Origin of the sequence: Mucilaginibacter sp. 22184, assembly GCF_052045695.1 — a bacterium.
Lineage (GTDB): Bacteria > Bacteroidota > Bacteroidia > Sphingobacteriales > Sphingobacteriaceae > Mucilaginibacter.
Genome location: NZ_JBQEPI010000008.1, coordinates 1 through 57,671 on the forward strand (window position 1 = coordinate 1; position 57,671 = coordinate 57,671).

Sequence of the window (57,671 nt, forward strand, 5' to 3'; positions counted from 1 at the left end):
GGGTCACTTTCACGTGGCGAAGAGGGGTCACTTTGCTTTGGCGAACGTGGTCACTTTCAACTGGCGAAGGGGGCCTTTTTGATCTGGCCGGATAGGGTCATTTTCATGTGTTTTATCCAACAAAGGGAACAAAACCGAAAAACTGGTTGAATTCGATCCTGACACCAGGGAGTTCATCATATCTGATACCGAAAAGATCCTGGCACCTGATATGGTCAATAACGAGTTTCTTACGCCGGCCCAAAAGGAAAAATATCGCCGCGGGAAAGAGGTTGAACTTGCCGATCGTACTGAATTTTCTTACTCTGCGATTGATCCACAGGGTATGCGGGCAAACCGGCTGGCATTGATCGCCTCAGTCCTGATTGATGGGGGATTGTCCTACATGTTGTACCAGGGGCTAAACGCTCTTTTTAATAAAACACGTGACGCCAAAGAGGCCGGGTTTGAAAGTCCCGGCTATAAAAATGCTTTAATAGACATGGAAGATCAATACCGGCGGGTGCCGGAACAACAAAAGCGCGCTTACTCGCGGAGCGGCGGAACAAGGTGATGAAATCGTTCATGGAAAGGCTTAGGATCTCCCCGGAGATCCAGGCCTTTTTTCACATCGCTGATTTCCGGTTTGATTACGGTACTGAAACTGAAATCTTCCAGGAAGGGTTGCACCTGGTTCCTACCACCACCAATGCCTGGCTCGCAGGCAACCAATATGCGCCTGAAGTAATCATCACCCATTCTGCAATGGAAGCCATTGCCTGGTATGTCCATCATTCCCATCGATACCGTGACCCCTATAACCTGGCTTTTGTATCTCTTGGAAACCTGCCCTGCGAAGAACAGATCAGTTGGTTAAGGCGCAACTTTGCGAGGCGAAAATTTACGCTGGTTTTTGGGAACCAACTGCTGGGAGGGCTGACCGATATATGGGTAGCAAGTGCTTTGAAAGGAAAACCGGCCCTACTGCGCTGGCAGAAAGAAAAAACAGGTGTATCCTTTATGGGCCGTTATCAGGAATTTTTGGAGACCCAGTCCAGCTTGCATGCTTTTGAAACAGCGTTTAATATCCGGACCGGGATCAGGACCAGTAAACCCACCCGGCATTCCACTTATTTAGCACAATTAATACATGATGCAGAACATTGAAATCAAACTTCGACCAGCGGTTGGCTTCGCGGTCATTCAAATCAGCCCGCTAATCCTGCTGAGCCTCACTTTGCTACCACTGGCATGGACGCTTTCTCCCATATTTATCCTTCTTAGTTTGCTGATCCTGTTGGTGGCATGGTACCGGCTGCTCCTCATTCGAAGCCATCGCTGCCTGATCAATTCGGAATATTTACAGCTTACTAAAGGCATTTTATTCAAACGAACAGATCAGTTGGAACTTTACCGCATCAAAGATTACGTCTTAACCCAACCCCTGACCTTACAAATCCTGGGGTTAAGCAACCTCAGCCTAAAAAGCACGGACGAAGAAAATCCGGTCATCAACCTGTTTGGTATTTCGAATCAAGGTATCCTGGAACAGCTGCGGGAAAGGATACTGGCCGCAAGGCAGGCAAACCAAATTATTGAAATGATATAATTTCCCGAAAACTTGCGCAGAACTAATATTATTAGTATTTTAGTAAAAGAGTTACAGCTGTTTATGAAAAATTTTGTTCACCTGATTTTCACCTGCTTTGTCTCCACATTTGCTTTGTGGGGTGCCCTCGCCAACAAACAAAATCCATGGCCATGCTTTGCCATTGCCTTTAGTGTTTGGGCTATATTCCTCTGGAGACTGAGTGCACGTGCCAAACGTTCTGCCATGAAACGACGCTATGATGAGTATCAGTTTCGTGAATACATGCGTGGGAAGGCATACCAGAGAAACCGTTAAATTCAAATAATATCCATAAAGAAAGCCCTGCGAATTTCGCAGGGCTTTTATTTTGCCCCGTTCCATCTTTCGTAATTGGAATTAATTTTCGCCCCATTGATACGGCGGTTATGAATTGAACTTGATATGCGCTATATAAGGAACCAAACGCTCATTGGAACCAAAGGCTTCAATCCACACAATTTGATTGCTGACGGTATAATAGAATGCCTCTACATAAAATCCCCCGACCCGATACAAAGCGACCTTGTAATCCCCCTGAGACCGGTCCCCAAGAAAATTCCCATCAAATGTTAAATCTCCCTGCTCCTTCAAATTCAGTAAGTTAAACTCTGCTATTGTCATTTGTACTAAAATAATAAAATATCCTGTATACAAACTGTTCTTTAAAGTTTCCCCACCGAACTTGCAGGAAGGTATCCGAAGGGTTCTTAAATTAGTCCGAAATGCAGGCCTTCCGATAACTTAATCCATTTCTGAAATTACAGTTTAATGTAAAATACCTTGGAAATTAGGATAATGTACATTTCTTTGATTTTTCAAAAGACAATTTTATCTAAATTTGTATTATAAATTTCTTTTAATGACAAAGGCAGAACAGACAAAGCAGTTTATTATTGAACAAGCAGCACCCATTTATAATGAAAAGGGAATTGCCGGTACTACAGTAGACGAAGTGCTTGCGGCAGCAAACGTTGCGCGTGGGTGTCTTTATAATCACTTTGAAAACAAGGATGCCCTTTCTTATGCGGCAGCAGACTTCCTGCTGAAAAAAAATGATGAAAAAGTGATTGCCGCAGTCAGCAAAGGGAAAACAGCGAAGGAGCAGATTCATGCTTACCTGAACTTTAGCAGGAACCCGCTGGAAACACATATTTCAGGTGGATGCCCGATCTTTAACCTGGCTGCGGAAGCAGACGATAATAACCCTATCGTGAAGGAAAAAGTGAAGAAGTCAATGATCGGAGCACACCGTTACTTTTCATCTATCCTGAAGGAAGGTGTAAAGAATGGTGAATTCAGCGAAGCACTTGACGTGAGCGCCTTTGCTTACAAAATGTTTGCATCAGTCGAAGGTACCATCCTGATCTGCCGGGTATTGGGCAACAGCCAACCTATGCAAAGTGTTATTAAAAGCCTGAAACAGGAACTCAAGACTTACGAATTACAGCCTTCTACTGAGGAACCCACTCTTTAATTTTTTTTGATCATTAAACAGACTCATATCGCTATGGTTTAAAATAGACAAAATTATCTATTTTGAATTTCTTCTTTAAAATACTCAGCTAATTATCAAAGTAGCTGATAGAAATTGCATTTATACTTATGGAAACAGGACTCCGGAAATGGATCATCGTCATCACGATTATCACTTCCACCATTATTGAACTTATAGACACGACCATCGTAAACGTTTCGATAAACACCATGAGCGGTAACCTTGGCGCTTCATTGGAGGATACGGCCTGGGTGATTACTTCGTATGCCATTGCCAACGTAATTGTAATTCCGATGACCAGCTTCTTAGCGGAAAAAATTGGAAGAAAGCAATATTACGTCGGCTCTATCATTCTGTTTACACTGGCCTCTGCCATGTGCGGACTTTCCACAAATCTCTGGGAACTGGTGGCTTTCCGGTTTTTACAGGGACTTGGGGGCGGTGCCTTGTTATCCACTTCACAATCAATTCTTTTTGAAACCTTTAAAGTGGAGGAAAGAGGATTAGCAAGCGGGATCTTCAGCCTGGGGATTATAATAGGACCCTCTATTGGGCCGGTATTAGGCGGTTATATTGTAGATAACCTATCCTGGGAATGGATATTCTATGTGAACGTACCGATCGGAATCCTGGCAACCGTACTTTCCATTATTTACCTCCGCCCCAGTAAGCCATCTTCCGAAGACCGCGAAATCGACTGGCTGGGGATTATTCTGCTTGCGGTGGGGGTAGGTGCATTACAGGTAGTGTTGGAAAGAGGGGAGACCGACGACTGGTTCTCGGCTAACTATATCATTGTTCTTACCTGTATTTCTGTCGTTTCGATCATTGTATTAGTATGGTGGGAATTAAGGGTACCTTTTCCTGTAATTAACCTGAGAGTACTAAGAAGTGCTACACTTTCTATTTCTGCGATCATGACCTTTGTGCTGGGTTTCGGGTTATTCAGCGCGGTCTTTGTATTTCCGCTTTATACGCAACGTGTTATTGGTTATACAGCTTTCCAGACCGGTACTATGCTTTTACCAGGAACTTTGATGGCAGCTTTGATCTCACCCTTTCTGGGCAAAGCGCTGCAATCCGGATTGCGTCCGCAGTATCTGATCATTACAGGTTTTGCATTTTCGGCCATTTTCGGCTTATTAATGTCCAAATCAAACCTCCAGACCGGAGATGCTTATTTTTTTATACCCTTGATCTTTCGTGGCCTTGGAGCCGCTTTATTGATTGTTCCACTAACCGCACTCGCTGTTTCTGAACTTGAACCAAGGGATATCCCTCAGGGGGCTGCTTTAAATAATATGATGCGGCAGATGGGGGGCTCCTTCGGGATTGCGCTCATTAATACTTTTATTGCACACCGTGCGGCTTTTAACCGGCAATCACTGGTCAACCATGCGACATCGGATAATCCCGCAACCATGGACAGGTTACGGGCTGCTGTATCTAATTTCATGGCGCATGGCTCCAATGCGTTCAGTGCAGGGAAACAGGCAATTGCTGCATTAGAAGCCACCGTGAACAGACAGACTTATTTAATGAGCTATATGGATGCTTTTCTCCTGCTGGCTTCCATGAACTTTTGTTGCATTTTCCTGGTACTTATCACCATCAAAAAGAAACGTAAACCGGTATCTAAAGTGATGATTTCAGACCATTAATGCTGATGGGCCATCCGCTTCCTGATCCTGCTCAGGGAGGGGCCAGCAATGCCGAGGTAGGAGGCTATATGGTAAAGCGGCACCGTGCTGAAAATATCAGGATGTTGCCTGAGTAATTCCTTGTAGCGTCCTTCTGCCGTGTCGAAAAGTAAACCTTCGGTTGCCGACATTACCGCATGAAAGGCCTGCTCCGCTACCATCCGGCCAAACTTTTCCCATTTATGGGACTGCTCGTATAGTTGTGTTAAAGCGTCAATATGGATGTAAAGGATAGTGGAAGTGGTCAGGGACTCTGTGAAATAACTACAAGCCGTCTGGCTCAGAAAGCTTTTATAGGAAGCGATAAATTCCCCTTTCCCAAAAAATAACATATTCCTTTCTTCTCCCGTCAGTTCGTTAACCCGATAAATCCGGAATACACCGTCGATGATGAACCCCAAATGTTTACAGATATTCTTGTATTCGTTGTAGAACTCGCCCTTTTTATAGGTTTTGAGTTGCCAGTATGGCTTCGAAAGTTGGAAGGTCTCCCTGTCCATACCGAGATGCTGAACAAATACTTCTTCCAGTTGGTCGATTGGTGCCGTCATATTTTAATGCAAAAAAACCCACTGGATTATCCAGTGAGTTCATAGAAATATATAGATCAGTTAATAGTTCTTATTTGGTCGCTTGGATGATATCTTCAGCAAGTTTTACCGGTTGTGAAATGAACGGTGTATGGCTGGTATTTAATAAAAAGGTCTTTTTAACATTTGAACCTTTTACCATTGTTTGCTGAAATGGGTAGCTGACAGCGTGATCATTCTCAGTGAAGATGTAAGCTTTGGCAACTTTACCAAAGTTCGCGTCTGTCAATGTTACTGGTGTAGCAAGCGGAGCTAAAGGTTCTGTTTTCCAATTTGCAACCAGGTAATCCTGAACTTGCTTAGGAGCATCTTCTGCAAATACATCCACAATACCATCTTTACCAATGATCGCTGCGCCGTGTTCTTTATCAACAGTCAGGTATTTACCGGTATGACTGCCTGCATCCTGTTGGGCTAAGCTCAACAAGCTCTCACCATTTTTCGGAAGATAAGCAGCGAGGTAAACAAGCTCCTTAATCTGGGTTGGGATTTCTTCCGCAACCTGGCTGATTACCAAACCAGCCATGCTATGGCCTACGAGGGTCACGTTCTTGCGGTCACCTATAGCAGCTTCCACTGTCTTAACATAAGTTTCCAGACCGATTCCCGCAAATGAGGAAGTGTCAGCGCCGTGACCGGAAAGGTTCACCGGGATAACTTCATATCCTTTGGCTTTTAAAAGTGGTACCACAGCATTCCAGGCAGTGGCATCAGACCAGGCACCATGTACCAAAACTATTGTTTCCATTTGTTTTTTTGATTTTGTTTGTGCAAACGTGGCTAATCCGGCTGTTACTAAAACCAGGATTAAGATTACTTTTTTCATAGTATTAATTTTTTATTGTACCAACAAAGTTAGGGGAGTGGATGCCCAGAACTTTTAACATGGGTTAAAATCGACAGTCTGTTACTTCTCCTGATGGTATTTTACCTCTTTAATTTCATTATTATTTCTTATAATAAATTGATAATTAAGTGTTTGTAAATAAAATTGAAATTTTCTTTATTGGTCTTAGAAAAGATATTCTTGTCTATTTTATAATCTCGTGACAATTGTAGCAGCCGAAAATTGGCATTTATTAAAAATTGAGGACTATTTTGCCTGTTGAGCGACCGCTTTCCAGCAGCGTATGGGCTTCAGGCATTTGATCAATACTGAATTTATTAATTACATGGGATCTGATATGACCCTTCCTTAACAGATCGGCAATGACATTCATCTGCCCTCCATTTGGTTTAACCTGGATATTAAAAGCGTTTATCCTTCGCTGTCTCGCCTTCTCCATCAATTCCGGTGTAAATCCGAAAACGATACTGACGCCAGTTCCTCCGTCCTTGATTAAATCCAGTGAAATTTCGGTGTTCTTGCCGCCTAAAGGATCAAGGATGAAATCAAGATTACCCGTTACTTTTTCCAAAGACTGCGATTGATAGTCTATATGTTCATCAGCCCCTAACGATAACACGAAATCCCGGTTTGCGGCCGAAGAGGTAGCGATTACATAAGCCCCTAAGTATTTAGCCATCTGGACTGCAAAATGTCCTACACCCCCGGAAGCTGCGTGGATAAGGACTTTTGAACCTTTTTCAATGTGTTGGTTGACCGTTAAAGCTTGCCATGCGGTTAATGCAGATAATGTGGCTGCCGCAGCATCCTCGAAACTTATTCCTGCCGGTTTTATGGCTAATTGATCAGCTTTGGCTGCGACAAATTCCGCATAAGCCTGTCCCAGCCCAGGATAATTGATCATCGCGAATACTTCGTCTCCTGTTTTAAAATCTTTCACGGCACTGCCTACTCCCGTAATGATACCGCTCAGATCCCATCCAAGTATCAATGGCAAAGGATCCGGGGCGCGTCCGACCAATTTAACCCCTTGCCTGATTTTAGTATCGACAGGATTTATACTAACGGATTTTACCAATATCAATACTTCGTCAGATTTGATCACTGGTAACGGGACAGATGCGGACTGAAGATGATCCGGACTGCCAAAACTTTTAATTTCAATTGCTTTCATAGGATATAGTTTAAATACGAATGATCCCCAACAAATGGGATCTGATCACTTTTGGACACCGCACGGCCAGATCTTTAACGGATCAGATAAAAATATCTATTCTGCGGAGCGAAGGTTATCCATAACAGACCGATCTAAATGAATAACTGTCATTCCTCTGTATAATTAGCGTATGGAACAATGTTGTGATTCAAAAATAGACAAAATTATCTATTTTTGATTAAATGATATCCGGTTTTTATAGATGCGGTAGGGAGTGATGATAATCGAAGGAATCATTTTCTAAGCAGTTATTAATCGGATCAGAAGTTAGGTCCTGGTTGCAAACCATCTATGATTTATAGATGGGGTTGTGGAGGAAATCATAGTAATACGCAATACCTTAAATAAAACATATAATGAAAAATCCAAAAGAACTGTTCCTTGAATACCTGGTTAATATCAAAGACATTGACCGGGTAGTCGATTTATTCGCAGAGGACGCTGTGATTGAAATTCCCTACCTTGAATCCATCAATATCCCCTCAAGAAATGAAGGTAAAGAAGGCGTTAGGGCCTTTATTAATTTCGTATTCAGTACTATGCCTGACTTTAAATTTGAGAATATCGTTGTCCATATGGAAACCGAAGACCAGGCTTTTGTGGAATACCACGCCAATGCACTGGTGCCTGCAACCGGTAAATATTACAATCAGCATTTCTTTGGAAGGCTCGTGTCCGAAAATGGTAAGATTAAATTCATAAGTGAATCCCTGAACCCTGTGATTTCTGCAAGGGCCATGTTTCCAAATGGTACTGGTGGAATACCAGCTTAACAGACTATTTGTAGCTACGTAAAACATCATTAAATTAAGATATTATGAGACTTACACCGATAAATCCGGCCGAACTGAATGAGCGTCAGCAGGCCTTATATAAAGATATTAACGAAGGCATCGAAAAGAACTTTAAAAGCTTTGTCGCGAAAAATGGTGATGGAGCACTTTTAGGGCCGTTTAATCCAATGGTTCAGTTTCCGCAATTTGGCGCTGCGCTTTGGGATTATAATAAAGCGTTATCAGCAAATTCTACCTTATCCAAATCGGTTCGTGAAGTGGCTATTCTTGTCGTTGGGGCAAAATTTTCGGCACGATACGAAATTTACGCGCATGAACATATCTCCCGCGCAATCGGCATGCCTGAACATCAGATCGCTTCATTAAGCACCGGGCAACGTCCGGTCGACCTGTCAGAACAGGAAAATCTGGCCTTCGATATCGCTTCAGCGATAACAAAAGGCGGGCAACTGCCGGAGTCGGTTCACAATTTGGCAATTACCAGCTTTGGGAACAATGGCTTCGCAGAATTGATTCAGCTGATAGGTTGCTATACTTTGATTTCATTCCTTCTGAACGCCTACGATATTCCGGTTCCGGACGCCGGTTAAATGACCGTAAATAAACAGGGCGCTCCGGAATTTTCCGGAGCGCCCTGTTTTGCTTGAATGAACAGTTGGTCACCTTTATCCTCTAAAGTAAGGTGAGGTATTAAAATTTCCCTATTACATCGCCCAGGTTTAATTCTGTGTCCCCAGGGAACTGAAAACCCTTTTCTGCGATTATTTTGAACCTTTCTTTGGTCTCTGAACTTTGCGTCGCCTGGAAAAATAGGTCTGCGTCTGTACGATAATCACTTACGGGAGCAAGGCTAATCGCATTGATCCTTTCTTTGATATCCTGAAGGCCCTGCTGTGGGTACCGGGCAATCCGGTGTGCAAGATCGCTCACAAAGGAATCAAGTTCCTCGTCTGGGATTGCCCGATTGATCCAGCCATAACGTTCAGCCAAATCAGCGTTATAATCCTGACTGCTCGTAATAACCTCAAATGCGCGGCCTCTCCCTAAAGTGCGTGTGAGATGCTGGACACTGCCTCCACCTGGTATTTGCCCAAATGCTGCCTCGATATGACCAAATACCGCGCGTTCCCTGGATGCAAACCGCATATCGCAAGCCAGGATTAATTCGCTTCCTGCACCACGTGCGCGTCCGGCAATTTTCGCAATGGTAATGGCTTTCGTTTCACTTAGTCTCCTGTATAAAAGCGATAGTGAAGGTTCACCGGTTAGCTCCGTCGCTGCTGCTCTATATTCTGTGATCTTATCAACGTCCACATGCGCAATAAAAAAATCAGGATTGGCGCTGGAAAAGACTACGACTTTAAATTCTTCACCTTTATCCAATATCTGAATGAGTGCAACCAGATCCCTGACCAAGCCGGGGCCAAGAAGATTGAGCGGAGGATTATCGATTTCTGCAAAAAGCACTTGGCCTTCTGAACGTGTTTTTAATACTTCAAATTTCTGCATGGTAGGAGGTATTTTGAAAATGTTATAAATCGGACCGTCGCATCATTCACTTGATGGCTTGTGATCTCCGTAAAATGATTTTTTTGATATTGTACTACTTTCAAGACTTGCACCGGTTTATAAGTATTTAATTTACAGTGCTATAAATGCGGATTTCCGAACAAGATTACTGTAAATCGTTGATTGAATATAGAATTAACTATATAACGTAAAACAGGAAAAGTGTAAAAGCAATTTAGTAGTCTGCAATGGTTAAACAGGCAGCTTCCATTGTTTCCGCCATCGGGCTTTGGAAAGAAGTGATCGGCCTTGTTTCGCGATTAATCTTCTCTTTCATTCAATTTAATGGATCAGTAATCAGAGCGTTATGATGTTCCGTCTGTTAGTATTTAAGTGAATTAGGGCTTTACTTTATTTCGGAAATGGGGATGTTGAGATCCCGATATAAAGTGAAAGCTTGATCTCTTTTGATAGTTACTCGTCACAAAACCAGCTCATTATAAGGAGGCATGCCATTTGAAATTTGTGATGCAGATCCCTCATGGGGACAATAAGAAACGCACAGTAAACAAATTATCAATTACAAATTAAAATTCGTCTTATGAAAATTCTATTTATTGCCAGTTCAAAAACGTTTTGGTTGGCTGAACTTACCCATCCTTACTGGAATTTTTCTGAACGCGAGCACGAAATTGTTATCGCCAGCCCGCAAGGTGGAAAAATTAACCCGGATCCTTCAAGTGATCCTTATTTTAAAGATTCCTGGGAGAAAGAAGATATCGTTAGCAAAGGTTTTCTTTCTGATCCCAAATTAGTTGCTTTATTGGAAAATACCCAGGTTTTAAATGAGGTTGACCTGGAATCTTTTGACGCCGTGCACGTCGTTGGCGGCGGCGGTGCTGCAGTAGACCTATATCCAAATGATGAAGTAAAAAAGGCACTGGAACACTTCTGGAATGCAGATAAATTTGTTGGAACCATTTGTCATGGTTCAATCGCTTTGGGTAATATTCCTGATCTGGTTAAAGGCAAAGCGGCAACTGGTTTCTCTCGTGCTGAGGATGCCATGATCGAAGAAGTTTTCGGTGCTAATTTCATCCCGAATTTCCCGCAGCCGATTATGGAAGAAGCTGGCATTATTTACGAAAAAGCAGCAGAACCATACCATGTACATGTAGTCGTAACCGGAAAACTGATTACCGGCCAGAACCAACAATCAGCTACTGAGTATGCGGTAGCTTATAACCATTTATTGGCAGGGGAAAGCCCGGTTGTTTACAAATAAGTAAGGGACGTCTCCTCATGCTTGGGCAGTCAGGTAATCTGAAAAGGAGACTTTCAATTGATACCATTATTAAAAAACTACCGAAATGGAAGACCATTCAATAGAAAATTTGCCGGAGGTTCTAAAATCAGTTAGAACAAGACCTTTAATGGTATTGAAACTTGTAATTGCGCCACCGCAGATCGTCGGTAAAAGTCCGCGCGTGAGCAGGCTTGTAGGCGTTGCTTTAAGCGGCACTTTTGAAGGTGAGCGTCTCTCCGGAGAAGTGTTGCCAGGTGGAAGCGACTGGCAGGTGGTTGGCGATAATGGCAGTGCCCAGCTCAATTGCAGGCTGATATTAAAGACTGATGATGGAGAGCTGATCTCTATTCAATACCAAGGCGTACGATCAAACCCGCCGGCTGTAGTGGCACGGATCGCAAAAGGGGAGAGCGTAAGCCCCGACGAATATTACCTGCGGATCACTCCCATTTTTGAAACAGCATCGGAAAAATACGGATGGCTTAACAATGTGATTGCTGTTGGTATCGGTGACCGCCGTGAACATGGTCCTACTTATAGCATTCATGAAGTGTTATAAACGGTCACTTAGCCTTTAATTACACCGAGGATCATATTCGTCATATGAAATATATCATCCCGAAATTTGGGGGATTTTGTTTTAACTAAAGAGAGCCTGTCAACTGACAGGCTCTCTTTTTTGCAGCCTAAATACTTACGTAAAATGCCTCCTACTTTTGTTTAATATCGCTTCTTTTGATATTATATTTAAGCATTTTTGAACTCAGGGTAGATCCCGGAATTTTAAGCAACTCTGCTGCCCCTCCAATACCGGATATTTTGCCATTAGTTCTTTTGAGAATGGAAATAATATAATCCCTTTCTACTTCTTCGATAGTCCGGATCGCTGTATCTGGCAAAATTTCCTCCATTTCCTGACGGGTAGAAACGGGCAAAGAACTTTGTTTGATTGTGGTACTGTTGGCTAATAAAACGCTTCGTTCAACAACGTGTTCCAATTCTCTGACATTTCCCGGCCAGTTGTAGGCGACAAGCTCTTTCATTACCTTGTTTGAAAAATGCAGGGATTCCATACTCCCTTTCTTTTTATACTTCGCTAAAAAGTGAGTGGCCAGAGATGGTATATCTTCCCGACGGTCCCGAAGTGGGGGAAGTGTAATTGGAAATATATTAAGCCTGAAATAGAGATCCGAACGGAAGGTACCCTCTCTGACCTCCTTTTGCAGATTCCTGTTAGTAGCAGCAATAATTCGAACATTTGTTTTGATTACTGATTTTCCGCCGATACGTTCGATTTCTTTTTCCTGTAATGCCCTTAGCAGCTTAACCTGCAGATCGAGTGGAAGTTCACCAATTTCATCCAGAAAAAGTGTACTGTTATTTGCCAGTTCAAATTTACCGATACGGCGTTCGATGGCCCCGGTAAAACTACCGCGCTCGTGACCGAAAAGTTCACTTTCTACAAGATTGGCAGGAAGTGCAGCGCAATTGACTTTGACCATCGCTTTATCTTTCCTTGATGAGGCATTATGGATGGCCCTTGCGATCAGCTCTTTTCCCGTACCGGTTTCGCCGAGAATTAAGACCGAGCTCTGGCTATCTGCCACCTGTGAAACCAGATGGAAAATTTTATTCATTTCCGAACTGCTGCCTATAATTTCACTATAGTTATAATTCGTTTGGATTTCCTCCTGTAAGTACACGTTCATGTTCTCCAGTTGCAGTTTAAATTCAGAAATTTCTGCGAATTGCTTTTCTATCTTTTCATTGGCGATGATATTTGTAACCGTCGTAGAAAGCTGTGAGGAAACGCCCTGTAAAATCCGGAGCTGATTTTTATCCATTTTGTCTGCAGCGTCCGTGAAGATTACCAGCAGGCCTGTCTTCTTTCGGCCAATGCTCAACGCGTTATAGATTACTTCCTTTTTTCCACATTCATAATTCATCCGCAGATAGTCGGGCAGGGTGGTCGTATTTGCTAATTCAGTTAAATTAAATACCTCCATATGCTCAGATAGGAAAACCTTATCAGCGATCCAGTCGCTCAAGGGTATGGTACTTGAGGTGATCTTTTCGTATTCCGGGTGGCTCCGGCAAACCGAATCAGGGTCAAGAAGATATGGATAATACTGCCGCTCGTCGTCCATCATCGTGAAGATTAAAAGGTGGCTGATCGGTAACACCTTCTTCAGAATTTCCTTGTTGAAACGGAGCAGTCCTTCTTTATTCCTGATCTGCGCCATGTCATTGCTCAGTGAAAGCAAAAGTGTCTTCTCCCGTTCCCGTTCCATGATTTCCTCTGTGGCCAATATGTTATCCACGGCATTTCCCAAGGCTGACGAAATCGCCCTGATCAACCCAAGCTCCTTGGAAAGGAAACTTTGTTTTTTTTCGGAAAATATCATGAATGCCCCAAGATGTTTTTTTCCGGAATTTAAATGGGTGACGACCATTTCGCGTATGCCGCTCTGGTGATTCATGGTGATCCATTCAGGAACATCGGCATGTTCCATCAACTCATCCAGGTCAAAAACGACCGGCGTGGATGAGGCAAGGACTTTCGACATCACCGGGTCCGAGATCATGTATCGGGCATCACAAATCCGCTGATAATCCGGATGCTTTCTTTTACTTATCGAAGCTGAATCAAATATAAGACCGGTATAGGTTTTGGAAACCGGGTCCGTCAGGGACATTAGTGTATGACTAAAGTTAAATAGTTGTTTAAGGCGTTGATGAAGAACGGAAATCAAGGTATTCTTATCCCGAATGGCCGACATGTCATTACTGATCTCAATCAATGTTGATTTATCCCTGTCGCGGACTGTAATTTCCTGCCTTACCTGCTCCACCTCCTGCTGGCAATCCATACTCTTCATTTTTTCAACGGCGCGGAAGCACGTGAAAGCAGTTGAGACCAATTCAGCAACTCCTTCAAGAACCGGTGCCAGCGAAACAAATGCCCCTGTTTCGGCGCCTTGGAAAAAGATGATCAGACCATTAAAATCCTGGCCTGTCCGTAATGCTGCAATCGCCACCTGGCGATCTTCCGTTATTGGTGAATTTTTAAGTTGCGCATGCAGCCAGACAGAAGCTGCTAATTCGCTCCTGTTATATAACTGAAGGCCACTTCCGGGTTTTAAATCATTTAACAATGGATCGTCACCGGGAACTTTTGTTTTAGTTTTTAGCCGGAAACGTAGGGGGGGCGCGGATAGTCCTCCGCTCAAATATTCATCAACATGATCCTTCCCATCAGTCCTGATAATCAAAAAGGAAGATACATTTGCCAGGTGAGGTAAGGCATCGTGAATTACTCTCGTAATTTGAAGGCAGTCGCTCGTCCTGCTCAAGGAAATCGCAAGGTCGTCTAAAAAATGTCTGTCCTTAGGAGCAATTGCCCGCAATTCCGGTTCAGATCCCGAAAGTTCCAGCACGGTTGAAAATACCTGCTGGGTGATCGCATCAATATGTATTAAGTTATCCTCTGCTAAACTTGGCTGCATAAGCATTGTTAAGTCGTAAGCGGTTGTGGTTGTCCCGAGCTCAACGATAACTGTTCGTTCCCTCACCAATTCCATAATGAATCTAATAAACTATACTTAAAATTCAAAACTTAAAGCGGCTTATTTCAGGAACATTTTTTGACTGCATTCTTATAGCTGAATATATGTTCCTTCCGGCTTAGTGGCTTGTCAATACATCCACCAGGTCATTGATAAATATCTGGCAGAATATAATGGTACGTTCTGTAGGATTGTATTGTTGTAAACTGTCGTAAAATACCGTAGAAAACGCATCAAGTACGGTTAATCTGTAAATCAGATCCAGACTATTCCATGTTTCACTAGCCTGCCTGATTGCTTTTATGCGATTAATGTCCGGAAAAGTCTCGCAGAAAAATGCTAACTGACCCTCGATGTTCAATTCATGCCTGATCCCGTTCACACCAGCCAGATTTAAATAATTACAATATAGCCCGGAAGACATTACAGTTTTCAATCGCTGAATCAGGTCCTTGGTCATTTGGTCTGAACAATAGTCAAGGATCAGATCTTCTCTATTTTCAAATTTAATTGCGGTCATATCAATTGAGTTTTCAGGATTGTTTTATTATTCGAAATATTAACGAAACTTGAGGTCATAGGCGGGCCGGACCAGGCAGGATGGATAATGATATCCTGGTTCCCGGTTAATATGGAGTCGGTAACCACAATTCCACGCTCGCCTGCGACGGTTTCGGCTGTATGGAGATAAATGAATTTTTTTAGCAATTGGTCATAATACTGGCTGACCACCTTGATTTTGTATTCTGAATACAGTAAATCTTTCATCGGGCCATAATGGTCTCCATGACATCGATTGGTTACTGCAAAATCTTCAGTGTACCCGAGTTCATGTAACTTAATGATCATATCTGTCAGACCGGGGTTTACCCTGCGGAATTTACCATTTTCACATGTCATCGCTTGAGGGATTAATAGACGTAAATACCACTATTCACTAATAACTTTCCGGCAAGTCATAATAAGTGATATGCTGGCCGTATGTGCAATGCAATTTGACGGCCAATTATTAAGTAGTTGAATATTAGTTGTTTGTAATATATTGCATTGGCGATTTTTACGAATGGTCGTTTTTTTAAAACTTCTTTTCACTGAATAAAATGAATTTCATGAAGTTTGAAGATCCAGCCTTGGAAATCTTTGTGAGCATCTATTCGATTGCGATTTTTTTGTCAGATTTTCCGTTTGCTTTCGATTTTAACATGAGTTAAAGTTTTTAGACGATCGTCGGGATAGTTTTGTAAGCCTGAAATAATCAGGCGTATTTAATATGAAAAAGCTAATTTACTTTGCAATAATTGCAATGACCATTTCGGTCCTATTTGCTGCATGTTCGAAAGATCATAGTGCAGTACCCATCGTCTCAAGAACCTATGTGATAGTCCCAGGTGCCTTTCAGGGACCCTGGGCCTGGCAATCTGTCAAATCTGACCTAGAAGCCCGGGGGCAAAATGTAATTGTAGTACAACTTGCAGGTCATGAGAAAGATAATACTGATCCGGCAACGATTACTATGGATGTTTATAAAAAACAAGTCGTGGATGCCATAAATGCAGTGGATGGAAAAGTTATTCTGGTTGGCCACAGTCTTGGAGGGATGGTGGTTGCTGATGTTGCTGAACAGATTCCATCGAAGATCGACCGATTGGTTTACCTGGCTGCTTATGTACCTGCGTCAGGCCAAAGCCTGCTGGATCTCGCGCAAACAGATGCGGGATCATTACTTGGACCAAATCTGACCTTCTCTTCACAGGTTACGCTGGATGTTAATCATGATCAGATACTGAATATTTTTATACAGGATGGCTCAGATGCCATAAAAAGCCAGGTGTTGGCGAACTGGAAAATCGAGCCTGCAATTCCATTCACCAACCCGGTAACACTTACCGCAGCCAATTATGGATCGGTGAGCAAATATTATATTCACACCGCACAGGACCATGCCATTTCTCCTGAACTTCAAAACAGAATGGTTGCCTCTGCCGGAATCAAAGCGACTTACAGTTTATCGACTGGTCACAGCCCTTTTCTATCTAAACCGGATTCAGTAGCTACTTTATTACTGAAAATTGCAAAATAATTGAATTGATTGAAAAGCAAGGGTCTGGTGAAATCAGCCCCTTGTTTTTTATAATCTTTTCAAATATAAAAAGGCACTTTATTCCTCTTTGGCCTGATTGTTAAGCCCTTTGGTGATATTTAACCTGAGCATTTTGGAACTCAGGGTTGTTGCAGGGATTCCAAGCATTTCAGCGGCGCCCCCAACACCTGAAACTTTACCCTTACACTTTTTAAGTACTGCAATGATGTGATCCCGTTCTACTTCGTTCAAGGTTTTTATTTTATCCTCCCCTGGCAGGTTTTCCATTTCTGACGGATTGCCTGGTAGGTAGACATTGTCAATTGCACGGCCATTGGATAATAAAAGGCTCCTTTCAACAAGGTGCTCCAGCTCCCTCACGTTACCCGGCCAGTCATAGCTTAATAATTGTCTCATGGCCCTGTTAGAAAAGGATATCCCTGCTTTTGCGCTGTTTCTGGCATGTTTGACCAGGAAGTGTGCTGCTAATAGTGAGATGTCCTCCTTTCGTTCACGGAGCGGGGGAATATTGATCGGGAAAACATTTAGCCTGAAGAAAAGATCACTTCGGAAATTGCCCATTTGTACCTCCTTTTGCAGATCCCTGTTGGTTGCCGCTACAATTCTGACATTGGTCTTAATGGTAGTTCTCCCGCCGACTCTTTCAATTTCTTTTTCCTGGAGGACACGTAGCAGTTTTATCTGTAGGTCTAAAGGTAGTTCGCCAACCTCGTCCAGAAAAAGTGTACTATTGTTCGCCAATTCGAACTTTCCGATCCGTTTCTCGGTGGCTCCGGTAAAACTTCCCCGTTCATGGCCGAAAAGCTCGCTTTCGATAAGGTTTGCAGGTAAAGTAGCGCAGTTGACCTTAATCATTACTTTGTCTTTTCTGAGGGATGTACTATGAATTGCACGTGCAATCAGTTCTTTTCCCGTACCTGTTTCTCCGAGGATCAAGACAGAACTTTCTGATTCTGCGACTTTGGAAACCAGGTCAAATATTTTTCGAATATTGCCACTGTTACCTATTAGTTCGCTGTAATTATGGGTGGTTTGTATTTCTTCCTGAAGGTATAAGTTTTCGTCCTCCAGCCGTTTTCGATATTGACTGATCTCATCCAGTTGCTGCTCGATTTTCTCATTCGCCCGGATATTGGCTACCGCGATGGACAACTGGTCGGCCACCCCTTGTATCAGATCAAGATTATTATTATTCAGCCTGGTTTTCTCATTCATTATAATGATGAGAACGCCGTTGTTTCTGCCACCATCTTTTAAAGGCGACATGATCGCCTCTTTTAAACCGACATCATAATTCATTTGAAGATAGTGCGGTAATTCACCATTTTCGTTCATTTGGTCAAGGTCAAAGACCAGCGGCCTGTCAGAAGCTATGATTTTCTCTACCAGGTCACCCTTTACCGGGTACCTGCTCGAAGTAATGACAGCATAATCCTTATGGTTTTTTGAAGCAGAATTAGGATCCAGAGAAAAGACCGTGTACCATTTATTATCCTCGGTGATATTAAAGGTGATTACATGACTAATGGGCAGCACCTTTTTTAATTTAAGATTGATGATGTTGTGGAGCTCGTCCTTATTCCGGATCACGGCAAAATTCTTGCTTAACTCCAGTAGGGTAGCTTTCTCCTCGTCGCGCATCACAATGTCCTCATTAGCAAGAATATTTCCTACAGCAACAGATAATTGCCAGCTGATGCCTTGGATCAGCCTGATCTCTTTTTCCCTGAGCTGATTGACCTGATCTGAAAATAAAATGAAGAATCCGATAAGTTTTTTTCCATTCAACAACGGAGCAATGACCATTTCACGAATTCCTACACGGTGGTTCATCGCGATCCATTCGGGTACATCTTTATTCTGTACCAATTCGTCCACCTTAAACAGAACAGGCTCCGGGGAGCGAAGGACGATTTTGATCAGCGGATGATTTAATGAGTAGTCGGCATAGACGATCCGTTGAAAATCGGGATCATTCTTGCTGCGGGAAACGGGATCTACCACAAGGCTTCGGTAAACCTGTAGTTCTTCATCGGCAATAGCGGTTACCGCATGGCTGAAGCTGAAAAGATTCTTAAGTCGGTCCTGCACGGTATTAAGCAAATCCCTTTTATTGCGAATGGCTGCCATATTATTGCTAATGGTTAGCAGAATCGACTTTTCGTTTTCACTATCGAGAATCTGCTCGCCATTTATGATATTGACCAAAGTAATGGTCAGTTGGTCGGCAATCCCCTGAACAAAAGAAAAATCTTCATCCTTGAGCCTGGGGTCGTTTTTAGAACAGATATATACACAACCTAATAATTCCCCGGCAGCACGCATGGTAACAGCGGTAATGTCGGTCACGCCTTGTTGGATGAGTTCCTCTGCAAACAATTGAGCAACCTCCGGACATTTCAAAAGCTCGGAAAGAGGTATGTTGATTGGCCCACGGCTATGAATAATCTTTTCATTGATCGTCTTTCCGAATTTTGTATCAGCAGGCAAAAGTGCCGGCACAACTTTTTGCAATTCGGCCTGACTTGCTGGTTTCTCATCGAAAATATAATGGTTACTTGTTCTGGCGTCATAAAAAGACACCAAAACGGTTTGGATCGAGGATTTATTTTCAAGGTTGATCTTAACCGTTTCCTGAAGTTGTTTTTTCGATTTTACAGATGCAATTGCATTACTAAGATCCAGAAGGATAGATTTTTCGCTTTCATGTTTTAGGATCAATTCATTCGCCTGGATATTGGTAATTGCAACGGCCAGCTGACTTGAAACACCTTTGATGATCGCAAGATGCTCTTCTTTAAAATTCCCCTTAACCGTACTGGTAAGATAAAGTCCTCCGATCAATTTCTCTTTGCCACGGATGGCTACCCCTACGAAATGCTTAAGTCCGTTTTCCTGATAGTATTGCATGTAGGGAGGAGCCAAACCTGCGTCCACCATCTCGTCAATATCAAAAACAACAGGTTCGTTGCTGTCATGGATCTGGTTTAAAACATTGTCCTCAACAGGGAATTCGGCCTGGATGTAAGATTCATAATCCGGATGGATCAAACGATAGGAGTAATACCTGTATGCCCAGATAAAATGACTGTTCCTTTCCTTATTATAAACTGTAATGTTAACGTCGTCAAAGGGGACCAATGCTTGCAGATGATCGACAAGAACCTCAGCAAGGTCGTCTCTGGTCCTTGTAGCAGCAAAATCGTTGCTCATTGACAAAAGTACCTGAGACATGGATAAATCGCTTGTCAGGTCATCTGGTGATGGGGCGTGTTGATCTTTGATCATATTTGATTGAATTTACTGTCCTTATTGTTCCCGAATACAGGCTGTGCATGAGGATTCGCGCGCGAAGCTTTTAATTTGGGAAATCATAAATCGAGTAAACTCTTTACGAAGATTATGCCATCATTTAATTATTTGTAAATCAATTATTTAAATTGATTTTACTTCAAATGTTTTTACGATATTCAGCTAAAACTAATTTTTTTACCTGAATATCGTTTTTTTGGAATACCGATATTCAGGTAATTATTCGATTTTAAATTAGAGATTTTGTTGCCCTGCGCAGTTCAATCTGCGCACTTACAATAATTTCGTCCTCCAGTTTGTCATCTCCCGGGGCTATGTCAATTTCACTTCTTCGAATGCAACCAAATAAGGCAACCGTACATACAGGTTTGGTTCCTCCCTTTTTGACTTGGGCAAAATTTACAATTAGGGTTAAGGGCACTGAAATTCCTTTAATGGTCAAAACTCCTGTGATCTCACGGATATTACCCTGGCTGAGCTTGCAGCCATCTGCTGCAGTAAAAGTTATTTTAGGATAGTTTATTTCGTCTAAGCACTCCGCTTTCCTAACGGAACGGTTTTCCTGCTTGCTGTTTAACTCAATTCCGTCAGTCTTTAGCGATAGCAATATTTCAGCATCCTGAAACCCTTCATAGGCGGAAACGCTACCGGAAAATTCTTTGAAAATCCCTGAAATACTGCTGATCTTATAATATTTTACTTTGAAGGTAATGGTGGACTCTTTAGCTGAAAAGATCCAGGTTGACTTTTCCATTTCCGGTTTCATGGCCAATTAGTTAATTGTGGTTTATAATCCGGGATTTATTAAAGACAGAAATAATTTCTTCCTTTAAAGAAATTCAGCTTGGCCTGTTCTTCTCGATTGACAAATTGACTACATAATCTATAAAGAGATAATGTCGTCTTTTTTGTATATGGGCCAATAACCGGTAACTTGTAATCTTCTGTTAATTATTTTGTAAAGAACATCAGTTCATTGTTGCCGGGTTAGCGCAATCTTTTTACGGATCACCCTGTATTTTCTATAGTTCCCTGATTAATTAATGAATCTTAAAATTGATGCCGATATTTATATTGCTGTTATATAGTATGTTAAATAATGCCTTGTAAACTTTTTTACGATATTTAGTTGATTTTATATTTGATTTACGAAAAATCAGGATTTTATTGCCTGCCCGTTCCTTTATTTTCCCTTAGGGTATTAGCTGCTCAAAATATTTCCTGGTCTTTTAAGTTGTATTACGATTAGATTGACATAATATAGACAAAAATGTCTATTTTGTATTCGCCTGAGTTTATGAATATTGTAACTTTGTGCCTAGTGGATTCTGTGATTGTAAGGTTCTCAAAGATGGTAGGTAGGTTTTTAATTCTTTTCTCGTTAATCTTTTTTGCGGTTCCTGCCAGATCGCAGAGGGTGCTTTTTGAGAACGCTTACCCTTTGCAAAATCAATTGGAAAGAAGTACAGAGGATACCGCCCGGATTAAGCTGATGTTGAGACTTGGCGAATACTATATGTACAAACCTGGCAGAAACCGTGGAGATTTGGACAGTGCAAGGTATTTTCAGCTTGGGGCTGAAAGGTTGGCCGGGCATATTGCTGACCCAAAATGGAAAGTCTTGTGTAGTGAGGCAATCGCCTCCCGTTTAATTAATAACGGAAATTTTTCGGCTGGGAAACAGCTTTACCTGGCTATGGCCGGCAAGTTTAAATCCCAAAATGATATTGAAGGGGAAGCAAGGGTTTGGTTGGAATTTGGTAAGTCCATTCCTGTCGAGTACACGGATTTACTAACTGATAAAATAAAGGCCTATGAAAACGCAGCGAAATTATTTGGTCAGTCAGGTAATAGAATCCAGGAAATTGGTGCGCGCAAAGAGATTGCCGACGTACATCTCAACGAGGGACAGTTGGTAATTGCCGAAAAAGAGTTATTGACAGTCTTGTCGGATTACCGGGCAATTCACTTCCCTAAGCTTCATCATACCTATTTTTTGCTTTCAGCTGTAAGCCGACTGCGTAGCGATCTTAAAAAGGAACTCTATTACGACCTCGCTGTCAGGAAAACAATGATCGCGACCGCGGATACAATTGATGCCGCATTTTTTCTTTGTAAGCTGGGTGATTGCTATGATGACCTGGGGATGCTGGATCATAGCCTGAATGCATACAGCGAAGGCCTTTATAAATATCATTCCGCGAGTGATATCAAGTACAGTATCGTTAAACGCATGGTTAAGGTGATGATTGCACAGCAAAGGCCATCAGCAGCACTAAAATTTCTTAATGAGTATAGAAAGAAAAACGTGCCGGCTAATGCTTTTGAGGCGTCCGCTATGTTTGGGGCGATGGGGGACTGCTTTTGGGCAATGAACGAGCTGCCGAAAGCTGAAAATGCCTACAGGAAAATGATCGAATTAGGCGACCACAATTTTAGGTCCCGATTTTTGCCGGTTGAAAGTTATGTAAAATATTATCAGATCATTTGTGACTTTTATATCAAAACGGGCAACTATCGTAAAGCTGCCAACTATTTGGCAATCCTGGAAAAAACGCCTAAAACACTGTTTAGTTCCATTATGATGGCCCAGCTCAGGCTGCTGCGGTTTAAAACTGACTCTGCTTCCGGCCGTTATTTAAATGCAATTCAAAACTTTCAGGCCTACAAGAAAATAAATGATTCCGTTTTTAATGCATCCAGGATTACAGAGGTTTCAGAAATGCAATTTCGGTACGATATGGAGGCAAAAGACAGAAACCTCCAGGTTCAGGCTAAAAACCTTCAGTTGCAAAAGAAGGATATCGAATTGCTGACTAAGCAAAACCAGCTGGAGCATTATATGGTAGAGCGCAGCGGTATGCGGGTGAAACTCATTGGAGTACTGATGCTGGTATTAGTGCTGTTACTCTCTGTAGTTTATAACCGGTACAGGTTAAAAATTCGGGGTAATAAGGAATTAGAACTGAAGCAGGCACAGATTTCCACCAAGAATGTGGAGCTTGAGCATTTACTAAACGAAAACCAGTGGCTTTTAAAGGAAGTACATCATCGTGTTAAAAATAATCTGCAGATCGTTATCAGCCTGCTAAATTCGCAGTCAGCATATTTGCGCGATGAAACTGCATTAAATGCTGTAATTGAAAGTAAAATGCGGGTACAGGCAATGTCCCTCATCCACCAGAAACTCTATACATGCGATAACGCATCAACTATCTTTATGCCGGAATATATCAATGATCTGACCGGCTATTTAAAAGATAGTTTTAAAAGTGCCAGGCATATTTTTGTGGACCTGGAAATAGCTTCAATCAGTCTTGACGTTGCTCAGGCCGTCCCGCTGGGTCTGATATTGAATGAAGCAATCACCAATGCCTTCAAATACGCTTTCCCTTTGGGTAAAGGAGAACTATCCATTAGGTTGAGCCAACAAACCCCATTGAATTTTAAACTTACTATAAACGATAATGGTCCCGGCATCCCGGCTGGCATGGATCTCAATAAGGTGAAATCATTTGGCCTTAAATTAATGCGGGGGTTGACTGAAGACCTTGGAGGGACCATCGATATTGATGGCCGCTCGGGGATGAATATTTCCATCGGTTTTAGTATTTTGCCTTTACTTCAACGTAAACCGGCTCGAAACGGATCACCTGTAAATGTCTGATCCCAATCTATCAAGAATGGCTAACCTACATATCGTTACACCCTGATCGGATTTCCGAAATTTCGTGAATAGGCAATGTTTAATGTCTGATAACATACTTATCTACAATTGATTATGGCTTGGCATTTTAAATGCACTTGCTAATGGTCTCCGGATCTAAACAGCTATTTGCTTGACCGGGAAATTTTTCTGAATGATTATGGAATTATTTGAAGTTAACACGGCACAACTAAAAAAAACAGAGGCATTTGTAAATGTTCCCGAGGAACAATTAGAATGGCTCATAGAAAACTGTCACACATTTTTATTACAGGAAGGCGAATTTCTTTTCCTACCCGGAAGACCTGTTGAGGATACTTATATCATTATGGAGGGCCGGATAAGACTCTATTTGCTTCAGCAGGATGAAATGTTGGACATTTACACGTTTGAAGCCGGTTCAGTAACTGGTAATTTACCTTTTTCAAGGGGCTGGACAAGTACTACCCACGGTGAGGCTGGCGCGAATACCCAAATTCTTGTATTGCCATCAATGCGGTATCACGATATGATTTGTACTAATTATGAACTGACGCAAGCCTTCGTCCAGGTCATGACAACAAGGGTTAGAGATTATACCTCTCTCCAGCAGCAGAACGAAAAGATGATGTCATTGGGCAAGCTGTCGGCTGGACTGGCACATGAGCTTAACAATCCTGTTTCCGCAGTGGTAAGGGGGGCCACCTCCCTGAAAAATCATATACAGAAGGTCAGATTTGCCTTCCAGAATATCGTAAGGCTGGGAATCACTTCAGAGAAAATCGAAACTATCAACGGTTTATTAGATACTATCGTAAAAAAAGACGAGCATCCGACCCTGACGATGCTGGAAAAGAGTAGGCTTGAAGATGATTTGATAGATTGGCTTGAAGATCACGATGTAAAGCAAGCAGATGAAGTAGCCGCTAACCTAATGGATTTTAATATTGGTATTGCGGAGTCAGAAATTATCCGGGAAGATATCTCTGCCTGTAATCTTTCCGCCGTGTTTAACTGGCTAAGTGCAAGCCTCGTATCGGAAAAGATTGTAAAAGATATTGATGAAGGCTCTAAGCGTATTGCAGGTATCGTAGGCGCAGTAAAGAACTTCACCCACATGGACCAGGGAAGGGAAAAACAATTTGCCGACATTCATCAGGGATTGAAAAGTACACTGACAATGCTCAACCATAAAATCCAGTGTTCAGGAATTAAAATTATAGAGCATTATAATTATGAACTACCGAAAGTTAAGGCTATGGTAGGGGAACTGAACCAGGTTTGGACAAATTTGATCGACAATGCGATTGACGCACTGGATAGGGTACCTGCCGCAACCATTGAAATAACAACCAGTAGAGATAATGATCTTGTTTGTGTGACAGTTCGTGATAATGGCCCCGGGATCCCCCAGGAAATAGTCAGCAGGATATTTGACCCTTTTTTTACGACCAAAGCAATAGGAAAAGGCACCGGACTTGGACTTGATGTGGTCCAACGTATCCTTAAACAGCATAAAGGCCGTGTTACGATCGCGTCGGTTCCGGGAAACACCGCCTTTAATGTCTGCTTTCCGATTAATGGGTAATAATTATAAACTTCAAAATCAAAGAAATGAGCTTACCAATCATATTTTGCATTGACGATGATGCCCAGGTACTACGGGCTTTGACCCGTGACCTGAGGAGCCGGTACAGGAACGATTACCGGATATTAAGCACAACCCTGGTTAAAGAGGCATTGGATAGCCTTTTGGAGCTGAAAAATAAAAATTCGAGCGTGGCACTTTTTCTTACAGATCAGCGAATGCCCGAAATGGAGGGTGTGGCCTTTCTTGAAAAAGCCATGAAAATCTTCCCGGAAGCTAAACGGGTATTGCTTACAGCATACGCTGATACACGTGCGGCTATAGAAGCGATCAACGCTGTTCAGCTTGATTATTATCTCATAAAACCCTGGGATCCTCCGGAGGAAAAACTTTTTCCGGTACTCGATGGCATGCTTGATGACTGGCAACAAATGTATAAACCTGCTTTTAGCGGGATTAGGATCGTCGGTCACCAGTATTCTGAAGAATCCTATAATCTGAAAGACTTCCTTGCCGGAAATCTGGTGCCTTACTTATGGCTGGATATCCGGTCAAACGAGGACGGGACAAAGTTATTGAACCTTAACGGTCTTTCTCAAAATGATCTTCCGGTGGTGTTTTTTGAGGACGGTTCATTCATTGTCCGTCCCAAGATAACCGAATTAGCAACCAGGGCAGGTTTAACCCCGGAGATCAGGTTCGATATGTATGATGTTGTCATTATCGGTGCCGGTCCCGCCGGGTTGGCCGCAGGGGTCTATGGCGCATCTGAGGGCTTGAAAACGCTTCTGATCGAACGTCGGGCTCCTGGCGGGCAGGCTGGAACCAGTAGCCGGATAGAAAATTATCTCGGATTTCCGGTAGGGATCAGCGGTGCGGAATTGACGCATCGGGGAACAACCCAGGCTACCCGCCTGGGAACCGAAATCGTTTCACCTGTTGAAGTTACCGGTATCCTTAACAACAATGGATATAAAACTGTATTGCTTGAAAACGGTACTGCCATCAACACCCGGAGCGTTATTATTACCACTGGCGTTAATTACCGCAGGCTCGAACAAAAAGGTGTACCTGAGCTCACCGGCGCAGGCATATATTACGGTGCCGCTATGACGGAAGCTGCCGCCTGTAAGGATCAGGATGTATATATCGTTGGTGGTGGAAATTCCGCAGGTCAGGCAGCCATGTACCTTTCCAAGTTCGCAAGCCATGTATACGTTGTGATTAGAAAGGAATCATTGGAAAGTACCATGTCGGCTTACTTGATCGAACAACTTCACTCCACGGGAAATGTCAGCATTCTTCCTCAATCTGAAATTATCGAAGCCCGCGGTTCGGAACGGCTCGAAGGTCTTTTGATCAAGAAATTTACTGATGGATCTGAACTTAAGGTAAATGCCGGTGCTCTTTATGTCTTCATTGGCGCCAAACCTTTTACCGACTGGATAGCGCTCGATATTTTAAAGGATAGTAAAGGCTTCCTGGAAACGGGAAACACGGTTAGGCAACATCCTTCCTTTACTAAAATCTGGAAACAGGGCCGCGATCCTTACTTACTCGAGACCAGCTGCCCAGGTATTTTTGCAGCAGGGGATGTCAGGTCAGGCGCCATGAACAGAGTCGCCTCCGCGGTGGGGGAAGGTTCTATGGCAATCAGTTTTGTACACCAATATCTTGCAGAGGTAAAGTAAAATTAGCGCTTAGGACTCTTTAACTATATTTCGTTAAAGCAGATCGGATTTACGATGGTTCGTGAAATTCGTTTTTATATTTTGTGTTAAATTACTGATAATCAATATAATATATTGGGTATGGCGTTTGTAAGAGAAAAAGGACCGATAGTACCCTTAACAGGGCAATTGTAAATAGAATGAGCGAAAAAATTCTTATAGTAGAAGATGAGTGGATCGCGGCGAACGACCTCCAAATGGTACTGGAAAGGGAAGGGTATGAAGTCATCGGCATTGCAAAGTCCGTTGAAGAGGCGCATATTCTTTTGGAAGCGGACCGTCCCGATATGGTGTTATTGGACATTTTCCTAAAGGGCGATCAAAATGGGATTGACCTGGCAAAGTCACTTGGGTTGCTCAGTATCCCTTTTATCTATATGACGGCTAACTCGGATACCCATACACTCGAGGCTGCAAAGGCAACGCAACCCTACGGGTTTTTAGTGAAACCTTACCGCGACAAGGATATTTTTGTTGCACTCGAAATCGCAGGGTACCGTTATAAGAGCCAGCGGGAACTAATCTCCAGGCAAGAAAAATGGCTTTCTAATACCCTCACGGGTATACGGGAATCTTCGGATGATCTGGAGGAAAAACTAGTTCAGCTGGCAAGGGCATTCAATCCATTCCTTTCGTTTTGTTATATGATGATCGACCTGAACATCAATCAGGAGAACATGTCCGGAACCTGGGTGCTAACGCGATCAGGGTATGATGAATTTAAACTTCTGGAAGGCTGGGATATACTCGAAACAATTGCCTCAAGCTGGAAAAATTACGCGAAATTTAGGAAAGGAAACCTCGAAATCGGGCACATTTGTCCGGACTTTATGCAAGCCGGAAGTACCAGAGAATTAGCCCGGCCTTTTGCCGAAAGGCTGCAGAGCGGCTTTGATATTTGTTCCAGTCTCTATGTCCCTTTAAATTCTTCCCCAGGGCTCAACGCCTCCCTATATTTTTTCTCACAGGAACAGGGTAGATATACCAGGGAGCAGCTTGAGGTTGTCAGTGCAGTAACTGAAGACCTGGCTGAACTGGCAAAGGATCTGGTCATAGCTGAAGAAAGGAAACGCACGCTGGGAGCAAAGGCTTCTACCGGATCAGTCAAGAAAATTGTAACACAGGAAATTACGGGCATAATAGGAAAAAGTTCCAGTTTGATGGATGTCTTGGGATTGGTAAGACAGGTTGCCCCAGTGGACACCACTGTTCTCATTTCCGGTGAAACCGGTGTAGGAAAAGAAGGTTTGGCAAATGCAATCCATCAGCTGTCCGACCGTCAAAAAGGGCCCTTCATTAAAATTAACTGCGCGGCTATTCCGCCTGGACTGATCGAAGCGGAGCTTTTTGGTTCAGAACGAGGCTCTTATACGGGTGCCTCTGAACGTAGGATCGGTAAATTTGAACAGGCACAGGGAGGAACCATATTTCTCGACGAAGTGGGCGAAATTCCCCTCGATACGCAAAGTAAACTTTTAAGGGTATTGCAAGAAAAGGAACTGGAGCGGATTGGTGGGAGAAATACGATTAAGATAGATGTCAGAATAATTGCCGCAACGAACCGTAATCTTTACGCAGAGGTAGGGGCGGGCCGGTTTAGGATCGATCTTTATTATCGTCTGAACGTATTCCCAATCCTTTTGCCTCCGTTGCGGGAAAGAAAGGACGATATCGTTCTTTTGGCGACACATTTTCTTCAGGAGTCGGCTGCCCTCCGCAACTCGAAACCTAAAAAACTTTCTAATGAGGCCATTTCCCAATTGATAAGTTACAAATGGCCTGGAAATATCCGTGAATTGCAAAATCTTATTGAAAGGCATGTACTGGTTTCTGATCATTCCGTGATTGAACATTTCGATTTACCAGAGGAGGAACTTAGAATTGAGCCTGTCAAAAGGTTAACTGAAATAGATAAAGAGGCTAACGAGAAGGAACAAATCAATGCTGCACTTAAAAAGGCCAATGGCAAGATTTCCGGTTCTGGAGGAGCAGCCTTATTGCTTGGGCTCACACCTGCTGTTCTTTCAGCTCGGATGCGAAAATTAGGTATCGTCTGGAACTATGATTACCAGTAAACTATCTGATATAAATTATGATGCCGCCCAATTACTATTTAAATTTTGACTTTTTTAATATCCACAAACAAACAGTACTGGCGGTAATCCCAAATGATGCTGTCTACTCGATATTGTTATTATTTTTCGTTCTGATCATCGTATTAATTTTCAGTCTGTTGGCATACCGGGGCAGAATGAGGAACAGGCAGTCATTAAAACGCAAGCAGGAAGAAATTGATTCCAAAGATATTACCCTGGACCATCTATTGAAGGAAAATGCATTGCTGCTCCAGGAATTACATCATCGCGTAAAAAATAACCTGCAAATTGTGACCAGCCTCCTGCATTCTCAATCTTTCTATCTGAAAGATGATGCTGCTATAAGTGCGATCATGCAGAGCCAGCACCGCATTCATGCAATGTCCCTTCTTCATAAAAAGATTTATCAGACCGGGACTTTGAGCATCGTGTTTATGCCAGAATATATCCAGGAATTGGTAAGTTACCTGGTCGATAGCTTTAACCTCACCAATTTCGTTTCCTGCCATCTGCATGTCGATAAAATTCGGCTGGACATGGCCAGCGCCGTACCCATCGGCTTAATACTGAATGAGATCCTGACGAACGCATTTAAATTTGCCTTCCCTAATACCGTGGATGATTGTATTACAGTGAATTTTTACAATTCACTGCCTAATGAACTTTGCCTTGAAGTAAAAGATAACGGTAGGGGACTTCCCCCGGATTTTAGTTTAACCACTGACGATTCTTTTGGCATGATGCTCATGAAAGGACTTACCAAACAACTTGACGGCGAATTCACGATTGAAAATGAAAATGGAACACTGATCAGGATCTGTTTTAAAGATGTTAACGGTCAAAAAGGAATTGATGATTTTTAGAAGGATCAAACCTTTTTATATATGATCGGGAATGTTCCTCAACTCTGAATTTTTCCTTTAATGATTCATTTTATTTAGAAAACCAGGGTCTTAAATTTCCGAAATATCGTCGGAGTAAGCTTGCTGGATAACGCAACTTGGTGATTGACAATTGCTTGTATAGTGGCCTCTGAATTGGCCTAAATGCTATGGCCCTCTCTTTAAAGTGCCAAATAGTAATGCATTCCAATCAAGCAAATGAATAACAAGAAATTAATCTTTAAACCCCAACGGGATCATGACCCGAATATCCTGCATGAAACCCTGTTACGCCAGGGAAGCTTTTATGTTCTGGCCTTCCTGTTAGTTTCCGCGTTTTCTCTAAATGACGTACGGGCACAGGGCTTATCGCGGGATAGCGTACTTAAACTGGAAGATGCTTACCGGCTTGCGCTAACTAATAGTTATCAATTAAAGATTAGCGATAAGAATAAAGCGGACGCCAGGCAACAAGTGGAAATTGTTAAAGATGCAAGGCTGCCTCAAATAGGAACGGATCTGGCTTTTGGCTACATCAGTAGCGCGGACAGTTGGAATCCTTCATTCGGCGACCACAGCGTTTCCCCGATCCCTCACCAGTTTACTGCTTTTTCAGTACAGGCGTCCCAACTAATTTTCAAAGGTGGGGAAGTTAAAAACACTATTAAAAAGTCTGTTCTCAGGGAAGAAATTGCCAGTTTATCAAATGAGAAAAATCAGGAAGACATCAAGCTGTTGGTCGCTGCCAAATACCTGGATATTTTTCGGCTCGTAAGCCAAAGGAAAATTTACGAGAACAATATCAGGTTGACCAAAAACCGGCTGCAGAATGTGCTGACGATGCAGAAGCAGGGAATGGTAACTCAAAACGATGTATTACGTACGCAACTGACGATTTCAGATCTCGAACTCGCACTCCGCAGGAACAATAATGATATGACGATCCTCAACAGTCAGTTGAATTTGGTAACCGGCCGACCGGATACCGCCGTTCTGTTTCCTGACAGTTTATTACTTCAAAACAGGCATGAATTAAGGATGATGACAGAATATCAGCAACAGGCAGCAATTTCCAATCAGGATCTTAAAATCTCCGGGATCAATAATAAGATAGCCGCAAATGAAATAGCCTTGCTGGAAAGTGAAAGACTTCCTCAGATTTTTCTGTACACCAGAACTAATCTGCAACGCCCTTTTACCGGTGTGGTGCCTGCTGTGGATATTTATTCCAACGTCTGGCAGGCTGGGATCGGGTTGCACTACAACCTTTCTTCGACCTACACAACCAGTAAAAAAATCGAAAGCGGACGGATCGAACTCGCTGCAGCGCAAGATCGGGAAACATTGGAAAAACAGAATTTATATTCCAATGTGAAAGCGGCCTTTATAAAATTCAAAGAAGCAGGAGAGGATCTCCAAACGCTCACGTCCGATTTGCAATCAGCCGAAGAGAATTACAGGGTGGTGGAAAAAAAATATTTTAACCAGCTGGCCTTGCTCACCGACATGATCGATGCCACGAATACAAAAATTGAATCGGAGCTGAAAGTGACCAATGCCCGGATTAACCTGGAATACACCTATTGCCAGCTGCTTTATCAAACAGGAACGCTTTAAAAACAGAAAAATGACTGAACAAATATCTTTTAATCGAGGTTCTGATGGAAAATGGAAAATCAGACTTGTCAACGGACTATTAATCTCCGGGGCGGTTGCCGGTATCGTCTGGGGGGCTGTGACTTATTTACACCTGAACGATGATCTGTATACCAACGATGCTCAGGTAGAAGAGTATATCAATCCAATCAACACACGAATTCCTGGCTATATCAAAAAAGTTTATTTCCAGGAACATCAAAGGGTGATGAAAGGGGATACCCTGGTAACAATCGATGAGCGGGAATATCAGATCCAATTGGAGTCAGCTCAGGCGGCTTACTTGTCTGCACTCGCATCCAAAAAAGTCAGCATGTCCACCGTTCAGACGGTTCACAATACCATAGGGATTTCTGATGCGAACATCCAGGCAAGCAGGGCCAAATTATTGAATGTTAAGAAGAACCTCGGGCGTTATGCTAATCTGCTAAAGGAGGGAGCCGCCACCCAGCAACAATTTGATCAGGTACAATCAGATTATGATGCGGCAGAAGCCCAGACGCGAGCTTTGGAAGAACAAAGAACCTCGGCAACGCTTTCGACCACGGAGGCAAGTGGAAGAACCATGGTGAGCGATGCTGAGGTCAAAAGAGCGAAAGCGGCTTTGGATATGGCCGCATTGAACCTTTCCTACACGGTGATTCGCGCCCCCTACAAGGGGACAACCGGCCGCAGAAGCATACAGGAAGGTCAACTGCTACAGGCCGGACAGACCTTGCTTTCCTTCGTACGCAATGAATATAAATGGGTCATCGCGAATTATACCGAAGAACAGGTTGCCAAACTGCACATTGGACAGACTGTAAAACTTTCGATCGACGGCCTTGATGACAAATACCTGAACGGAAAAATCGTGGCAATTTCTGAGGCAACTGGTTCGAGATACTCAGCTATTCCACTGGATAATTCCACCGGAAATTTTGTGAAGGTGAGGCAGCGTGTACCGGTCCGGATTGAGTTCCTGAATTCCACCGAATACGAATCGGTTAGAACAGCTTTAAAGGCTGGTATGAATGTCATCGTTAGGTTATAGTTAAAGCATATGGAATTTTACGAACTCTTCTACAAATGGGTGCCTGTTTGGGTTAGATTACCGGTTTTAACCATTCTTTATGTGGTTTTATTAACGGCCAATGGCATATACCTCGGGAATACGTCAGATATGGCCTCAAGCCAGGGCGGGTACACTGAACCTTATACCATGGCTTATTATGCCATGTATATTGGAATGGGCCTTGGTAGTATGACAAATTTGAGGATTAGGGAACGGTATACCGCAAAGTCGCTGGTCATTTGTGGCTTCCTCATCATGCTGGTGATGAACGCGGTTTGTGCCACCACCACTAATCCATATTTAACGATACTGGCTTGCCTGCTGTTAGGTGCCGGTAAAGTTGCTGCATCTACTGAAATCTATCTCGTATGGCTACAGGTCTGGAGTAAAAAACTCGATGTTAGCCGGCTCTACCCATTTGTTTATTTTATCGCTTTAGGCGGTATTTATACCATGACCTGGGTAACCAGTAAACTGGCTTTTATCTACACCTGGCGGTATGCCTATGTGGCGATTATGATGTTGCTCTTTTTCTGCTTGCTATTATCTGTAATATTTATAGAAAGACATCCACTCAAAAGACGCGTTCCCTTGTATCAGATGGACTGGCAGGGAATTATTTTGTTAACGGCATTATTGATGGTGCTGAATTATATTATCGTGTTCGGAAAGGTGGAGGACTGGTTAAATTCGTCTCGTATCAGGCTCTCCGGGATTGGAGTATTGGTATTGCTACTATTTTTCATCCGTCGCGAACTGCATTTTAAGCGGCCTGTGTTTCCCCTTGACCTTTTCAAATTACCCAATTTTCGCCTTGGTCTATTTTATATATTCTTGCTCGGTATTTTCGTTCCCGCTACCTTGCAAACAAGTTTTAGCGGTGGCGCACTGCACTACGAAAATTTCCGAAACTCTGAACTAACACTATATCTTCTTCCCGGAGTTACCCTTGGCGCTGTATTTTGCTACATCTGGTTTTATAAGGGCTATCATGACCAGCTCCTGATGTTTATAGGATTCAGTACAGTGATTGTTTACGAGATATTGATGTATAATAGCTTTGGAAATGCTTTTGAAATCAGCAGCTTTTGGTTTCCTTCATTTATAAAGGGAGTCGGACTGGGAATCCTTTTTATCGCTGTTGGTATTTATATTACCAGGGGCCATACTATAAAAGACGTTCTCACGGTTGTTGGGATCGCATTTCTTTTCCGTTCTTTTCTGGGTACCGCTGTGTTCACAGCAGGGTATAACTATTTACTTTATACACAGCGTATCCGCCATCTGGATTATATCGGCTCTAAAACTGATATGTCCAGCGGAACAATTAACTCGGCTACTGCCAATGATTTTTACCAGACTTTTCAAAGTCAGGCCGGGCTTGCCGCCGCAAAGGAACTTACAGGCTATCTCATTATTGCAGGTCTGCTGATCGCTGCTGCCTTGTTGCTTAAAATACTTCATGACGGACTCATGATCCTGAAAGATAAAATGATGGAGACCAAACCGTGAATTCACAGATTTCTTCAATCTTTAAGAACTAAAAAGGCGGCTCGCGCCGCCTTTTTAGTTTCCTTGCCAGATCGATAAATACTAACAGATCTTTCTTTATACACTTTTGAAATCAAAGCCTACGCCCTGATTAGCTCTGGATTAATTTACCTGAAACTGTTAAAGGCAAAACTTCCTGGTTGATGATCTTGGAGATCGTACAACCAACCCTTGCTCTTTCAAGGAAAAATTCAAACTGTTCCTGGGTCGCTCCCGGAATTTCAGACTCTACATTAAAATGCAGGCTTTTAATTTGCGGATAACCGGTTGTGTCGTCAAAACCCAATTCGATATCCGCAGTCGTATAAATACTTGTTGTTTCAAGGTTTTTCATTACGGCATTGTTCGCCACAGCCTGATTGAAACATGCTGCATGTGCGGCTGCAAGTAATTCCTCCGGGCTTCCGCCTGGAGCGTCTTCAAACCGGCTTGAATAAGTTACCGGAGCATCTTTTAAATTTCCGCTTTGAGTGGAAATCGTTCCGCTTCCTTGCTTCCAGCTGCCTTTCCAGGTAGCTATTCCTGTTGATTTTTTCATAATATTATTTATAAGTAGTTGTTGTTAAATTATTTGGAAGCCAAAGTACCCAGGTAATGACCTAACCTTGATTCTGTATCGCTTTCTGTCTGGAAACCCATTTCCATCAATTTGCCAAGTAAAGCCTGTGCCTCTGGTCTTTGATATAATTCAAAGAATTTGTTGCTTGATTCCTGAATTTCAAAAGGATTAGGGCCTCCGCCTGCGCGTTTCAATATAGTAGCTTTAGTCGCCTGCAGCGCTGGCAATTCGAAACCACTGATACGAGTTGCCAGGTTATTAACGTAGTTGTCAAGTTCATTATCGGCAAAAGCACGGTTAATCCATCCGTATTTATCAGCAGTCTCGGCATCAAAATCATCGGAACTAACAGCAACTTCCATAGCTCTCGCATAGCCAGACAATAACGGAAGGTACTCGGTTGCTCCACCACCAGGCATTAATCCCATACCTACTTCGAGGTGGCCGAAGGTGGCTTTTTCCTTACTTGCAAATCGCATATCACAGGCCAGAATAAATTCTGAGCCAATACCCCTAACTCTTCCACGGATTACCGCAATGCTGATTACACCTGCGTTATGGATACGATTAGAAACATCAACCCATTGCGTAACGCCCAATTTGCCAGAAACCTGTGGCAGTTCGCCTCCCCGGATCACATCAAAATGCGAAACGAAATAATCTTCATTTGCACTGTCAAATACAATGACTTTAAGCTCCTGATCAGCTTCTATAATGTCCATTAATCGTTGTAAACCAGCGACCATATCCGGACCCATGAGGTTGATCGGCGGATTATCTAACGTTACCCGCCAAAAGGCAGCGCTGTGTTTTGTAATTATCAGGGGTGCCCCTGGCATCCTTTCTACTGATAAAGGCTCATTTGTTGTGATCATCTTAATTTATTTAAAATTTGAAATGATTTTTACAAGCTTTAGGCCACTATGTAAATTATTGAAAGTCAGGTATTTTGAGTTGATTGTTCCATTCTGATTTACTATATATCGGAAATTTAAGAATCCTATAACTATATATAGGAACAGCCAGGCGATACAGTCCTTTGATGAAATTTATGAGGTCCACGCTGCAAAGCAGAGCTCGAATGAACTCGAAATTTCTACAAAGTTACAGCTGGATTATTTGTATATATTAATATCGCTTGCATGCCTGTCCCGCTTCTTGATATATCGTTAGGTAGGCGTTCTAATCTACTAAATATGGTTAATTGGAAATTTTGTAGAGTTACTAACGCCGTGATTATTAAGTCAATATCGCATGGTATTTTAGTTGGTGTTTAGTGAAAGAAAAGGGCCAACTCATTATCCATTGGCCTTAAATCGAAAAGCATGAATATATTAGCTGAAAACCGGAAGATCCGGGTAGTCATAGCAGGAGGTGGGTTTGCTGGTGTAAACCTTGCCCAGCGTTTACTGAAAGATAAGCGATTCTGGGTCACACTTGTCGACCGGAATAATTACAATTATTTTCCACCGCTTTTGTACCAGGTTTCAACGGGTTTTCTGGATGCGTCCGGCATTAGTTATCCTTTTCGAAAGCTTTTCAGAAACGAACGGCTCTCCTATCGAATGGGAGAGGTGAAGGGCGTTGATCCGGACAATAAACTACTTCATCTCGATAATGGTGACCTTAACTATGACCAACTCGTTTTGGCGACGGGGGTGAAATCTAACTTTTTCGGAATTAAGAGTATAGAGGAAAATGTTATCCCGATGAAAACTATAGATGACGCTTTGCGCATGCGCAATGTACTTTACCAAACCATGGAGGCTGCATCGGTTTCTACAGATGAGGCTGAAAAGGAAATGCTGCTCAACATTGTAGTGGCCGGGGGAGGTCCCACCGGTGTTGAAGTAACCGGGATGCTTGCAGAGATCAGGAAGAACATATTCTTAAAAGAATATCCTGAGCTGAAAGGAACACCCGCACAGATCTATATCGTTGATGGCGGCCAACAACTTCTTTCTCCGATGAGCCAAAAATCACAGGAAGACGCTTATGCCATTCTTGATAAATTGGGAGTCGAAATAATTTTGGGTACCCACGTTCAGGAATTCATTGACAATAAGGTCACGCTTTCCGACGGCACAGTCATCCCCGCTAAAATATTAATCTGGGCTGCCGGGGTCACTGCCCCCATACTAAATGGGATACCTATAAGCAGCCTAGGAATCGGGAAAAGGATGATCACAGATATTTATAATCGTGTGAAGGATGTGGAAAATATTTATGCCATCGGTGATTGCAGTATTCAGTTGGAAGATTCCCTTTATCCCAAAGGGCATCCGCAACTCGCTCAGGTAGCTATCCAACAGGGCCGCAACCTCGCTGACAACTTGAAGCGGTTATATACCGGTGAGGATTTGTCAGCCTTTAAGTATTTTGATAAAGGTGAAATGGCGATTATCGGAAGGGAGCACGCGGTTGTCGACCTTTTTAAACACCGATATCATCTCAGAGGTCTTATCGCACTCTTCGCGTGGTTAATGGTCCACCTGATGTCTCTTGTCAATGCTGCAAATAAGTCAAGAACACTTATTAGCTGGATGGTTGCATACTTGTCGAAAGATCAGTCCCTCCGGATGATTTTCAGACCAGATCAACCGAAAATAAAAACGGAGGATGCAGTCGGTATTCAGGCTCAAAATAATGCTGGGTTGAATTGATAAAAGGAAACCCTTTGCAGGTTTTCCTGCAAAGGGTTTGTTATGTTCCTGATTGATTTTAAAATTCACCAAGGACACGGCCAAGGTTTAGTTCTGTATCTCCATATTGCTGAAGTCCAAGCCCGATGATCTTCTTGTAGCGTTCCTTTGTTTCAGGAAATTGCGTGGCCCTTCCAAATAGTTCCGAATCTTTACGAAGGTCATCCACAGATGCCAGGCTGATCGCATTGATCCGTTCCTTAATATCCATAAGGCCCTGATGTGGGAATTTTGCAATTCTAAGGGCAAGTGCATCAACAAAGTCCTCCAGGTCGCGGTCCGGTATAGCGCGATTGATCCAACCATACCTTTCGGCAAGGTCTGCATCGTAATCATTGCTGCTGGTCAGAACTTCAAAAGCGCGTCCCCTGCCGAGCGTCCTGGTGAGGTGCTGAATAGCACCGCCCCCGGCTACCTGTCCAAAAGCCGCTTCCAGTTGTCCGAATATAGCTTTCTCACGGGAAGCGAAACGCATGTCACAGGCCAGTATGAATTCACTTCCTGCACCTCGCACCCTTCCTGCGATCTGAGCAATGGTGATCGCTTTGGTCTCGCTCAACCTCCGGAAAAGTAATGCCAGTGAGGGTTCACCAACCAATTGTGCAGCAATTTCCCGGTACTCGGCTATCTTGGTAATATCTACATGGGGGATGAAAAAATCCGGGTTTGCACTTGAAAATACAACCACTTTATAGGTATCGCCTTTATCGAGGATACGGATTAACGATACCAGGTCACGTACCAGTGCAGGGCCGAGCAGATTGATCGGCGGATTGTCAATTGCAGCAAATAGCACTTGCCCGTCAGTCCGGGTTTTTAGAACTTCAAACATTTCCATGATTTCATTATTGTTGGTGTACTATTGAAGTACACCCGGGTTATAAAATGATGATGAATTTTAGTTAGAAAACTTTCATTTTTTGAAAACTGAAAGAATCGTTACCAGGCAATTTCGTGATCAAGATGTATAAACTTACCAGTGGGGCCATCCTCGCCAAGCAGAGCCAGCTGGACACTTGTAGCCACTGCCTCAGCAATACTTAACGGCGCGTTAGGGCCACCCATATCCGTTCTCGCATGTCCCGGGTCTGCTGAATTGACTTTGATGCCAAATGGCTTTAATTCGGCAGCGAGGTGAATGGTAACAGCATTCAAGGCTGTTTTTGAGGCATTATACGAGAGGCGTTTTACAGTTTCAAATGGTCCGTTAGGAATATCATGTGTACCTAATGAGCCCAGTTTACTTCCAAGATTTACAATTCTACCTTGTCCGCTCGCCTTTAACAATGGTAAAAGATCATTAGTCAGATAGACCACGCTGAAAACGTTTGTGCCGAAGACATATTGAAATTCATCTTCATCTGTTTCGACAGCGCGGTTTACAAAGAAATCACCTTTGGGTCCGACACCGGCATTATTGATAAGAATATCAAGCTTACCGAATTTTTCGTTGATTAAATTGAATGCAGCCTTGCGGTCCTCCGCATTGGTGATATCCAGCTTTATACCGAAGGCCTGAATCCCCTCGGCCTTTAATTTATTTGCAGCATCGTCTGCTATCTCCTGGTTCCTTCCGGTAACAAGGACAGTAATTCCTTTTTGTCCTAATTGTTTTGCGGTTTCAAAGCCTAACCCGCGGTTAGAACCCGTGATCAAGGCAATTTTTTGATTATTCATATTTTTGTATTTAATAAATTGTTAAAACTGGTTGTCCAGTTTGTATTTTTCTTTTAATATTTCTCCCGTATCAACTTTGGGGGTTTGTTTTGGAAGCTTGTAAAGCAGATAGGATACCACGGTGATACAGATGATTTCTGCACCGAGTCCCCAATGGAATGCAATCAAAAAATTCGCCTTATGATATTGACCATGATCCAGGAAGTGATAAAATACACCTCCTATCAAACTAATTCCCAGTGCGGATGAGGATTGTTGGATCGTGGTATAGACACCCGACGCCGCTCCTGCGAACTCCAGTGGTACAGCCCTCAGTGCCATATTCAGTAAGGAGGGAAGGACAATCCCACCTCCAAAGCCGTAAAATCCAAGCTGTAAATAAATGCTCAGGTAAGAGGCATTTTTATTCAAATAGATATCCTGCAGGAAAAACGAGATCAGCATTAAAAGAGCGCCAATCTGCAATACGATCTTTCCAAAATGTTGAACAGCCTTAATGGAAAGTAGTGATGATATGGTAGCGGATAGTCCAAAAACGACGAAGAATAGTCCGTTCTGATAGGAGTTTATCCCCAGTCCATTTTGAAGATATACACTAATGATCAGTAAATAGGAGGTATGCATCATAAAGTAAAATATGACAGTGGTAATTCCCCTGTTGAAATCCCTGATCCTGAAAAGTCCAAGATTAACCAGTGGCTGAAGGCCATTGGTTAACTTGGTTTGTTGATTTTTCCTGAAATAAATGAATAAAATAGCGGCGAATATTAATAACCCAAAACTCCAGGCCGGCCAGCCATCTTCCCGGCCGATTATGAGCGGTATAACCAACGAAAATAAACTCGCGGTTAAAATCAATGCACCGCTGTAATCCGGACGTCCATCGTTTTTTCGTCCTGTTTCTTCCAGGAAAACGGTTGCAAGGACAATGGCCAGTGTGCCGAGTGGCAGGTTTACGAAAAAAATAAGCCTCCAGCCGGCAATCAGCCAATGGGTATTTGAAAGATAACCACCAAGGAACTGGCCCAGGATAGTTGCAAAACCCATAACTATACCATAAAGTCCCACCGCTTTTGTTCTTTCTGTGGAGCTAGGAAAGATCATCTGCATCATCGCGATAGTCTGTGGTGTCATAATCGCTGCAGATACGCCCTGGAAGAACCTGCATATGATAAGTTGGAAAGGACTTTCGGAAAAGCCGCAGACACAGGAGAAAAATGTAAACAGGAACATCCCTGCAATGAACACTTTTTTACGGCCAAGATAATCTCCAGCGCGGCCGCTTGTGATTTGAAAAGAGGCATACCCTAACAGATAGATGGCAATTACCAACTGCATCTCGCTATCATTTGCCATAATGCCAAGTTTAATGGAAGGGACTGCTACATTGATAATAAAAACATCCAATACCGATAGCAATGGTGCTGCAAGCAGGATGGTTAGCGCGAACCATTTATTGGATATCGTATTCATCCGTTCTGAACTGATTAATAGATTCCCCAGATTTCGGATTCCTTGATCTTTTCTTCCGTATAGGGTGGATAAATGTGCTCAATAGAAAAGTCGGCCGGTGTAGTCAGCACAGATTTTGGATGCGTCAGCGAATCATAACCGAATTTACCGTAATAACTACCTATCCCTGAAGATCCGACGCCTCCAAAAGGTAAAGTTTGAATGTAAAGTTGTACGTTAACATGGTTAACTGCGCCTCCGCCAAATGACAGTGTATGTTTAAGGTAGGTGATGGTTTCTTCATCCTTACTGAAAATGTAAGCCGCAAGCGGTTTTGGAGCACGTTTGATTTTGGCTACAGCTTCTTTAAGATCACTATAAGGCATGATGGCCAAAATTGGACCGAAGATCTCATCCTCCATAATCTTATCCTCCCAGGTTACCGGGTACACCAGGGTTGGCGCGAAGTATTTAGCCTCCTCATCAAAATCTCCGCCAGCAATGACCTTCGCCGGATCGATTAGTGTTGAGAGACGTTTAACAGCTTTCGGGCTGATAATGCGTGAGAAGTCAGGATTGCTTTTTGGGTCTTCGCCAAACATCTCCACAATAGCTTTTTTAGCTTCGGCATTAAATTCATCGATCAACGATTCGTGTACATAGGCATATCCTGGTGAAGTACACCATTGACCGCCCCAGGCCATCGCGCCCCATATTATTTTTCGTGCTGATTCGGCGATATTTGCAGTCGCATCGACAATCGCCGGGTTTTGTCCACCAAGTTCCAGAAGGACCGGGGTGAGGTTTTCCGCTGCGGCCCTCATAATAACTTTTCCAACAGCCACGCTGCCTGTAAAGAAAATAAAGTTGTACGGGATCTTTAACAACTCAGCGACAACGTCACGGTCGCCATCAGAAATGCTCACTGCTTCAGGTTCAAAGTACTTTTGTACAAGTTCCATCCATAAACCGGCGGTTGCCGGAATTCCGGAACTAACTTTAATCATGATCGGGTTTCCAGCGGCAAGTGCGGTAACGGCTGGTTCAACCAGTAGAATGATCGGGCCGTTAAATGGTCCGATAATCAGTGCCACACCATAAGGATCACGGTAGATTGTTCCCTTCCCTCCGGCATCTTTCAAAAACTTAGGAATGGGCGCATCTACGGGTTCCATCCATTCTTTCAAATGCTCACGAATGTGACCTATGCAGCCGATGGATCCATTCAACTCAGAACGCTGTTCTGCACTGCCGGTTTTAAAGTCCTTCGCCAATGCGGTACAGAAAGATTCATAATTTTCGGTCAGCATGCGCTCCATCCTGTCCAGTTGTTCCAATCTCCATTCGTATGATTTTGAAATATCAGAATCGAAGTAGGCCCGTTGTTTTTCAAATAGCTTCTGAAAATCACTCATAATTGCATGTTTTAAGTAAATAACAGCTTGGCTGCAATCGTGGTGCCGGGGCGTTTCTGACTGTAAAACAGATAAATAGATTTGGGATTCTATTTGCTGGTTATGTTATGTCGTTAATTTGAAGTCCCTTTTTACTAAATATAGGAAAATGACAGAGCAAGAAAGTCCCGATGACAGAGAAATCCGACTTGATTATTTTTTTTATTAACCATCATTTTGTTTTTTGCTTTAATTTAAGACGTTTGGTAATGTTTTTGCTATTAAAATGGATAAATTTGTCTATTTATGCCAATAGTGGCTTCTTTCAGGATCCAGCTATAAGGACTTCCATACTAACAGACCAGGATATGCATTATACCCTTTTATTATTTCTTTTATTACTCTCGGGTGCGTTTCTGCTAATCCTTCTTGCGCAGAAATTAAAGATTTCTTATCCTTTATTTTTGGTTATCGCGGGCCTTGCGATCAGTTATATTCCAGGTATCCCGGTGGTTTCTATTGATCCGGATGTTATCTTTTTGGTTTTCTTGCCGCCGCTTTTGTATGAAGCCGCCTGGTATACATCTTTTACCGAATTTTTAAAATGGAAGCGCGCGATAAGTTTATTGTCATTCGGGTTGGTAATCTGTACTTCCGTCATTGTCGCTTTCGCTGCATGTTATTTTATTCCGGGGTTTACCCTACCGCTTGGGTTCCTGCTCGGCGGCATTATTGCGCCTCCCGACGCCGTAGCTGCCGCCTCGGTTCTGAAAAGTGTGAAAGTGCCTAAAAGGGTATTAACGATACTGGAGGGTGAAAGCCTGATCAATGACGCTTCAAGTTTGATCGTTTTCAGGTTTGCTTTGGCCGCCGTAATTACAGGCCAGTTTTCTTTTCATCAGGCAGCACTCAGTTTTTTAGTTGTCACTGTGATGGGTATAATAACCGGCCTTGCAGTTGGTCAACTAATTTATCTCAAACATAAATATCTCTCTACTTCGGCCAATATCGATGCGGCATTTACACTGGTAACCCCATACTTTATGTATCTCCTGGCTGAACAGTTTCATTTTTCAGGGGTCATGGCCGTGGTGAGTGGAGGCTTGTTACTTTCACACCGGTCCCACGAAACTTTTAACAGTGGCGAAACGCGGCTCCAGACTGTCAATGTATGGTCGACACTGGTAGTCATGCTAAACGCATTGGTTTTTATTTTAATCGGTTTGGAATTGCCTGTGATTATGAAAGGATTACATGGATACTCCGTGGCCGAGGCCTGGCGCTATGGATTTCTGATTAGCTTAATCGTCATTATAGTTCGCTTTCTGTGGATTTACCCAGCCACATTTATTCCCCGGATCCTATTTAAAAGTATCCGGGAGAAGGAAGCGAATCCCGGCTGGAAAGGGCCGTTTCTACTTGGTTGGGCCGGAATGCGCGGGGTTGTATCTTTAGCCGCCGCGCTTTCCCTTCCGGCATTTGTTAATGGTGAGACGGCCTTTCCACATAGAAACCTGATCATTTTTATTGCATTTGTTGTGATCCTTGTCACCTTGGTTTTACAGGGTTTCAGTTTGCCGTTTTTAGTCAGGGCAATTAAAGCCGAAGAAATAGACCCGGTCGCATCAGCTGAAAAGGAGGAAGCTGAACTCCGGCTTCGCTTATTACACGTGGCACTTAAAGAGATCGAGGATAAGTTCTATTCGGAGGTTGAAAAAAACAGATTTATTCATAATCTGCGAAACGACCTCCAAAATAGGGTAACCATAACTGCTGATAAATTAGAATCCATGTTGGGAGAAGATATCAAGGAATCTGAACTTGAATTTTATAACAAAGCCGTTATTAGGATTTACGAAGCACAACGGAACGAGCTCTTCCATATTCGTAAACAAAGACTTTTCAGCGATGCCACAATTCGTAAAGAGGAAAATCAAATTGACCTCGCCGAAGCAAGGCTAAACCCGCACCGGCATTAATTCCGCTTGGTTTGAAGTTTTGGCCTAATGCCAAAATTCGCTGTGGTCAGTCTTTGCTCAGGAAGGCAAAAATAAAAGGCAGAACCCATTCCAGGCTGACTTTTCACCCATGCTTCCCCATGATGTGCCTGCGTGATCTTACGTACAAGATACAACCCAACGCCATGCCCTGATTTGGTGATCTGCTCGTGGCCTCCCACACGGCTGAATTTGGTAAAAAGTTTCTGCTGATCTTCAAAGGATATACCAGGGCCGTGGTCCTGTACACATTCGACTGCTTGGTCGTTTACCCTGTTACAGGATAACCTAATCAAAGTTTGATCCGGTGCGTATTTTATGGCGTTATTAATTAGATTATTGATCACAAGCCGTATTTTTATTTTGTCAGCATTTACCTTGATATGGCCTGTATCGTGGTATTCAAAAATATGCGTACCGTGTATTTCCTGATGCTTCAGGAATTCTTCCTTAACCATTGCGCTTAAACTAAATACCTGAGGATAGATCGGTAAGTCACCTGTATTTAAAGAGGAATAATCAAGCAGGTTTTCCATGGTGTTATTCAGTAGATCAACTTCCCGCACTGCGGTGTCCAGGTAAGGTAGCACGGAAGCAACCCGAACCTTGCCAAGCATCTTCGAGGCAAGTTGAATATAAAGTTTTATAGTCGTCAACGGCGCTTTGAGTTCATGACTTAGAATCGTCAATAGGTCACTTTCGTTTGATGTTACTTTAACCGACTTACTGATAGTAGAAAGGATCCCGGACAACCCTATTGCCTCATTTGAATCGTTAAATTTAAATTGCCCTTTTAACAATAGCGGTCCCGGCATATCGTGGGAGCCGGCCGATATATGACGGAACATTGGACCATGTGGTGATGCGCTTTTAATCTGTTCCAGAAAACATCGCCGGTCCTTGTAACTAAATTTTTTGAATGCAGTTTCAAGGTTTGATGGGGAGAAGGTGGATAACCCAAGTTTCGTTTTTGAAATAGCACAAAGCTCCAACTCGCCATTAATTAAATTGGCTGACCAAAATCCCAAATTATCCAAATCCGGCGTACTCCATGAAACCGTTTTCGTCACTTCCATAAATGTTCTTCGAAAGGGGCGCAAAATTATCGCCGTTGCAGCAGGTACTTATCTAAATGGATGCCATTAAGTAAGTTGTTGATAGTTAGCATTCTCTGATATTTTTTATTTGTTAGGTTTTGATATTTCGTAATTTCTAAACAGCCTTGCCGAAATAAAATGAAATAAATGGGTCAGGTCATCAGGTAGTTATGAACTAATAAATTATGATGACATAGTGATTACATAAAAACTTACTTATATATAAGTAAGTTTTTATGTTTGTATCAGAATTTTATGGCAAACACAAGAGATCAAATTGTCACCCTTGGACGTGATTTTATTCAGCAGGTTGGTTATCCATCTTTCAGTTTTCGGCAGATCGCCAGTGAACTGGGGATCAAAAACGCTGCTGTTCACTATCATTTTCCACTAAAGGAAGACCTTGGAGTTGCGGTGATCGAAAAGGATAAATCAGACTTTCTTAAAATGGGACAAGCGTTGTCACAGTATTCGTCAGTAGAAAAAGCGGAAGCCGTTCTGAAACTGTATGAACATTACTTTAATGAAGGCCAAAAGCTGTGCCTCATTGGTATCTGTGGTTCAGCATATTCGGAACTGCCAGTAAAGATGCAGGAGGCTGCTAAAGAACACCTGGGAAATATTTTAGCCTGGCTCTCGGAAACTTTTCGTGCTGGTAAGGAATCGGGTGATTTTAGCTTCCCGGTTGCGCCAAGGGAAATGGCCATACAATGGGTAAACACATTACCCGGTACGCTGATCTCAGGCAGGATCTTCGGTCGCGAATATTTTCTCGAAAGTCTGAGTGCTCTGAAAAAATCACTTATAATGAATTAATAGCTATTGCACTAATCGTGTAATGGAAAAAATAAAGGCCGTTAAGCGGCCTGCTAAAAAGCTTCTTTCAAAATAGACAAAATTGTCTTTTTTGAAACTGACAATAAATTAAATAAAAACAACATGAACATTTCAAACAAAACTGTTTTGATCACCGGCGGTGGTTCAGGCATTGGTCACGAAACAGCTAAACTTTTAAGCGAAAAAGGTAACAAAGTACTGATTATCGGCAGAAACGGCGAGAAATTGGAAAAAGCCGCAGAAGGATTAGCTAATGTACGTACCTATCAGGCAGACATCACCAAAGGTGAGGATGTAACCAAATTGGTATCAAAAATAAAAGCGGAATTCGGCGACCTGAGCATTTTAATTAATAATGCAGCCGCAGCGAACGTTTATAAACATTCGACTGAATCTCTGTCTTTTGACAAAGCAAGCGAAGAGATCCAAACTAACTACTTAGCCGTGATCCGCCTGAATGAGGTTTTATTACCGGTATTGAAAGCCCAACCGGAATCTGCGATCGTTAACGTAACTTCATTGGTTGCATTTGCACCAGTAACGGTGATCCCAACTTATTCTGATAGCAAAGCTGCTTTGCATTCTTATTCGCTTACTCTGAGACATACCCTTGCTGTTGACACAACGGTAAAAGTATTTGAACTGATGCCGCCATTGGTGAACACTGAGTTTTCTAAAGATATTGGTGGTGAAGCAAACGGCATGCCTTCAAGCGAGGTTGCTCAGGCATTGATTGATGGTTTAGAAAATGATGTTTACGAAATTCACGTTGGCCAGACTGCTGATTTCCGTAGCTTTTTCCTTTCAAATCCGCACGAAGCTTTCAATACCCTAAATCAGGCTTAAGTTAAACTTAGGTTAATGTGCCCCTGGAGTAACATATATAAATAACTATTAAGGACAACCGAGGTGATCTACAGCTGTAGTTCGCCTCGGTTTGTTAAATACTGTAGGGTATTTTCTTTAAATATAAAAGCCGGCTTATTTTGGCTTTTTATTCCTCGTACAATTTCCGATCAGATTTTTTCCTGGCTATTTAAAAGGAGCGCTTCCAAGATTCACCTTTATAGTTACTGAGGCGCGTTTTTCCTTGGTTGCAAAATTATAGGTGAAGGGGATGAGTAACCAGGAATCTTTCCCAATTAGAAAACCCAGTTTAGCACTTAAGGTCTGCTGATCCCTTTTTTCATCAGTTAAATAGCCTTCAGTAAGATAATTATAGCCATAACTTATGGATAGTTCCCCGCTCGGCGACGCGGATTCCGTACCATCATCTGCCTTGATTTTTTTGGTTACAAAAACCTGATTTATGCCAAGCTGTGTTTGAATCTGATGTCTGCCAATCGCCGTTTTCTTAATGACTGTATCGTCTCCTAATACGTAACCACCCTTGGCGATGATCTGGGTCGTCCGTTTTTTTATCCAGGAAAATCCCTTTATCCCGTTAAACATAAAGGAGGCCCCTTGCAGGTCGCTCCGGTTAAAAGCATAGGTGGCCTGGGGTGAAAACGTCAAATTGAATCCATTGGTGATATCGCTTGCCAGCTTATCCATCTGTTCCTGTAATTGTTTGACTAATGGCGTGATCCCTTCTCTGTCCAAGTCTGCCTTGAGTGCTGGCGGGAGCTTCGTTTCATCTCCGCTATGTACAAATGCAGTAATTAAATCGAAATTTTTATTAAGTAGGGCGACTACCGCATTTCGATCCGCGGCTGTCGCATTTGGAAGGTCTGGTGTTACCTGAGATCGATAGGCAGCAAGTCTTGCGTTCAAGCTTGAGTGAGTAGTTTGAATTTCGACCGGGAGGGTAGTTAATTTGGGGCTTTCGGTTTTGTCATTATGATTTATCAGGGAAAGGTTAACGCCAAGAGTCAGGTTTGAAGGATCGAACTGATCTTTGTAGTTGAATGTCAAATATGGCTCAATATGCCTTGCAATCTTGTTTCTGGTATATTCCGCACTGCTTACCGGGTCATCATTACCCAACTTTTTCAATCCGAAAATAGTGCTTTTGAACTTGATGGACTTATCATCAGCCGTTATGTCATCCAAGCTGAGCTGATAAAGGTTACCCAATATATCCCAGCCTGATAAAGTTTTTTGTAATGGGATTTTTTTAAGTGTTGCGTCCTGTATTAAGGCGTCACTGACCTGGGCGCTTACTTTTAGGCCACAGCATAAAAGCAGGATTAGTGGTAAGTGTTTGAGGTATTTCTTCATATCAATTCACGGCAAATGCTTTTAGGATAAAGACATTCATATTTTCATCCGACTCGTTCACTAACTCGATTTCCTCCTGGGCTACTAACAGGCTCACTTTTCCCCCTGATGAGCCGGAAACCTGGACCGAATAAACATTTGGCCTCAGGTTAAAGGGATGAGCCATAGGTTCGTCCTGTGCAGTTACATCGAATTGTAAATTGGTGTGGGCTCCCAGAATCTGGCAGTGCACGCTACCTGTTGCTGTACCGCTGAAAGTGATCAGTACTTTAATAATTGCCATGTTGATATTGATTAAGGTGTGATTATTAATCTTTAGCGTTTAGGATTTTGAGCGCCCCAACTGACGTAATCCTCTCACGATATAATGTTGACCGTCGGGTAGAAATGTTTCCCCCTTGGTGAGCCAGGAAAGGCCGAATGCCTCAATGGCAATAGTCTCAAAAGTGTAAACGACTGGAAAACCCTTGACATCGGGTTTTAATAAAAAGTAGAGGCCGAGAATAGCCACACTGACAACCATAATAATACCGCAGATTCTATAAATGCGGTTACGCTTAGCCTTTTTGCTTTTGCGTCCGGCTGCTGTTCTCAACTGTGCGGGTTCATCGGTCAATGGGAAGAAAAACAAGGACATGGCCGCCAAAGACAATAGGAAGATCGCCGCGAAAAGTATGTGCCAGCCTTCTCCAAACAAGTCAAGAAAAAGGCGTCCATCCTCTGTATGCGCAGAAAATTCACAATTACCGCAAATTTTTCTTGTCGGAACGAATGCCACACCCATGCCTGCAAGAGCAGCGGTAATTGTAAGCGCCCTTTCAACCCATGTATAACCTTTATAAGTGATTAAAAATACGCCGATGACGCATAGAAATACGACAAGCAAATCACCTCGATTTGTGAAAAAATAGTCACTGATCGAGGGCTCAATCCCATAAGGTGCGGGCCTCTTTGGCCAAGCTGCAAGTGCTAACGGTAGCAGCATCCCACTGAAGCCGATGATATTTCTCTGTGTTAAGTAGGAGAGCACCAAACCATTGGTTTGCTCCACATTTTTGTCAGTTGGTGAAGTCATCATGATATTGTGAAGGTTTGCTCTGAAATAATTATTTAGTTATTGAAAATCAATCGTTTGTGTTATTTTTATATAAATAAATATCGGTTTTTCTTCCTAGATTGATTTATCGCTGAATTTTTGCGAAATATTTGGAATATTAAAAGGTAATTACTTAAATTAGAGTTCATTAACCTATTCACGATTATGTCTGCTCCCTTTCGTCTGCGGCGTGCTCCTGCTCTTCGGAACAGCGATGAAGCCTTTAAAGATTACTTAAGTCGTTTATTAAAATTAATCCCTTCTGAGATCATCGGACTCTATATGGTCGTAAGCGGATTTATTCCCTCGGATCAAAAAATAGGTATCTTAATTTGGTCCATTGCCTGCTTCTTTCTTTTGATCGGCTCCCGTTATTTTGGGACGAAGGACGAAAAAGCAGAAGAACCTGCCCAGCCAGTTCCTATAGTGCTCGCTTTAGTCGCCTTTGTGGTATGGGTCTATTGGTTAGGCGGACCATTTGAGGTTTACCATATTCATGTCAAATGGGTAGGATCAGCGCTCGTTGCCGTGGTTTCTTTCGTTTCCCCCTGGTTTTTTAAAGGCTATAACTGATGGAAAGACTTAAAGAATTTCGTTTTCAATATGCCAGGGGTATTCGGATCAATTCTTTGGTCCAGTTATTAATTGTGGCTCTGGTGATCCTTTTGATTTTCCCGGTTGATAGTAATTTTCAAGTGGCCGGGGAAATCAGGTTGATTTTGGTCGTTTGTTTAAGTGGTGTTCTTGGTAGTTCGCTGAGGTATACTGGTATCCTGATAGATAATAAAAATAAGGGAAAACTGCCGCTTTACTTGGATGAACTCTTTATGCGACTTTTAAATGGTATACCGACTGCAGCCGGAATCTATTTATTGCTACGTGGTATGATTTTGAGTACCTCCGCCAATTATGAAGTCTTTAATGTTTATGGACTCGCTTTAATATGTATCATCATGGGGTACTTTTCCTACGAAGCTTCAAAGAAGGTAACCGGTCTCCTGCAGGCTATATTGGAACGGGACCAGGTCATCGAGGATAAAATTGACAAAATTGGGAATATACTTGGGCTGGAAACTCTTGGCAACTATCATGGTTATTTTATTGCTGAATTAACCTGTTCGTCGTTAAATGTTCCGCAAGAGCCTTTTGGTCTAACTTCCGAAAATATAGCAGAACCGGAGTTTGAATATATTTTGCGTTGTTGGTTTTCTCCTCATTATTTCCCACTTTATGGTGGCAGCAATGAGACGAGAAAATCATCATTTCCAGAAATTGATATTACTGGCGGCAAGGATGTGGCAATCGTAACCTTCTCTGCGGCGCCGCGATTAAATGGCCTTAAATTTACCCCTACAGTTCTCAATTTTGAGGTAAGTCACGACCGGGATAGTATAGTGCAGGAGTTTCGTTTAAAGCAGAAATCCAATAGCTTGGCGGATTGCTGGATAGAGATCAGCCAAATGAACCGTTTGATCTCTGTCGTCTCGCCTATACGTTACGATAATTTTACTACTGGTAGAGATGGTCAAAATTAACATTACCGGTAATTTTCCATTTCAGGTAAAGGTTAGCAGGGAGGGGGAGGATGACAGAATTTTTCCTACCTACATGGACGCTAACACCTACCCCCAGGAAATTGGACGGTTTTATGATGGTTTGTGGCAATTTCTTCAAAAGGCAGCGGTAATCGATAAAGGTGATTATCGGTCTGCTGGCTTGGCTCTGGAACGACTTCATTTTACCGGACGTGTTTTCGCAGCTTCCCTTTTCGGCCAATCACGATTTGAACTCCAGGACCTTTTTCGCCAAATTTATCCGAAATGGCAAACCAGTCAAATGCAGACGGGATTGTATGTGGATGCAATGCCGCTTATTCTACAGGTTTCGGGACTTGGGAGTGTACATCTGCCTTTTGAATTTTTGCCTGTCTTTGATTTTGAGTGGAATATGGACGTCAGGAATGCCGACGATCTTTTCCGTGCCTGCGCAAAATTTTCTGGTTTTTCCGCAGTAATTTGCAGGCAGCTTTTTGATGTACCGGCACTCCAGGCAGATGCTTATTGTAACGGGGTCATAGCAAATACCGCTGGCCTCAATATTCGTTTCTTCAATCACCAGGGACTTTCGTTTTCGGATAGGGAAAAACAGGATCTGGCCGTTCTGGATAACGTAAATATAATTGATCCCTGGCCGGCAAATGTTCCTAACGATGCGGCATTTCAAAATATTTTGGCAACTCAATTGATGAACAGCCCCGACGATCATATTCAACATCTTGCCTGCCATGCCGACACACAAAGCCATAATGTAGCCAATCATAGTATCGCAGTATCCTATCCATCGCTGGATTTTTTGAGGCGACCCAGAAGGAAAAACGGGGAAATATCATTTGGAAGCCTGGAGTCTTTCTTTGCAAGTGGCCCTGCAAAATTGAAGAACCAGTGCTATCCGTTGATTTTTATGAACGCATGCGCTGCTGCAAAAATTAGCCCGGTTGGTGTATCATCTTTCCCAAAACTGTTTCATCAAAATGGCAACAGGGGTTTTATAGCGCCTGAAATACCGGTTCCGGATGAATTGGCTTATCAATTCAGCGTTTTATTTTATGGTTACCTGGTCAAGGGTGAAATACTTAGTTTTGCGATCCACAAAGCACGAAAGGATATCTTACGATCAATGAATTCTCCATTGGGTATTATTTATACGATCTACGCTAACCCATCATTAAGGGTAGACCGACCCGCAATAACTGATCATCTGGAAAAAAGAAAATGATCTGACTCCTTTTCTGGTTCCGTGCATGCCTGATTTTATCTTTCCTGTTTTCGTTATATCGGAAAATGTTTTTCGATTTCACGATATATAATAACCTTATCAATGGAGTTAAGAGAGCAACGAGGCTCAGGCCAAGTCTTTACCTCATGGTATAGTTCTGGATTGACGATCATTCAATAAATTAATTATATCATGGAAACAAGAATTGGGATAAGCCCCGAAAACCTGGGTAAGGTTGCCCACGAACTCAACAAGATCCTCGCGGACGAATTCGTATTATATACCAAAACAAAAAATGCACACTGGAATGTTGAGGGACCTGACTTTCACAGCAAGCATGTCTTTTTTGAAGATCAGTTCGGACAGCTTGATGAAATAATCGATAGCGTAGCTGAACGGATCCGTTCCCTTGGACACTATGCACCGGCAACCCTTAAAAGTTTTTTGGGTTTAACGCATTTTTCTGAGGCCTTGCACGAAAAAAATGACAGCGTAGGGTTTATACACGAATTGCTGTCAGACCATGAGAGCCTGATCATACATCTTCGTGGCAATATCAATTCCTTCGCAAACGAACTAAAGGATATTGGTACCAGTGATTTTCTTACAGGGCTGTTAGAGACGCACGAGAAGATGGCCTGGATGCTTCGGGCACATTTGAAATAGGCAAAAAGACCCGGCCCGTTTTTTCTTCCGGCCGGGTACTTTTAAGCTATCCTGTTTTCTAAAGTTCGATGGGATTGGGTACCAATAGATCGTAGGCCTGTTGATAAAGTCCAGTGTAATTTCCGCCTTCAATCCCTGAATGAATCCCGATCCTCAATCCTTTAAGTCCTGAAATTCCCTGTAATTCTTCGATCTCGAACTCCTCAATCTCCGGTTTAAGGATACCCAATTGTTGAAGGATGTGGAGGTAGTTGAGGTAATCTACCCTTTCTTCATCCTTTGCATAAACGATGGTTAACTTTTCTGCCTCTGTTATTCGAGTAGATGTGCCTTTTATATGCGCTTTGTCAACCCGCTTTTTTACAATCTCGTAATGAATATCGTAAGCGGCATCCAGGTCAAAGTGCTTTTCGTCCATCCGGAACCGGATACTGATCGGCGAGTTATAGACCAAAATAAGGGCCGTTAATCCAAGCTGGTATGGTAGGAATTGCTTGTTTCTTCGCTGGTCGGTTTCCATTTCGACAGTTACGATCAACTGCCAGAGCCTTACCCGTTCAAGATCAGTTCGCGTAAACGTATTGCCCGGATAGATGGAGTTACCGATGTACAGATTATGTTCAACACCATCGGTTTTAAATCGTTCGTAATAATGCGGAAAGAATTCCTGAATTTCCCGGTGCCGTTCATCCAGAATACCAACCAGCCTTGAATTGATCCGTTTTAAGGTTTCTTCATAATTTCTTCGGTTCTGATAAAAATCGCCGTTCTTCTGGTCAATGCCGGCCAGGTAATCATTGATAGGAGTGGTTAATTCTTTCGCCGAAAGCTCTTTCCAATGCATATGGACATTTAAATCAAGGTATCTTTGGATCTGCTGCTCCGAATTTGACTTTAATCCTGTGTTGAGCTCCGTAATGTTCTGTTCAATCCATATCCTAATACCAAGGATGGTGTCTTCACTAAAAAACGGCAATGAAGTTTGGAATATTTCGTTAAGCCAAATAAGTTGATTTAACAAATCCAGCTGTACGGCTGAATTTCTGGTTACTGATGAATTTTGGATATCAAGCTGCCCATATAACGGGTAAACCATTCTGAACCTGATTTCTTTAAGATAGTACTCCTGGCCCGATTCTGCCGTCCTGAACAAATTGTAAACCTCACGTTCAAACTTCCAGTTCACACTCGGGTGCAGGCTCGTGTAATTGCTTTGTATGATTGCCTGTACCTGATTTTTAAATTCTGTTATCTTGCGGTCTACGGTATCAGTCAAGAACTGCATTACATTATCCAAACGGTTCGCATTTACACTATTGAAATCGTTTTTGGTTGGCGATGCCAACTCGAGGTAACCAAGTACACTACTGTTTTTGATGATCGGTGCCAGTATAAAACTACCGATTTGGAAATTTTCAAAATTTTTAGCGGTGATGCTGGCAGCGTGTGCTGCAATAAAGGCTTCGGTATCAGCGATGGTGAAATACGTATCATGTTTAGAAAGTCTTTCTGTGGCTTCACTAAACATGGATCTGGCCAGATCTTCCTTATTTTTATGGGCTAAGAGGAAGCTTTCAATTTTTTGACCAAAGGATATGTTGCGAAATTTGCCCTGAACTTCATCATAGGATGAAAAACCAATTCTTACGGACTTTATCCTAAATAGCGAGCGAAAAACTGATTCCAGTTTGAGGTGCAGGTCAGGTTCGTTACCGCTTCCCATCAAATCGCTTTTCAATTCAGATACTGCATTTTCTGTGGTCACATCAACAAGCGTCATGATCGCAAAGCCTTTCATTAACCAGGCCTCTCTTGGGAATTTCTGTTTCCAGAGATCAAGGTTATCGTAACTATTGAGAAGTTCGGTAATGTCCGATTCTGAAAGTGACGGTACTTCTCTCAACGACAGGATTTCAAGGAAATCTGCGTTGTACAGGATGCGGTAATGCCTGGTATAACCTGCGGAAGTTGGAATATCGCAGAATAGCGGTCTTGTAAAATCAACGAATTTCCCATAGAACCGGTTTAAGATCAGGCAGCAACTGAAAATGTAGAATTGATGGTCATTGAAATTCCGAATGGATATTTCATAATCCTCACCGGCATCCTGAAGGATTTCCCTAAAACGATCGGAATAATTAAAAATGAGACCCTGGTATGGAACGCTGATCGCCTTGATTTCATTTTTGCTGAGCATGGCCGGAAACAGGGGAGAAGTAAGCTCCCGGATCAACCCGGAATTACGGGTAATTTGTTCAATCTCTGTTATGCCTTCGCTTAGTTCCCGATGTTGATCAATTTCTTGAAGGAGGTCGTTGTAATCGGATCCGGGCAAAGTCCTAAGATAGTCAATGATTTTATGAAAGGACAACCTGATCTGAAAAGGGTTATCGGTGAATGTGGGCAGGGTTAAGTTCTTTCCCATAGTTTTTTTGTTTAAAGTGTCCGGGGGACGATATCAGGCCGCTTGTTGCGGGCACCGACAAAAATCCAAAATGTTATACAGGTCAATATTCCGAATAACAGGTAAGCCATGCCAAGATATAATTGGTCAGTAATATTGATCATATGGGCGAGCCCGTAACTGAACAGGGAAGTTAGGATATATAATCCCCCTCCAGTGACACCACTCGCGGTTCCTGCGCTCTTAGTAAAACGTTGTAAACAATAAGCGAAAATGTTGTTGAAAATAAAGCCTGAAAGCAAATGGATGACCAATGTTGTGCCGATCATCATATAGATGTTGACATAAATGCCTGAGATAATGATCATGAACAAAGCAACAATGCTTTGAATGAAAATGGCTACCGTTAATTTTTTTACGAATGGCCTGTCGATCATTAATTTGGAGATGATTCCACCCGCCATGAAAAATACCCCGGATAGCAGTGAACAATAGCCGGTCACGATCGAGGTAAGGTGAAATCGATGCTCTATGATGAAAGGACTGCTCATATTATAAATGACCAGCATGGCGTAATTCAAACCTACGATAAAAAGCGCCAGCGTGTAATCCTTAGTTTTCAGGACATTTGCATAGGCTTCCAGTATAGGGCCGGCTTTAAAAACTTGCCTGGTAACGATCGATTCTCGCCCGTAGATCATTTCAAAGATCATAACGACCAGCGTGTAAGCCCCTAAAAAGTAAAAATTGGATTCCCATCCGAAAAGTTTCTGAAGGTAAGCGCCGATAAAAGGGGCAACTATGGGGGCTGTTGCCCATATAATAGAGAATAAACTGGTATAATGTTTTAACCGGTCCCCCGCAAATGTATCGATGAAAAAAGCCCGCTTACTTACCACGATCAGGGCAGCGGTAACCCCTTGCAGGATCCGCATGGCCTGGATCAATTCGATATTGCCAGAAAGGGCAACTGCAAAGCTTGCCCCTGCGAACAAAAGTAAAGAAGCTGTTCCTATGCGATACCGTCCAAAACTGTCCAGTATGCTGCCCACAAAGATCTGGGCAATGCCATAGCTTATCATAAAGGTGATCAGGGTAAGTTGCGCTGCGCTCGCTGGAATATGAAGCTGGACGGCCATGGCGGGCAGCGACGGAACATAGATATCGGTTGCAAATCCCGATAGCGGGATTAGTGCAAAAGATAAGATAGTTCTTAAAAGTTCATGTTTGGGTCTGGTGGATTCCATAGTAAATATTTTAAAGGCTTGTAAACATTCCTAATTGGATGATCTCTGAAATGATCCTAACGGTATCACCATAGGCAATACGGTAGTTATCTTCAGTAACGTAACCGGTATGCGGGGTAGTGATTACGTTTTCAAGGGTCCGGAACGGGTGGTTTAAGGGTAGGGGTTCTTCGTGAAAAACATCCAGCGCGGCAGCTGCGATCTTTTTCGATTTCAATGCGCTGATCAAAGCTGTTTCATTAATGATCGGACCACGGGAAGTATTGATCAGGATGGCCGAGGATTTCATTAATGCTAATTCATCCGGGCCGATCATTCCTTTTGACCGCTCACTGAGTGGAAGATGGACCGTAATGAAATCTGATGCCGCCAAAAGTCCTTCTTTAGTATATTTTGCGACACCGCATTTTGCCGCCTTTTCAGCGGTCAGGTTTTCACTCCAGGCGATAACCTTCATATCGAATGCCCTGGCATAAATGGCCATTTTCTGTCCTATGTTTCCCAGTCCAATAATGCCAAGCGTTTTACCTGCCAGATCTCTTCCGAGCGCAGTTTGCCAGCCTCCTGCACGGATGCTGGCCTGTTCCTGCGGGATGTTTTTAGCTGCAGCCATCAGCAAGGCCCAGGAAAGTTCGGGTGCCCCGGTCGACAGAAATTCCGTATTCCGGATCATAATACCCAGCTGCTCCGCCGCCGCCGCATCAATTGATTTATTCCCCGGGCCAGTGGAGACGATCAGGCGGAGGTTGGGTAACCTTGTCAGTAAGCTCTCAGGGAATGGGGTACGTTCCCGCATTACGCTTAATACATGATATGGCAGTAACCGGGCTACGATATCGTCTTCATTTTTTTGATGGTCATTGTATACCGTGACTTCGGCAACCTCTTTTATCGCGGACCAGTCCGCCAGGGACATGGCCACGTTTTGGTAGTCGTCAAGGACAGCAATCTTTATAATTTTTTCCATATTCGGTTCTCTGTTTTTTTAAATGCTAATTCCGCTTTTTTCTAAAGTGGGTATAATCGCATTTCGGATGGTATTTCAATATTTTTTAGACATTTTAATCTATATTTCTGCAAATTACAGACTATGTATATAATTTATTTCAATAAATAGATAAAATTGTCTTTTTTTAACATAGGTTAAAAGTTATTTGTGATGCAAGGACGACCTTTAGGTTTCCGGGGAACCCTTTAAAATAAAGTGGGCTTTTCCGGTTAAAAATCTATGATGAAAATGAAAAATCAAATCACTAAACCCC

At 42.7% G+C, this 57,671-nt stretch carries 51 protein-coding genes (1 of these 51 running past the window's edge); 28 read left to right on the forward strand and 23 right to left on the reverse strand.

Going from position 1 to position 57,671, the window contains the following annotated elements:
- The first annotated feature begins 211 nt into the window (after positions 1 to 211).
- Genes ACTJKG_RS18045 through ACTJKG_RS18060 form a run of 4 tightly spaced genes read left to right on the forward strand, consistent with a single transcriptional unit; the run spans position 212 to position 1,885 of the window.
- The gene (locus ACTJKG_RS18045; RefSeq protein ID WP_440739992.1) at positions 212 to 553 is read left to right on the forward strand and encodes a hypothetical protein; all 342 of its coding nucleotides are present in this window, start codon (positions 212 to 214) and stop codon (positions 551 to 553) included.
- An 11-nt stretch (positions 554 to 564) separates the two neighbouring features.
- On the forward strand, positions 565 to 1,146 hold the full coding sequence (locus tag ACTJKG_RS18050) for a hypothetical protein (RefSeq protein WP_440739993.1): 582 nt from the start codon (positions 565 to 567) through the stop codon (positions 1,144 to 1,146).
- On the forward strand, positions 1,130 to 1,588 hold the full coding sequence (locus ACTJKG_RS18055) for a PH domain-containing protein (protein WP_440739994.1): 459 nt from the start codon (positions 1,130 to 1,132) through the stop codon (positions 1,586 to 1,588). The genes ACTJKG_RS18050 and ACTJKG_RS18055 overlap by 17 nt, the downstream gene beginning before the upstream one ends.
- 12 nt (positions 1,589 to 1,600) lie before the next feature.
- Positions 1,601 to 1,885 (forward strand): hypothetical protein, encoded by a 285-nt coding sequence (locus ACTJKG_RS18060; protein ID WP_440739995.1) that lies wholly within the window; start codon positions 1,601 to 1,603, stop codon positions 1,883 to 1,885.
- A gap of 108 nt (positions 1,886 to 1,993) precedes the next feature.
- On the opposite strand, the gene ACTJKG_RS18065 is transcribed toward ACTJKG_RS18060, so the two are convergent.
- Positions 1,994 to 2,230, reverse strand: coding sequence for a hypothetical protein (locus ACTJKG_RS18065; protein WP_440739996.1), 237 nt, complete (start codon positions 2,228 to 2,230; stop codon positions 1,994 to 1,996).
- 238 nt (positions 2,231 to 2,468) lie between these two features.
- On the opposite strand from ACTJKG_RS18065, the gene ACTJKG_RS18070 reads away from it, so the two are divergent.
- Both ACTJKG_RS18070 and ACTJKG_RS18075 read left to right on the forward strand, forming a co-directional pair.
- Positions 2,469 to 3,083: a TetR/AcrR family transcriptional regulator gene (locus ACTJKG_RS18070; RefSeq protein ID WP_440739997.1), complete on the forward strand. Its 615-nt coding sequence runs from the start codon at positions 2,469 to 2,471 to the stop codon at positions 3,081 to 3,083.
- Positions 3,084 to 3,211: 128 nt separating this feature from the next.
- The gene (locus ACTJKG_RS18075; protein WP_440739998.1) at positions 3,212 to 4,765 is read left to right on the forward strand and encodes a DHA2 family efflux MFS transporter permease subunit; all 1,554 of its coding nucleotides are present in this window, start codon (positions 3,212 to 3,214) and stop codon (positions 4,763 to 4,765) included.
- Here the strand turns inward: ACTJKG_RS18075 and ACTJKG_RS18080 are convergent.
- The 3 genes from ACTJKG_RS18080 to ACTJKG_RS18090 all read right to left on the reverse strand — a co-directional run bounded on the left by ACTJKG_RS18080 (position 4,762) and on the right by ACTJKG_RS18090 (position 7,415).
- A complete protein-coding gene (locus tag ACTJKG_RS18080; protein ID WP_440739999.1) occupies positions 4,762 to 5,355 on the reverse strand; it encodes a Crp/Fnr family transcriptional regulator in 594 nt (197 codons plus the stop codon). The two genes, ACTJKG_RS18075 and ACTJKG_RS18080, sit on opposite strands and share 4 nt — an antisense overlap.
- 70 nt (positions 5,356 to 5,425) lie before the next feature.
- Entirely contained in the window at positions 5,426 to 6,220 is a 795-nt protein-coding gene (locus tag ACTJKG_RS18085; protein ID WP_440740000.1) for an alpha/beta fold hydrolase, read from the reverse strand.
- 253 nt (positions 6,221 to 6,473) lie between these two features.
- Entirely contained in the window at positions 6,474 to 7,415 is a 942-nt protein-coding gene (locus ACTJKG_RS18090) for an NADP-dependent oxidoreductase (RefSeq protein ID WP_440740001.1), read from the reverse strand.
- A 398-nt stretch (positions 7,416 to 7,813) separates the two neighbouring features.
- Here ACTJKG_RS18090 and ACTJKG_RS18095 point away from each other — a divergent pair, with 398 nt between their 5' ends.
- Together ACTJKG_RS18095 and ACTJKG_RS18100 are read left to right on the forward strand one after the other, a co-directional pair.
- On the forward strand, positions 7,814 to 8,230 hold the full coding sequence (locus tag ACTJKG_RS18095) for a nuclear transport factor 2 family protein (RefSeq protein WP_440740002.1): 417 nt from the start codon (positions 7,814 to 7,816) through the stop codon (positions 8,228 to 8,230).
- A 44-nt stretch (positions 8,231 to 8,274) separates the two neighbouring features.
- Positions 8,275 to 8,841, forward strand: coding sequence for a carboxymuconolactone decarboxylase family protein (locus tag ACTJKG_RS18100; protein WP_440740003.1), 567 nt, complete (start codon positions 8,275 to 8,277; stop codon positions 8,839 to 8,841).
- Between the two features lie 100 nt (positions 8,842 to 8,941).
- Here the strand turns inward: ACTJKG_RS18100 and ACTJKG_RS18105 are convergent, their stop codons facing one another.
- The gene (locus ACTJKG_RS18105) at positions 8,942 to 9,760 is read right to left on the reverse strand and encodes an enoyl-CoA hydratase/isomerase family protein (RefSeq protein ID WP_440740004.1); all 819 of its coding nucleotides are present in this window, start codon (positions 9,758 to 9,760) and stop codon (positions 8,942 to 8,944) included.
- Between the two features lie 601 nt (positions 9,761 to 10,361).
- Here ACTJKG_RS18105 and ACTJKG_RS18110 point away from each other — a divergent pair.
- Positions 10,362 to 11,045, forward strand: a complete 684-nt coding sequence (locus ACTJKG_RS18110) for a type 1 glutamine amidotransferase domain-containing protein (RefSeq protein ID WP_440740005.1) — start codon at positions 10,362 to 10,364, stop codon at positions 11,043 to 11,045.
- 148 nt (positions 11,046 to 11,193) lie between these two features.
- On the forward strand, positions 11,194 to 11,625 hold the full coding sequence (locus ACTJKG_RS18115; RefSeq protein WP_440740006.1) for a DUF3237 domain-containing protein: 432 nt from the start codon (positions 11,194 to 11,196) through the stop codon (positions 11,623 to 11,625).
- Positions 11,626 to 11,776: 151 nt separating this feature from the next.
- On the opposite strand, the gene ACTJKG_RS18120 is transcribed toward ACTJKG_RS18115, so the two are convergent.
- The 3 genes from ACTJKG_RS18120 to ACTJKG_RS18130 all read right to left on the reverse strand — a co-directional run bounded on the left by ACTJKG_RS18120 (position 11,777) and on the right by ACTJKG_RS18130 (position 15,532).
- On the reverse strand, positions 11,777 to 14,647 hold the full coding sequence (locus ACTJKG_RS18120) for a sigma-54 interaction domain-containing protein (protein ID WP_440740007.1): 2,871 nt from the start codon (positions 14,645 to 14,647) through the stop codon (positions 11,777 to 11,779).
- A 103-nt stretch (positions 14,648 to 14,750) separates the two neighbouring features.
- On the reverse strand, positions 14,751 to 15,152 hold the full coding sequence (locus ACTJKG_RS18125; RefSeq protein WP_440740008.1) for a hypothetical protein: 402 nt from the start codon (positions 15,150 to 15,152) through the stop codon (positions 14,751 to 14,753).
- Entirely contained in the window at positions 15,149 to 15,532 is a 384-nt protein-coding gene (locus ACTJKG_RS18130; RefSeq protein WP_440740009.1) for a hypothetical protein, read from the reverse strand. Before ACTJKG_RS18130 ends, ACTJKG_RS18125 begins: the two co-directional genes overlap by 4 nt.
- A gap of 370 nt (positions 15,533 to 15,902) precedes the next feature.
- Here ACTJKG_RS18130 and ACTJKG_RS18135 point away from each other — a divergent pair, with 370 nt between their 5' ends.
- Positions 15,903 to 16,712, forward strand: coding sequence for an alpha/beta fold hydrolase (locus tag ACTJKG_RS18135; protein ID WP_440740010.1), 810 nt, complete (start codon positions 15,903 to 15,905; stop codon positions 16,710 to 16,712).
- A 78-nt stretch (positions 16,713 to 16,790) separates the two neighbouring features.
- Here ACTJKG_RS18135 and ACTJKG_RS18140 read toward each other — a convergent pair whose 3' ends face one another.
- Both ACTJKG_RS18140 and ACTJKG_RS18145 read right to left on the reverse strand, forming a co-directional pair.
- Positions 16,791 to 20,021: a sigma 54-interacting transcriptional regulator gene (locus ACTJKG_RS18140; RefSeq protein WP_440740011.1), complete on the reverse strand. Its 3,231-nt coding sequence runs from the start codon at positions 20,019 to 20,021 to the stop codon at positions 16,791 to 16,793.
- Between the two features lie 253 nt (positions 20,022 to 20,274).
- Positions 20,275 to 20,811, reverse strand: coding sequence for a YceI family protein (locus ACTJKG_RS18145; protein WP_440740012.1), 537 nt, complete (start codon positions 20,809 to 20,811; stop codon positions 20,275 to 20,277).
- A 687-nt stretch (positions 20,812 to 21,498) separates the two neighbouring features.
- On the opposite strand from ACTJKG_RS18145, the gene ACTJKG_RS18150 reads away from it, so the two are divergent.
- The 8 genes from ACTJKG_RS18150 (at position 21,499) to ACTJKG_RS18185 (ending at position 34,247) form a co-directional block, all read left to right on the forward strand.
- Entirely contained in the window at positions 21,499 to 23,712 is a 2,214-nt protein-coding gene (locus tag ACTJKG_RS18150) for a tetratricopeptide repeat-containing sensor histidine kinase (RefSeq protein ID WP_440740013.1), read from the forward strand.
- 199 nt (positions 23,713 to 23,911) lie between these two features.
- Positions 23,912 to 25,318, forward strand: coding sequence for a sensor histidine kinase (locus ACTJKG_RS18155; RefSeq protein WP_440740014.1), 1,407 nt, complete (start codon positions 23,912 to 23,914; stop codon positions 25,316 to 25,318).
- A gap of 26 nt (positions 25,319 to 25,344) precedes the next feature.
- On the forward strand, positions 25,345 to 27,009 hold the full coding sequence (locus tag ACTJKG_RS18160) for an FAD-dependent oxidoreductase (protein WP_440740015.1): 1,665 nt from the start codon (positions 25,345 to 25,347) through the stop codon (positions 27,007 to 27,009).
- A gap of 179 nt (positions 27,010 to 27,188) precedes the next feature.
- On the forward strand, positions 27,189 to 29,123 hold the full coding sequence (locus ACTJKG_RS18165) for a sigma 54-interacting transcriptional regulator (RefSeq protein WP_440740016.1): 1,935 nt from the start codon (positions 27,189 to 27,191) through the stop codon (positions 29,121 to 29,123).
- 17 nt (positions 29,124 to 29,140) lie between these two features.
- A complete protein-coding gene (locus tag ACTJKG_RS18170; RefSeq protein ID WP_440740017.1) occupies positions 29,141 to 30,007 on the forward strand; it encodes a sensor histidine kinase in 867 nt (288 codons plus the stop codon).
- A gap of 237 nt (positions 30,008 to 30,244) precedes the next feature.
- Complete coding sequence (locus ACTJKG_RS18175) at positions 30,245 to 31,642, forward strand: TolC family protein (RefSeq protein WP_440740018.1); 1,398 nt, start codon at positions 30,245 to 30,247, stop codon at positions 31,640 to 31,642.
- A gap of 10 nt (positions 31,643 to 31,652) precedes the next feature.
- The gene (locus ACTJKG_RS18180; protein WP_440740019.1) at positions 31,653 to 32,714 is read left to right on the forward strand and encodes an HlyD family secretion protein; all 1,062 of its coding nucleotides are present in this window, start codon (positions 31,653 to 31,655) and stop codon (positions 32,712 to 32,714) included.
- Between the two features lie 9 nt (positions 32,715 to 32,723).
- Complete coding sequence (locus ACTJKG_RS18185; protein WP_440740020.1) at positions 32,724 to 34,247, forward strand: hypothetical protein; 1,524 nt, start codon at positions 32,724 to 32,726, stop codon at positions 34,245 to 34,247.
- Between the two features lie 130 nt (positions 34,248 to 34,377).
- Here ACTJKG_RS18185 and ACTJKG_RS18190 read toward each other — a convergent pair whose 3' ends face one another.
- Together ACTJKG_RS18190 and ACTJKG_RS18195 are read right to left on the reverse strand one after the other, a co-directional pair.
- Positions 34,378 to 34,824: an OsmC family peroxiredoxin gene (locus ACTJKG_RS18190; protein ID WP_440740021.1), complete on the reverse strand. Its 447-nt coding sequence runs from the start codon at positions 34,822 to 34,824 to the stop codon at positions 34,378 to 34,380.
- A 29-nt stretch (positions 34,825 to 34,853) separates the two neighbouring features.
- Complete coding sequence (locus ACTJKG_RS18195) at positions 34,854 to 35,720, reverse strand: enoyl-CoA hydratase/isomerase family protein (protein ID WP_440740022.1); 867 nt, start codon at positions 35,718 to 35,720, stop codon at positions 34,854 to 34,856.
- A gap of 450 nt (positions 35,721 to 36,170) precedes the next feature.
- On the opposite strand from ACTJKG_RS18195, the gene ACTJKG_RS18200 reads away from it, so the two are divergent.
- Entirely contained in the window at positions 36,171 to 37,508 is a 1,338-nt protein-coding gene (locus tag ACTJKG_RS18200) for an NAD(P)/FAD-dependent oxidoreductase (protein ID WP_440740023.1), read from the forward strand.
- Between the two features lie 58 nt (positions 37,509 to 37,566).
- Here ACTJKG_RS18200 and ACTJKG_RS18205 read toward each other — a convergent pair whose 3' ends face one another.
- The 4 genes from ACTJKG_RS18205 to ACTJKG_RS18220 form a co-directional block, all read right to left on the reverse strand.
- The gene (locus ACTJKG_RS18205; protein ID WP_440740024.1) at positions 37,567 to 38,385 is read right to left on the reverse strand and encodes an enoyl-CoA hydratase/isomerase family protein; all 819 of its coding nucleotides are present in this window, start codon (positions 38,383 to 38,385) and stop codon (positions 37,567 to 37,569) included.
- Positions 38,386 to 38,486: 101 nt separating this feature from the next.
- Positions 38,487 to 39,224, reverse strand: coding sequence for an SDR family oxidoreductase (locus tag ACTJKG_RS18210; protein WP_440740025.1), 738 nt, complete (start codon positions 39,222 to 39,224; stop codon positions 38,487 to 38,489).
- A gap of 21 nt (positions 39,225 to 39,245) precedes the next feature.
- The gene (locus ACTJKG_RS18215) at positions 39,246 to 40,697 is read right to left on the reverse strand and encodes an MFS transporter (protein WP_440740026.1); all 1,452 of its coding nucleotides are present in this window, start codon (positions 40,695 to 40,697) and stop codon (positions 39,246 to 39,248) included.
- A gap of 14 nt (positions 40,698 to 40,711) precedes the next feature.
- On the reverse strand, positions 40,712 to 42,091 hold the full coding sequence (locus ACTJKG_RS18220; protein WP_440740027.1) for an aldehyde dehydrogenase family protein: 1,380 nt from the start codon (positions 42,089 to 42,091) through the stop codon (positions 40,712 to 40,714).
- A gap of 170 nt (positions 42,092 to 42,261) precedes the next feature.
- Here ACTJKG_RS18220 and ACTJKG_RS18225 point away from each other — a divergent pair, with 170 nt between their 5' ends.
- Entirely contained in the window at positions 42,262 to 44,049 is a 1,788-nt protein-coding gene (locus ACTJKG_RS18225) for a Na+/H+ antiporter (protein ID WP_440740028.1), read from the forward strand.
- On the opposite strand, the gene ACTJKG_RS18230 is transcribed toward ACTJKG_RS18225, so the two are convergent.
- Positions 44,046 to 45,143, reverse strand: coding sequence for a sensor histidine kinase (locus ACTJKG_RS18230; RefSeq protein WP_440740029.1), 1,098 nt, complete (start codon positions 45,141 to 45,143; stop codon positions 44,046 to 44,048). The genes ACTJKG_RS18225 and ACTJKG_RS18230 overlap by 4 nt on opposite strands.
- Positions 45,144 to 45,419: 276 nt before the next feature.
- Between ACTJKG_RS18230 and ACTJKG_RS18235 the strand changes: the two genes are divergently transcribed.
- Positions 45,420 to 45,980 carry a TetR/AcrR family transcriptional regulator gene (locus tag ACTJKG_RS18235; protein WP_440740030.1) on the forward strand — a complete coding sequence of 187 codons (561 nt, stop codon included), beginning with the start codon at positions 45,420 to 45,422 and terminating at the stop codon, positions 45,978 to 45,980.
- 123 nt (positions 45,981 to 46,103) lie between these two features.
- The gene (locus ACTJKG_RS18240; RefSeq protein ID WP_440740031.1) at positions 46,104 to 46,847 is read left to right on the forward strand and encodes an SDR family oxidoreductase; all 744 of its coding nucleotides are present in this window, start codon (positions 46,104 to 46,106) and stop codon (positions 46,845 to 46,847) included.
- A 186-nt stretch (positions 46,848 to 47,033) separates the two neighbouring features.
- Here the strand turns inward: ACTJKG_RS18240 and ACTJKG_RS18245 are convergent, their stop codons facing one another.
- The 3 genes from ACTJKG_RS18245 to ACTJKG_RS18255 are packed head-to-tail and all read right to left on the reverse strand — an operon-like array spanning position 47,034 to position 49,299.
- A complete protein-coding gene (locus ACTJKG_RS18245) occupies positions 47,034 to 48,221 on the reverse strand; it encodes a hypothetical protein (RefSeq protein ID WP_440740032.1) in 1,188 nt (395 codons plus the stop codon).
- 1 nt (position 48,222) lies between these two features.
- Positions 48,223 to 48,504 (reverse strand): hypothetical protein, encoded by a 282-nt coding sequence (locus tag ACTJKG_RS18250; protein ID WP_440740033.1) that lies wholly within the window; start codon positions 48,502 to 48,504, stop codon positions 48,223 to 48,225.
- Positions 48,505 to 48,543: 39 nt separating this feature from the next.
- A complete protein-coding gene (locus ACTJKG_RS18255; protein WP_440740034.1) occupies positions 48,544 to 49,299 on the reverse strand; it encodes a hypothetical protein in 756 nt (251 codons plus the stop codon).
- A 183-nt stretch (positions 49,300 to 49,482) separates the two neighbouring features.
- On the opposite strand from ACTJKG_RS18255, the gene ACTJKG_RS18260 reads away from it, so the two are divergent.
- The 4 genes from ACTJKG_RS18260 (at position 49,483) to ACTJKG_RS18275 (ending at position 52,758) form a co-directional block, all read left to right on the forward strand.
- The gene (locus ACTJKG_RS18260; protein WP_440740035.1) at positions 49,483 to 49,890 is read left to right on the forward strand and encodes a hypothetical protein; all 408 of its coding nucleotides are present in this window, start codon (positions 49,483 to 49,485) and stop codon (positions 49,888 to 49,890) included.
- Positions 49,890 to 50,852 (forward strand): hypothetical protein, encoded by a 963-nt coding sequence (locus tag ACTJKG_RS18265; RefSeq protein ID WP_440740036.1) that lies wholly within the window; start codon positions 49,890 to 49,892, stop codon positions 50,850 to 50,852. Before ACTJKG_RS18260 ends, ACTJKG_RS18265 begins: the two co-directional genes overlap by 1 nt.
- Positions 50,839 to 52,092: a CHAT domain-containing protein gene (locus tag ACTJKG_RS18270; RefSeq protein WP_440740037.1), complete on the forward strand. Its 1,254-nt coding sequence runs from the start codon at positions 50,839 to 50,841 to the stop codon at positions 52,090 to 52,092. Before ACTJKG_RS18265 ends, ACTJKG_RS18270 begins: the two co-directional genes overlap by 14 nt.
- A gap of 192 nt (positions 52,093 to 52,284) precedes the next feature.
- Positions 52,285 to 52,758, forward strand: a complete 474-nt coding sequence (locus tag ACTJKG_RS18275) for a Dps family protein (protein WP_440740038.1) — start codon at positions 52,285 to 52,287, stop codon at positions 52,756 to 52,758.
- 58 nt (positions 52,759 to 52,816) lie between these two features.
- Here the strand turns inward: ACTJKG_RS18275 and ACTJKG_RS18280 are convergent, their stop codons facing one another.
- Genes ACTJKG_RS18280 through ACTJKG_RS18290 form a run of 3 tightly spaced genes read right to left on the reverse strand, consistent with a single transcriptional unit; the run spans position 52,817 to position 57,376 of the window.
- On the reverse strand, positions 52,817 to 55,183 hold the full coding sequence (locus ACTJKG_RS18280; protein WP_440740039.1) for a GAF domain-containing protein: 2,367 nt from the start codon (positions 55,181 to 55,183) through the stop codon (positions 52,817 to 52,819).
- 11 nt (positions 55,184 to 55,194) lie between these two features.
- Entirely contained in the window at positions 55,195 to 56,409 is a 1,215-nt protein-coding gene (locus ACTJKG_RS18285; RefSeq protein WP_440740040.1) for an MFS transporter, read from the reverse strand.
- 10 nt (positions 56,410 to 56,419) lie between these two features.
- Entirely contained in the window at positions 56,420 to 57,376 is a 957-nt protein-coding gene (locus ACTJKG_RS18290) for a D-2-hydroxyacid dehydrogenase family protein (RefSeq protein WP_440740041.1), read from the reverse strand.
- A 270-nt stretch (positions 57,377 to 57,646) separates the two neighbouring features.
- On the opposite strand from ACTJKG_RS18290, the gene ACTJKG_RS18295 reads away from it, so the two are divergent.
- On the forward strand, positions 57,647 to 57,671 hold the beginning of the coding sequence (locus ACTJKG_RS18295; RefSeq protein ID WP_440740042.1) for an NmrA family NAD(P)-binding protein. The gene runs 881 nt beyond the window's last position; only the first 25 of its 906 coding nucleotides appear in the window; it begins with the start codon at positions 57,647 to 57,649; its stop codon lies off the right edge, out of view.

Coding starts and splice junctions, on each gene's coding strand:
- ACTJKG_RS18045 (WP_440739992.1), top strand. CDS start 212: ATGGTCAATAACGAGTTTCTTACGCCGGCCCAAAAGGAAAAATATCGC.
- ACTJKG_RS18270 (WP_440740037.1), top strand. CDS start 50,839: ATGGTCAAAATTAACATTACCGGTAATTTTCCATTTCAGGTAAAGGTT.
- ACTJKG_RS18245 (WP_440740032.1), bottom strand. CDS start 48,221: ATGAAGAAATACCTCAAACACTTACCACTAATCCTGCTTTTATGCTGT.
- ACTJKG_RS18120 (WP_440740007.1), bottom strand. CDS start 14,647: ATGGAATTGGTGAGGGAACGAACAGTTATCGTTGAGCTCGGGACAACC.
- ACTJKG_RS18080 (WP_440739999.1), bottom strand. CDS start 5,355: ATGACGGCACCAATCGACCAACTGGAAGAAGTATTTGTTCAGCATCTC.
- ACTJKG_RS18275 (WP_440740038.1), top strand. CDS start 52,285: ATGGAAACAAGAATTGGGATAAGCCCCGAAAACCTGGGTAAGGTTGCC.
- ACTJKG_RS18290 (WP_440740041.1), bottom strand. CDS start 57,376: ATGGAAAAAATTATAAAGATTGCTGTCCTTGACGACTACCAAAACGTG.
- ACTJKG_RS18220 (WP_440740027.1), bottom strand. CDS start 42,091: ATGAGTGATTTTCAGAAGCTATTTGAAAAACAACGGGCCTACTTCGAT.
- ACTJKG_RS18125 (WP_440740008.1), bottom strand. CDS start 15,152: ATGACCGCAATTAAATTTGAAAATAGAGAAGATCTGATCCTTGACTAT.
- ACTJKG_RS18205 (WP_440740024.1), bottom strand. CDS start 38,385: ATGGAAATGTTTGAAGTTCTAAAAACCCGGACTGACGGGCAAGTGCTA.
- ACTJKG_RS18105 (WP_440740004.1), bottom strand. CDS start 9,760: ATGCAGAAATTTGAAGTATTAAAAACACGTTCAGAAGGCCAAGTGCTT.
- ACTJKG_RS18190 (WP_440740021.1), bottom strand. CDS start 34,824: ATGAAAAAATCAACAGGAATAGCTACCTGGAAAGGCAGCTGGAAGCAA.
- ACTJKG_RS18085 (WP_440740000.1), bottom strand. CDS start 6,220: ATGAAAAAAGTAATCTTAATCCTGGTTTTAGTAACAGCCGGATTAGCC.
- ACTJKG_RS18280 (WP_440740039.1), bottom strand. CDS start 55,183: ATGGGAAAGAACTTAACCCTGCCCACATTCACCGATAACCCTTTTCAG.
- ACTJKG_RS18110 (WP_440740005.1), top strand. CDS start 10,362: ATGAAAATTCTATTTATTGCCAGTTCAAAAACGTTTTGGTTGGCTGAA.
- ACTJKG_RS18210 (WP_440740025.1), bottom strand. CDS start 39,224: ATGAATAATCAAAAAATTGCCTTGATCACGGGTTCTAACCGCGGGTTA.
- ACTJKG_RS18155 (WP_440740014.1), top strand. CDS start 23,912: ATGGAATTATTTGAAGTTAACACGGCACAACTAAAAAAAACAGAGGCA.
- ACTJKG_RS18115 (WP_440740006.1), top strand. CDS start 11,194: ATGGTATTGAAACTTGTAATTGCGCCACCGCAGATCGTCGGTAAAAGT.
- ACTJKG_RS18050 (WP_440739993.1), top strand. CDS start 565: ATGGAAAGGCTTAGGATCTCCCCGGAGATCCAGGCCTTTTTTCACATC.
- ACTJKG_RS18175 (WP_440740018.1), top strand. CDS start 30,245: ATGAATAACAAGAAATTAATCTTTAAACCCCAACGGGATCATGACCCG.
- ACTJKG_RS18055 (WP_440739994.1), top strand. CDS start 1,130: ATGATGCAGAACATTGAAATCAAACTTCGACCAGCGGTTGGCTTCGCG.
- ACTJKG_RS18070 (WP_440739997.1), top strand. CDS start 2,469: ATGACAAAGGCAGAACAGACAAAGCAGTTTATTATTGAACAAGCAGCA.
- ACTJKG_RS18075 (WP_440739998.1), top strand. CDS start 3,212: ATGGAAACAGGACTCCGGAAATGGATCATCGTCATCACGATTATCACT.
- ACTJKG_RS18195 (WP_440740022.1), bottom strand. CDS start 35,720: ATGATCACAACAAATGAGCCTTTATCAGTAGAAAGGATGCCAGGGGCA.
- ACTJKG_RS18240 (WP_440740031.1), top strand. CDS start 46,104: ATGAACATTTCAAACAAAACTGTTTTGATCACCGGCGGTGGTTCAGGC.
- ACTJKG_RS18230 (WP_440740029.1), bottom strand. CDS start 45,143: ATGGAAGTGACGAAAACGGTTTCATGGAGTACGCCGGATTTGGATAAT.
- ACTJKG_RS18265 (WP_440740036.1), top strand. CDS start 49,890: ATGGAAAGACTTAAAGAATTTCGTTTTCAATATGCCAGGGGTATTCGG.
- ACTJKG_RS18170 (WP_440740017.1), top strand. CDS start 29,141: ATGATGCCGCCCAATTACTATTTAAATTTTGACTTTTTTAATATCCAC.
- ACTJKG_RS18250 (WP_440740033.1), bottom strand. CDS start 48,504: ATGGCAATTATTAAAGTACTGATCACTTTCAGCGGTACAGCAACAGGT.
- ACTJKG_RS18255 (WP_440740034.1), bottom strand. CDS start 49,299: ATGATGACTTCACCAACTGACAAAAATGTGGAGCAAACCAATGGTTTG.
- ACTJKG_RS18165 (WP_440740016.1), top strand. CDS start 27,189: ATGAGCGAAAAAATTCTTATAGTAGAAGATGAGTGGATCGCGGCGAAC.
- ACTJKG_RS18215 (WP_440740026.1), bottom strand. CDS start 40,697: ATGAATACGATATCCAATAAATGGTTCGCGCTAACCATCCTGCTTGCA.
- ACTJKG_RS18185 (WP_440740020.1), top strand. CDS start 32,724: ATGGAATTTTACGAACTCTTCTACAAATGGGTGCCTGTTTGGGTTAGA.
- ACTJKG_RS18225 (WP_440740028.1), top strand. CDS start 42,262: ATGACAGAGAAATCCGACTTGATTATTTTTTTTATTAACCATCATTTT.
- ACTJKG_RS18235 (WP_440740030.1), top strand. CDS start 45,420: ATGGCAAACACAAGAGATCAAATTGTCACCCTTGGACGTGATTTTATT.
- ACTJKG_RS18180 (WP_440740019.1), top strand. CDS start 31,653: ATGACTGAACAAATATCTTTTAATCGAGGTTCTGATGGAAAATGGAAA.
- ACTJKG_RS18090 (WP_440740001.1), bottom strand. CDS start 7,415: ATGAAAGCAATTGAAATTAAAAGTTTTGGCAGTCCGGATCATCTTCAG.
- ACTJKG_RS18145 (WP_440740012.1), bottom strand. CDS start 20,811: ATGAAACCGGAAATGGAAAAGTCAACCTGGATCTTTTCAGCTAAAGAG.
- ACTJKG_RS18160 (WP_440740015.1), top strand. CDS start 25,345: ATGAGCTTACCAATCATATTTTGCATTGACGATGATGCCCAGGTACTA.
- ACTJKG_RS18260 (WP_440740035.1), top strand. CDS start 49,483: ATGTCTGCTCCCTTTCGTCTGCGGCGTGCTCCTGCTCTTCGGAACAGC.
- ACTJKG_RS18135 (WP_440740010.1), top strand. CDS start 15,903: ATGAAAAAGCTAATTTACTTTGCAATAATTGCAATGACCATTTCGGTC.
- ACTJKG_RS18285 (WP_440740040.1), bottom strand. CDS start 56,409: ATGGAATCCACCAGACCCAAACATGAACTTTTAAGAACTATCTTATCT.
- ACTJKG_RS18140 (WP_440740011.1), bottom strand. CDS start 20,021: ATGATCAAAGATCAACACGCCCCATCACCAGATGACCTGACAAGCGAT.
- ACTJKG_RS18095 (WP_440740002.1), top strand. CDS start 7,814: ATGAAAAATCCAAAAGAACTGTTCCTTGAATACCTGGTTAATATCAAA.
- ACTJKG_RS18100 (WP_440740003.1), top strand. CDS start 8,275: ATGAGACTTACACCGATAAATCCGGCCGAACTGAATGAGCGTCAGCAG.
- ACTJKG_RS18065 (WP_440739996.1), bottom strand. CDS start 2,230: ATGACAATAGCAGAGTTTAACTTACTGAATTTGAAGGAGCAGGGAGAT.
- ACTJKG_RS18200 (WP_440740023.1), top strand. CDS start 36,171: ATGAATATATTAGCTGAAAACCGGAAGATCCGGGTAGTCATAGCAGGA.
- ACTJKG_RS18130 (WP_440740009.1), bottom strand. CDS start 15,532: ATGACATGTGAAAATGGTAAATTCCGCAGGGTAAACCCCGGTCTGACA.